The following is a 57,671-nucleotide window of genomic DNA, read 5'->3' on the forward strand; positions in this document are numbered from 1 at the left end:
GAGATTGTTGAGGATTACGTAGGTAAAGGTTACTAGCGTCATCGACCCTAATAAAAAGGCAATAAAGCCTTCTTCGAAGTGGTCCCAAACGCGCCTTAAGGCACCCATCAGAAATCTCCTGAACGATTTTTATTGGTTTGATCCATAAGGATGCGGGACTCTAACCTAGTCGTCCGCCTCCCGACATTCACTATTGGTGCATGCCGGTTTCGCTACAGCCGAAGGCTGGTACAAAGCTGCTGTTGCACTTGGAACCGCGAAAATAGGACGAGACTCAAGGGCCAACGTAGGTGACAGCCAGAGGCTGATCCGAAGAGCGAACGCAGCACGGGCTTGCCCAGCTATGCGTGGGAATAAAGCAGGCTTTTGGCGCTGTACTCAACCAACCCTGGTGCTTGGGCCTGCGCTGAAAAATAAGCTGCCAGCTTCTCATAGCAAGCCCAAGTGGGGGGCACTGAGATCAGTCGAATTTTCGGGGTTGGCCAAAAGCCTGAAACGGGCTGCGCGACCAGGCTGTTACCTGGTCGCGAGGGCTACTAGTTGGCTTGATTCGCTGCCTTTGCCGCTTCGATGACATCGCTGCCGATCTGCGCTTCAAACTTCTTCCAGGCAGGACTCACCGCATCGCGCCAGGCGTTGCGTTGCTCAGGCGTAAGGGTAATGAACTCGACCTTGCCTGAATCGATAATCGCCTGCTTGGCTTGCTCGTTGAGCTCCGCGGCTTGTTTGTTCACCTCGGTGGTGACTTCGGCAACGATCTCTTCAAGCTGGCTGCGGATATCCGCTGGCAGGCTATTCCAGAACTTGGTGTTGGTGATCAGTACGTAGTTGCCGATGGCATGATCCGACTCGATCATGTACTTCTGCACTTCGTAAAATTTCTGGCTGTAGATATTCGACCATGGATTGTCCTGGGCATTGACCACCCCGGTTTGCAATCCTTGGTAAATCTCGGCAAATGACATCTTGCGCGGGACTGCGCGCAATGCGCTGTACTGTGCAGCCTGCAAGTCCGATGGTTGCACACGGAACTTCAAGCCGCGTGCATCAGAAGGCTTGACCAGTGGTTTGTTGGCGGTCAACTGACGCATGCCATTGAGCCAGAACGCCAGGCCGGTGATGCCTTTGTCTTCCATCGACTTGAGCATCGCCTTGCCCTTGTCCGAGTTCTGGAAGCGCTGGGCAGCCGCCATGTTGTCGAACAGGAACATCATGTCGAACAGCTGTAGTTGCTTGGTGTATTGCTCAAGTTTCGAGGGCGCAGGAGCAAGCATCTGCACCTCATTGAGCATCAAGGCTTCCATCTCCTTGCCGTCGCCATACAGCGACGAATTGGAGTAGACCTGTACTTCAACTTTGCCCGCAAGACGCTCATCCACCAGTTTTTTGAACAGCAGCGCACCTTTGCCTTTCGGGGTGTTATCAGCAGTAATGTGCGAGAACTTGATCAGGATTGGATCGGCGGCCTGGGCAGTCAGGGCCCCAGCCAACGCAAAACCAGTGACCATGCCCAGCAGGAGACGACGGACAGACGGATACTTCATAAGTGAGCTCCTATTATTTTTGTCTTGGGAAACCCCTGAAACTACGCTCGTTAATTTTCAGAGGCTCCGTAGCTTTGAAACGGCGACACCTTGGCGACCCGCGAACTCTATCGCGCAGGTTTGCCAACTGAAATTCACATTTGAGTAATGAGCCCTTCGGCATCCACGAAGGCAGGTTCAGCGGGACTCGCTGCTCACCAAGTGTTCGAGCATCTGTTTTGCAGTAACGGACAATGCATCCAGGCTGCGCACGCCGATCTTTATTTCACGGCGTGCCCAATCATCGGTGAGGTTGATCACCTGGACATTCAGCGCTGGCAAATAGGTACGCACGGCAATCTCAGGCAGCACGCCAATGCCCATTCCGGTGTGGATCATGCGGCAGATCGCTTCGAAACTGCGCACCTGGATTCGCAAGCGTAACGTAGCGCCGAGATGGTGCACGCTGTGCTGCAACAGGCTGTGTAGCGATGCATCCTGCTGCAAGCCAATGAAGTCGTAACCCAGGGTTTCACGAAAGGCTATCGAGCCGCGAGACGCCAGGGGATGATCACGCGGGGTGACCAATACCAGGTGATCATGGCGATAGGTAAACAGCTGCAGGTCTTGCGCCGGTACATGCCCGGCAAAGATGCCGATGTCGGTCAATCCTTCGCGCACAGCGCGTATGGTTTCACTGCTGACCCGCTCCTCCAGATCAATTTTCACCTCGGGGTGCAGCTGGGTGAAGGTGCTCAGGTCTTCTGGCAGAAACTCAATGACTGAGGAGGTGTTGGCGTGAATGCGCACATGGCCTTTAACCCCTTCACTGAACTCGCTGAGGTCGGCACTCATCTGCTCAAGGTTATCCATGACTGTGCGCGCATGGTGCAACAAGGCATGGCCAGCCGGTGTCAACTCGACTCCCTTGGGCTGGCGGTATAGCAAGTTGATGCCCAACTGGCTTTCCAGGTCGCTCACCCGCTTACTCACCGCAGCCAAGGCCAGATGCTCGCGTTCGGCGGCCTTGGTCAGGCTGCGCTCATCGGCAATCGCAATAAACACCTTGAGTGTGATGAAGTCGATACGGCGCATGGCCTGTGTCCTCTGCCAGTTGGGGGCTTGCGAAAGTGCCAGCAGCTCATTTGCAGTCGCTTGCTATACATTCAGCACTGACAAGGCTCTCATAGATTTACTTCGTAGAATACGAAGTCAGGCTTGATAATTGATCAATTGTCCATAAACCTGGCTTGAGTGATTCTGCAGCCATGAAAGAACAAGGTATCCCGCTAGAGGCACAACAATGACAGATCAGAACGTGACCAATATGGCGCTGCAAGGGTTAAAGGTGGTTGAGATGGGCCAGCTGATCGCGGGCCCCTTTGCCAGCAAGCTACTCGGCGAGTTTGGGGCGCAAGTGGTCAAGATCGAGCCGCCAAAGGTCGGTGACCCACTGCGCAAATGGCGCAAGATCAAGGATGGCACCTCGCTTTGGTGGCACGTGCAGTCGCGCAACAAGCAGTCTCTGACCTTGAACCTAAGAGAAGCCGAAGGTCAGGACATCGTACGCAAGCTGATTGCCGAGGCCGATATCCTGATCGAGAACTTCCGTCCTGGAACCCTTGAAGGCTGGGGACTTGGCTGGGAGCAATTGTCGCAAATCAATCCACGGCTGATCATGCTACGCATATCTGGCTACGGTCAGACAGGCCCTTACCGCGACCTGCCCGGCTTTGGCGTGATCGGCGAAGCCATGGGTGGCCTGCGTCACCTGTCTGGTTATCCAGGCCAGGCGCCCGTGCGAGTAGGCATCAGCATTGGCGACTCACTGTCTTCGCTGTATGGCGTCATTGGCGTCTTGCTGGCACTGCAAGAACGTCAGCGCAGCGGTTTGGGCCAGTACATTGATGTGGCCTTGTATGAGTCGGTCTTCGCCATGATGGAAAGCCTGATTCCCGAATACGATGTCTTCAACTACATCCGTGAACCTGCCGGCAGTGCCCTGCCCGGTATTACGCCCTCCAACTCCTACCCCTGCAACGATGGCAGCTTCGTGTTGATTGCCGGTAATGGCGACAGTATCTACAAGCGCCTGATGACACTGGTGGGCCGCGAAGACCTGGCCAACGACCCACGCCTGGCCCATAACGATGGTCGCAGTGAGAACGCCGAGCTGATCGACCAGGCGATCGCCGACTGGACCCGTGTACGCGAGCGCGACGAAGTCTTGGCGGCACTCAATCAAGCACAGGTTCCGGCAGGCTTCCCCTATACCGCAGCCGATATTGTCAAAGACCCCCATTACCTGGCGCGGCAGATGATCGAAACCGTGCAGACCGCAGCCGGGCCACTGAAAGTGCCAGGCGTATTGCCCAAGCTGAGCCGAACCCCGGGACGCATTGGCACCGGCGGCCCGGCCCTGGGTGAGCACACAGACGATGTATTGGCTGGCCTGGGCCTGACCGAAGAGCAGCGTCAAGGCCTGCGCGATCGCGGAATAGTATAAGGAACCTATGATGAGCAAGCGTCTGTACATCCAGGAAGTCGCTACGCGTGACGGCTTCCAGATAGAACCCAACTTCGTAGCCACCGAAGACAAGATTGCACTGGTCAACCGTCTCTCACACACTGGCTTGGCCAAGATCGAAGTCACCTCCTTTACCTCGCCCAAGGCCATTCCAAACTTGCGTGACGCCGAAGAAGTGATGCGCAGTATCGACCGTGTGGCCGGGGTTGAATACACGGTGCTGGTACCTAACGTCAAAGGCTGCGAGCGCGCACTGTCATGTCAGGTTGATGAAATAAACCTGGTGATGTCTGCCAGTGATACCCATGGCCTGGCTAACTTGCGCATGACGCCTCAGCAGTCCCTGGCCCAGTTCAGGGAAATCATCGAAGTTGCGCGTGGTAGCAAGGTATTTATCAACGCCTCGCTCTCCACCACCTTTGGCTGCCCTTTTGAAGGTGCCGTGGCCGAGACTCGCGTGCATGAACTGATCCAGCGTTTGACTGACATTGGCGTGCAAGGCATCACCCTCTGTGACACCACCGGCATGGCGGACCCGGCGCAAGTCGAGCGCATCAGCCGCGAGGCCCTGCAACGCTGGCCGCAAACGGTGTTCACCCTGCACTTTCACAACACCCGAGGCATGGGCCTGGCCAATGCCATCGCTGCCCTGAATGCTGGCGTTGATCGCTTTGATGCATCGCTCGGCGGGCTGGGCGGTTGTCCATACGCACCGGGCGCCAGCGGTAATATCTGCACAGAGGACCTGGTGCATATGTTCCAGCGCATGGGGTTCGATACCGGCGTAGACCTGGATGCGCTGCTGCAGGCTGCGGCGAGTCTGCCTGAACTGCTCGGCCATGATGTGCCTGGCGCGATCCTCAAGGCCGGCAAAGCTGATCGGCGCTATCCAAAACCCAAGTGGATGGATGCCGCGAGCTGATGTACAAGCACAAAAAAACGGGCGACCTGATCAGGCCGCCCGTTTTTTGTATCACTCAAGGATGGATCTCAAGGCGTATTTGAAGCCTCGGCGGCCTTGATCAGGTCAGCACCAATCTGCGGCTCGAATTTCTTCCACACTGGCTTCATCGCTTCACGCCACTTTGCACGTTCTTCAGGCGTCAGGGTGATGATTTCAGTGGTGCCAGAATCAATAATCTGTTGCTTGGCTTTCTCGTTCAGGTCCGCAGCCTCTTTGTTCACCGCGACAGTCACCTCGCCCATGATTTCATCAAGCTGGGTGCGAATATCATCCGGCAAGCTATTCCAGAACTTGGTGTTGGTGATCACCATGTAGTCGATCAGGCCATGATCCGACTCAGTCATGTACTTTTGCACTTCATTGACTTTCTGGCTGGCGTAGTTCGACCAGGTATTCTCTGTTCCGTTGACCACGCCGGTCTGCAAACCCTGGTAAACCTCGGCGAAACTCATTTTGCGCGGGTTAGCCCTGATTGCCTTGAACTGTTCTTCAAGTACCGCCGATGCCTGCACGCGGAACTTCAAGCCGCGGGCATCGCTCGGTACGCGCAATGGCTTGTTCGCGGACAATTGCTTGGTGCCGTTGTGCCAATAGGCCAGGCCCGTGATGTTTTTGTTTTCCATCGACTTGAGCAAGGCCTTGCCTTGCGGGCTGCTTTGGAAACGGTCGGCGGCGGCCAGGTTGTCAAACAGGAACGGCAGGTCAAAGATCTGGACCGGCTTGGAATACTGTTCAAACTTGGCCAGTGACGGCGCCAACATTTGGACGTCGCCAAGCAACAACGCTTCCATTTCCTTGCCGTCGCCATAGAGCGACGAGTTCGGGTAGACCTCGACCTTTACCTTGCCTGGCAGACGTTCTTCGACCAGTTTTTTAAACAACAGTGCCCCCTTGCCTTTAGGGGTGTTGTCTGCGACCACATGGGAAAACTTGATGATAATCGGGTCCGCCGCATGAGCCAGGCTGGCGAAGCCAACCGACATCGATACAGCAGCGGCGCATAGCAGTGTCTTAAATGGAAGCTTATACATTGAATACCTCTTGTTATTGTTGGTAGACCTCAACCTCTGCACGGATGCGCAGAGGCCATTTAGCGAGCTTTTAGTCACATGCCGGCACGTTCGAGTAAACGCTTGGCATGACCGAGAACCGGCGCATCAACCATCTGCCCGTCGATTACAAACACACCAGCGCCCTGCGCTGCCGCATTCATTACGCGTTGTGCCCAATCCAGTTCGTCTGCCGCTGGCATCAGGCTTTGGTGCACCACGGCAACCTGTTTGGGGTGAATACACAACATGCCGCCAAACCCCATGTCATTGGCGTCGCGCGCAAATTGCGCCAGTCCGTCGGGGTCGTCGATTGCCGGGAATACGCTGTCTAGCGGCGGCGCCAGTTCGGCCAGGCGCGACTGCAACACAATGGCGAAGCGAGCCTGGTCAAGCATGCGTGAAGCACCCGCCGTTGCGGCTGCCAGCCCCAGGTCAAGCCCCAGGTCCAGGCCGCCAAACGACAGCCGCTCGACACCTTGGGCCTGGGCAATTTCAACCAGTGCCTGCAACCCCTTGGCGCTTTCTACAATTGGCCAGATCGGCTTTTTGCAGGTGGCCAGGTGGCGAACCTGGGCAGCGCTTTCTACCTTGGGCAGTAATACGCCGACAACGCCTGGATGGCGGCTGCACAATGCAATATCCGCGTCATGGCCGCTGTGACTGGCCGCGTTGATACGCACATGCAGGCGAGCCTCGGGATTGGCTTGCAAGAATGCGTCAAGATCAGCTCGCGCTTGCTCCTTGAGCGTTTCTTCTACTGCATCTTCAAGATCAACAATTACTGCATCACTGCCAACGGCAAGCGCCTTTGGGATACGTTCCGGGCGTGATGCGGGCACGAACAATGCCGTGCGAATGATCGATCCATTCATGGTCATTTCACTCTCTATAGCTCGCACAGGCACTGTTTAAACGACACTGCGTTCATGGAGTTGCTGGATATCGCTGGCACTCAAGCCCAGCTCGCCAAGCAGAGCGTCGGTGTGCTCGCCCAGAGCCGGGATGCCATCCATGCGCGGGCTGAAGGCGCTGTTACGGCCTGGGGGCAAGAGCGCCGGAAGCATTCCAGACGGGCTTGATACTTCGGTCCAGCGCTGGCGGGCCTTGAGTTGCGGATGCTGCCAAACGCCGGCCATGTCATTGACATGGGCATTGGCAATTTGCGCCTCGTTTAGCCGCTCGATTACCTGTTCGGCGCTCAGCGCAGCGAAACTTTCAAGAATGATTGCGCGCAGCTCCGCTCGATTGGCCGAACGCTTGGAGTTGGCTGAAAATCGTGGATCATCGGCCAGCTCAGGTTGCATCAGCACCTTGTCGCAAAAGGCTCGCCATTCGCGCTCGTTCTGCAGGCCAAGCATTACGGTTCCGCCATCGCCCGCCGGGAACGGGCCGTATGGATAGATAGTCGAGTGTGCAGCGCCCGCCCGCGGTGGTGGCGTTGCACCTTGATAGGCGTAGTACATGGGGTAGCCCATCCACTCCACCAGGCTTTCGAGCATGGACACATCGACCCGGCTGCCAACACCCGTCTTGTCGCGCAGCATCAGTGCCGACAACACGCCGGTATAGGCGTACATGCCGGCGGCAATATCTGCAATAGAGCAACCGGCCTTGGCCATCTGCTCATCGCCCTCGCCGCCTGTCACGGACAAAAAGCCACCTTCGCTTTGGATCAGCAGGTCATAGGCTTTCTTCTGCTCGTAAGGGCCGCCTTCGCCATAACCGGAGATGTCGCAGACAATCAGCTGCGGGAAGCGTTCGTGCAGGGACTCGAAAGACAAGCCCATGCGTGCGGCTGCGCCTGGGGCCAGGTTTTGCACCAGTACGTCGGCCTTGGCCAGCAAGGCTTCAAGTACAGCCGTGGCTGGTTCTTGCTTGAGGTCCAGGGTCAAGCTTTCCTTGGAACGATTGGTCCAGACGAAATGCGAGGCCAATCCCGAGACACGCTCGTCATAGCCACGGGCGAAGTCACCGCTGAGCGGGCGCTCGACCTTGATGACCCGAGCGCCAAGATCAGCCAGTTGACGGGTACAAAACGGAGCCGCAATGGCATGCTCCAGGCTAACAACCGTGATGCCGTCCAATGGACGTGGCGAACTAGTGGAACTGTTCATGATTATTCTCTTGTTTGGCAACTAGGGAACCCCTGAGAAACTACTGCGCTCGCTACCTTTTCCAGAGGTTCCCTAAGACATGATTAGCAAAGGCTGTTTACTGACGCGCAATGGCGCAAATTCCAGGCCTGGTTAATCAACTCATCCGTCCTGGCCGAATCCTTGTGCCCAGCGAATGCAAGTAAACGACGGAACTTGTCTTCCAGTTCTGTCCGCGACAATGTGTTGCCTGGGTCGCCTTTGGGGTCATCTATTGCACCTTGTACAAGACGACCATCAAGGGTCAGCACCTCGACACGGCCGAGCCACCGTTGCGGATAAGCCGCATCGACCTCGGTATCAAGCTGCATACGCACCTTGGCCCTAAAGCTGGCGACACGCGGGTCATGCAATGCAAACTGTTCGAACTCCGGCAACCCGGCCTTGCCATGCACTGCAATCAGGCCAAGCACAGTGCCCATTGAGAACTTGGCCTGATGAACGCTGCTGGGTACATCCACCCGGCCCAGCACATCGATTGCGCCTTGATGAACCCGGGTTGTGACCTGCTCGATCTGCTCATGACCCAGCCCCTGTGCCTGCATCAACGCCAACAAGGCGTCTGCTGCCGGGTGCGTGTGGCGGCACGACGCATGGAGCTTGAATGAGGTTTCACACAAGGCCCAGCGGCTGCCCAGGCGATCGGACAACTTGCCAGGATTGGCGTCGCTGGACATGCCTGCCGCCATTCCCTGATCGCCCTCAAGAATGTTGCGCGCCCCGCTCAAACCTTCAGCGGTTAGATACGCCGCAAGCACTCCATCGGCAGCGGCCTTGGCCGTGTGCAATTGCTTGGAGTCGGCGGCGTCACGCAGGAACTCCCACAAACCTGCCGCCTGGGTGCCAGCAGTGCCCAGCAGATTGATGAACTGTTCACGATCAAACTTCAGCAGCTTGCCGACGGTTACCGCAGCGGCCAGGGTGCCGACCGTCGCTGTGGTGTGGAAGATCCTGTAGTGCGAACGCCCGAGGAACTCGCCGATGCGAATGCCTGCCTCATAACCCACGACCGTGGCCAGCAGTAGCTCCTGGCCGCTGCAACCCAGGTCCTGCGCTGCAGCCAGTGCCGCCGGGAACACAACAGTGGCTGGGTGCAGCACCGAACTGTTGTGCAAGTCATCCTGCTCAACCAGATGCGACGAAGCCCCATTTACCAAGGCTGCGAAGTAGGCGCTGGTGTATTTGCCGCTCACCAGAATCTTCGCCTTGCCAGTCTCCGGCCCCATGGTTTGCGCATAGCGCTCGAACAATGGGATGGGATGGCGATCCTGGCTGGCCAGTGCAGAACCGAGCCAGTCAAGGTAAAGCTCCTCGGTCCTGTCGAGCACAGCCTGGGGAAGTTGCTCATAACGCAAGTCAGCCATAAACGCGGCAAGCTGTTCTGTATGAGTCATGGGCTGACGACCTTAGAATGAGCGAGGCAAGTCGAGCAGGTGCTCGGCCACATAGGACAGGATCAGGTTGGTCGAGATCGGGGCAACCTGATACAAGCGGGTCTCGCGGAATTTGCGCTCAATGTCGTACTCGCAAGCGAAACCAAAACCACCGAAGGTCTGCAAACAGGCATTGGCTGCTTCCCAGGATGCTTTTGCCGCCAGGTACTTGGCCATGTTGGCACTGGCACCGGCGTTCTCACCGGCGTCATATTCATCACAGGCGCGCCAGCGCATCAGGTCAGCGGCCTCGACTTCGATGTGCGCCTCGGCAATCGGGAATTGCACGCCCTGGTTCTGGCCAATCGGACGACCAAAGACTTCGCGGTCGCGCGCATATTGACTTGCCTTCTCGATAAACCAGCGGCCATCACCGATGCACTCGGCGGCAATCAGCGTGCGCTCTGCGTTCAAACCGTCAAGGATGTAGCGAAAGCCCTTGCCTTCCTCGCCAATCAAGCTGTCAGCTGGCAACTCGAGGTTATCGAAGAACAGTTCGTTGGTTTCATGGTTGACCATGTTGGCAATGGGCTGGACTGTCATGCCATTGCCAATTGCCTCGCGCAGATCAACCAGGAAGATCGACATGCCTTCGGATTTTCTTTTCACTTCAGCCAGCGGCGTAGTGCGCGCCAAGAGAATCATCAGGTCGGAATGCTGGATGCGTGAGATCCAGACTTTCTGGCCATTGATCACATATTTGTCGCCCTGCTTCACCGCAGTGGTTTTGATCTTGGTGGTGTCGGTGCCAGTCGTCGGCTCGGTCACGCCCATCGATTGCAAGCGCAGCTCACCGCTTGCCAGCTTTGGCAGGTAATAGCTTTTCTGGGCTTCGCTGCCATGGCGCAACAAGGTGAACATGTTGTACATCTGGCCATGCACGGTGCCGGAGTTACCGCCGCAACGGTTGACTTCCTCAAGGATGACCGAGGCTTCGGCAAGGCCCAGGCCGGAGCCGCCGTACTCTTCAGGAATCATTGCCGAGAGCCAGCCAGCCTCGGTCAGCGCCTTGACAAAAGCTTCCGGGAAGCCTTTTTCTTCATCGATTTTGCGCCAGTATTCAGCTGGAAATTCGGCACACAGGGCACGCACGCCTTCGCGGATAGCATTAAGTTCAGGATTATTATTTGGATTCATCATTCCCATCTCATCTGAGCCAAGGAGTTGGCTGTATCAATCAAATTTCACTTCACTGCGCTGGGCCATCCCACCTTCGTTGCCAGCCCATAGTTGGGCGCTGCCAGCAGCATCGATCTTGCCGCCGACCTCGAAGGGGTGCGGCGCGACCAACGGCCGTAAGCCACGGTAGGAAAACTGGCGCAAACGCGCTTGCGGGTTAGCCCGACAGAAGGCGCGCAGGCTCAGGGTGGCGATCAACGGGCCGTGCACGACGAGGCCTGAATAGCCTTCGGTATCGGTCACATACGGCCAGTCGTAATGAATGCGGTGACCGTTGAAGGTGACGGCCGAATAACGGAACAACAGGGTTGCCGTTGGCGTGATCGACTCCTGCCAATCCCCCTCTACCAGCGACTGACCGCTGCTGTTTTTAGGTGGGCTTGGTTCGCGATACACAATGTTTTGATCTTCACGAATGGCCAGTTCGCCATCCTGAAAATATTCATGCTGCACGGTGACGAACAACAGTGCGCCTGTGCTGCCATGCTTCTCTTCGATATGGGTGATGGTTGAAACCCGTGTGGCATCGCCACCTACACGCAAGCTCTGGATAAACTCGATTTTGCCGCCGGCCCACATGCGGTTACGGTTATCAGCCGGTGGCAGGAAACCGCCACGGGCCGGATGCCCATCCTCGCCCAGGCCATTTTCGGCTACGGGGTTCTGGAAAAAAGCCCAATGCCACAGAGGCGGCAACGCTTCGCCATGGGCCGGGGTTTCTTCACCCAGGGTTGCGGCAATGCGCATCACCAGGTTACGACTCAGTTGGTCATGGACTTCTTCGGAACGGCCAATCCAGGCAGATAATGCAGCGTCAGTCATGGGTTACTTCCAACAGTGCTCTTTTTAGTTGCACTTAGGATGCGTCTGACACAGCGTTCTGTGAATTTACATTTACATAACTCGGCGTTCGGTTAACCTGAACGCAAGATTTAGCCTCGCTCGATGACGCAGAGACCCTTATGCACTTTGATTTACCCGACCTGCGCTTGTTTATTCATATTGCCGAATCGCCTAGCCTGACCCAGGGGGCACGACGTGCGTTTCTTTCGCCGGCGGCAGCCAGCGCGCGGATCAAGGCCCTCGAAGCACAACTCGACTCGCGCCTGCTCTATCGGGACAGTCGTGGGGTTGAACTCACCCCTGCCGGTGAGCGCTTGCTGCACCATGCACGCCTGATCATGCGCCAGGTTGATTACCTGAAAAGTGAATTCACCGATTACGGAGCCGACGCTGCTGGCCATATCCGCATCTTTGCCAATACCACGGCGGTAACCGAGTTTTTGCCAGAGGTGCTTGCCGGGTTTCTGGCCGAGCGTCCCGGCGTCAGTATCGACCTGCAAGAGCGCTTGAGCCGTGACATTGTGCGTGGCGTGCTCGACGGCAGCACTGATCTGGGCATAATTGCCGGGCCAGTCGAGGTCAGCGGCCTGCAAGTACTGCATTTCAGTACCGACCGCCTATTGCTGGCGGTGCCGAAAAATCACCCGTTGGCCGATAGACAGCAAGTGACACTGCGCGACACCCTTGAGTACCAGCACATTGGCCTGCACGAAGGCAGCACCTTGTTGAGTTTTTTGCGTGAACAGGTAGAAAAACTCGGCACCAAGCTTTCGCTACGGATCCAGGTATCCAGCTTTGAAGCCATCTGCCGCATGATCGAGGCAGGCGTAGGCATCGGCATCATTCCCGAATCCGCCGCCCAGCGTCATAGCCGCACCATGCAGCTGACCACCATCGAACTGAATGAGCCCTGGGCCGTGCGTGAACGCAGTATTCTGGTACGTGATCTGGAAGCCTTGCCAGGCAGCGTGCGTGCGCTGATTGCAACGCTAATGCCAGAGAGAGACAGCAAAACGCCCTGAATCAATCAGGGCGTTTGGGCACAGGCTAAGTCGGCCTAGCTCTTGACGTTGAGCACCACTCGACCACGACTTGGGCATTCGCTCATATAGACGTGTGCCTGGCCAACCTTGTCGAAACTGAAGGCTTTATCAACCAGTGGCTTGAGCAAACCATCGCCGGTGAGTTGATTGATGCCTTGCAGCGCTCGGGCAACCGCTTCTTTATCCTGCGGGATACCCAATTCCTGTTTGCCGGTAAAGTTACCGATGCAATGCACGAAGAACTGAATGTTCTTCTGGAAAGCGGCGCAGGCTGGAAATGGCGTCTCGTTGCCACCTTGCAGCCCGTACAGCACCAGACGGCCACGCGGCGCCAGTGCATCACCAAGCAGGCACATTTGTGGGCCGCCCAGTGTATCCATGACGATATCCACGCCGCGATCATTGGTCAGCTTTTTAACCCGGCTGACCAGATCCTGCTCTTCGGTCAAAATCACATGTTCGGCGCCGAGTCCACGCAGGAAATCGGTGTCCTCGTCAGTATCAGTAGCCGCTATGACATGGGCGCCCAGCGCTTTTGCCATTTGCACTACATAAGGCCCCCAGCAGCGGCTGGCAGCCGTAATCAGTACCGTTTCGCCGGCTTTCACACGGGCCAGTTCGACCATGCCGAACCAGCCAACCATGGAAGGTAAAAAGTGAACGCAGGCCTGTTCAGGCGTCAAGACGTCCGCGTAGCGCGCCACTGAGGTACGCGGCAACACCACCTCTTCAGCGTAGGCCGGGTAGTCGTTTGGGCTGTGAGCCGGGAAACTGGCAACTTTATCGCCAACAGCCAAGTCGTCAACGCCTTCACCCACAGCTAAAATCACGCCGGCGACTTCATAACCCAGTCCAGCCGGAAGCTGCGCGTGCGTGGTCGCAAGATTCTGGCGCCAAAGCACGTCTTGCCAGCTAACACCGATAGATTCGACGCCGATCAACACTTCGCCAGCGGCAGGCGCAGGGCGCGAGCGCTCTTCGATTTTGAGGACATCTGCCTCGCCAAACTGATGAAAACGGATAATGCGGGACATCATAAACCTCTTCGGTTGACCCCTTTAGACTTAGACTTTATCGGGCCTTTGTGAGCAATACCACATGCCAATACTAATATTCACCATGCCTGTCGATGATGATTGGCGGTTACAATATTAACAGCGTGCACTAGGATCTGGTAACAAGCCTTGGCGCATTGCCGAGGTAATATGATCCGCATTACCCTGGCGCACCGTTTCGAAGCTGCGCATTTATACCTGATATGGACGACAGATGAACCGTAACGATCTTCGCCGTGTAGACCTCAATCTTCTGATCGTTTTTGAAACGCTGATGCACGAACGCAGCGTAACCCGCGCAGCAGAGAAACTGTTCCTGGGCCAGCCAGCCATCAGCGCTGCCCTCTCCCGCCTGCGCAGCTTGTTCGATGATCCGTTATTCGTGCGCACAGGTCGCAGCATGGAGCCCACGGCGCGCGCGCAAGAGATCTTTGGCCTGCTGTCGCCTGCGCTCGACTCAATTTCAACTGCGGTCAGTCGCGCAGCGGACTTCAATCCAGCCACCAGCAATGCCGTGTTCCGTATCGGTCTTTCGGATGACGTCGAGTTTGGCCTGATGCCGCCGCTGATCAAGCGCTTGCGTGCCGAAGCGCCAGGCGTGGTACTGGTGATCCGCCGGACCAACTATTTATTGATGCCAGGGCTGTTGTCGTCCGGCGAGATATCCGTCGGCGTTGCCTATACCGAAGAATTGCCGGCCAACGCCAAGCGCAAAGTCGTGCGACGCAGTAAAGCCATGCTGCTTCGTGCAGACACTGTTCCCGGCGCCCTTTCCCTTGATGACTACTGCGCCAGGCCCCATGCGCTGGTGTCTTTCGCCGGTGATCTTGGCGGCTTTGTTGATAGCGAACTGGAAAAACTCGGCCGCAAGCGTCGGGTGGTGCTGGCGGTACCGCAGTTCAATGCACTCGGACCATTGCTTAGCGGCACTGATATCGTGGCCAGCGTGCCTGACTACACCGCTGCAGTCCTGACAGCTGCCGGAGGCTTGCGTACAGAACCCTTGCCACTGGAAACCCAAACCTTTGAATTACACATGGCTTGGCGTGGCGCACAGGACAATGATCCGGCCGAGCGCTGGCTGCGCTCGCGTATCCAGATGTTTATTGGCGACCCGGACAGCCTGTAACCGGACAGCCTGCATATTGCACCAACTGCGAGCACAGCGTCTGGAAAGGGCAAGTGCCTGCACTACTATTGCCCCATTACAATAATAAGTCGCACATAATCATTTCCAATAATACTTAAATTCGCAGCGTTCGATTCGTTCCCTGATTCGTTGCGACTCACACTTCGCCCAAATATTACATCCACGGGCGGAAAAATCATGGAACAGCCAAACAACAAGATCTGGCACCTTCCACTTGCAGTACTTGCGGCAGTTATTCTCAGTGCATGTGGGAAAACCGAGGAAACCACTCAGCAGCAACATGCAGCCAAGGTCAGTGTCGCTGAAGTCATTGAACAACCTATCAACGAATGGGATGAATTTACCGGTCGGCTGGAAGCGCCAGAGTCGGTTGAAATTCGCCCGCGAGTTTCTGGATTTATTGACAAAGTCGCATTCGACGAAGGCAGCCTGGTCAAGAAAGGTGACCTGCTGTTCCAGATCGACCCGCGTCCTTTCAATGCAGAAGTCAAACGCCTGGAAGCACAACTCAACCAGGCTCGTTCGGCTTACTCCCGTGCGCGCAGTGAAGCCCAGCGTGGCGAACGCCTGCGTAAAAGCAATGCCATATCGGCTGAGCTTGCCGACGCGCGAACCAGTACTGCGCAAGAGGCCCAGGCAACAGTTGCGGGAATTGAGGCAGAGCTTGAAAACGCGCGCCTGAACCTGAGCTTTACCCGAGTAACTTCACCGATTGACGGCCGTGTCAGCCGCGCAGAAATCACGGCTGGCAACCTGGTAAATGCCAGCGAGTCGCTTCTGACCTCCGTGGTTTCAACCGACAAGGTCTATGCCTACTTTGATGCCGACGAGCAAGCCTTTCTGAAGTACGTTGAAATGGCAAAGAAATCGGGCGGCAATACCCGCGACGCCAGCCCGGTGTACCTGGGATTGTCCAACGAAGCCGGTAATCCGCACCTGGGCAAGCTGGACTTTCTGGATAACCAGGTCAACCCGCAAACCGGCACCATTCGTGGTCGCGCCGTGTTTGACAACAGCGACGGTGAATACACCCCTGGCCTCTATGTACGGCTCAAGCTGGTCGGCAGCGGTACCTATTCGGCCAAGCTGATTCAGGACGCCGCAGTCGGCACCGACCTGGGCAAGAAGTTTGTCCTGGTGCTCGGCGATGACAACACCGTCAGTTATCGCGCCATTGAACTGGGCCCCAAAGTCGAAGGCTTGCGCATTGTCCGCAGCGGACTGGAGAAAGGCGACAAAATTGTCGTCAACGGTTTGCAGCATGCAATGCCCGGTTCGACCGTAGACCCACAAAACGTAGCCATGGCCGATGAACAGACACTGGCCAAGCTCGCGCGCATCCGCAGCGCCGTTGACTCAACAGTAGACAGCGAAGTTGACATTGCTGAGCGCCCTGCTCAGCCGAACGCGTCACCTCGCGGCTAAGGGTAAAGGTTTATGAATTTCTCCCAGTTCTTTATCAAACGGCCAATTTTCGCAGCGGTTCTGTCGCTCCTGATATTGATTGCCGGTGCTATCTCGCTCTTCCAATTACCAATCAGCGAATACCCCGAAGTGGTGCCGCCAACGGTCGTGGTGCGTACCAGCTTTCCCGGCGCCAACCCCAAGGTAATTGGCGAAACCGTTGCCTCGCCACTGGAACAAGCCATCACCGGTGTCGAAGGCATGCTGTACATGTCTTCCCAGGCTACATCCGACGGCGCACTGACGCTGACCATCACCTTTGCCTTGGGCACCGATCTCGATAACGCCCAGGTTCAGGTACAAAACCGGGTCACCCGGACCATGCCAACCTTGCCGACTGAAGTTCAGCGTCTTGGGGTGACGGTCGACAAGGCCTCGCCAGATTTGACCATGGTGGTTCACCTGACCTCGCCGGATAACCGCTACGACATGCTCTATCTGTCGAACTACGCGGCACTCAACGTCAAGGATGAACTGGCCCGTCTCGACGGCGTGGGCGATGTACAACTCTTCGGCCTGGGTAACTATTCACTACGGGTATGGCTTGATCCCAATAAAGTGGCCTCGCGCAATCTGACCGCTACCGATGTGGTCAACGCCATTCGCGAACAGAATCGCCAGGTCGCTGCCGGTTCACTGGGTGCGCCACCAACCGCTGGCGATAACAGCTTCCAGCTCTCGATCAATACCCAGGGGCGCCTGGTAACCGAGGAGGAGTTCGAGAACATCATCATTCGCGCCGGTGAAAACGGCGAGATCACACGCCTCAGGGACATCGCCCGGGTTGAGCTGGGCTCCAGCAAATACGCCCTGCGCTCGCTGCTGAACAACAAGCCCGCGGTTGCCATTCCGGTGTTCCAACGCCCTGGATCGAACGCTATCGACATCTCGGATTCGGTTCGTGCACGCATGGCTGAGCTGAAGAAAAGCTTCCCGCAAGGCATGGACTACGAGATTGTCTACGACCCAACCATCTTCGTGCGCGGTTCTATCGAGGCAGTGGTACACACCCTGCTCGAAGCCATTGTGCTGGTGGTGCTGGTGGTGATCCTGTTCCTGCAAACCTGGCGCGCATCGATCATTCCGCTGGCGGCTGTGCCTGTCTCCTTGATCGGCACCTTCGCGGTGATGCACCTGTTTGGCTTCTCGCTCAATGCCTTGTCGCTGTTCGGCCTGGTGTTGGCAATTGGTATTGTGGTCGACGACGCCATCGTTGTAGTGGAAAACGTCGAACGTAATATCGGACTGGGCAAGACTCCGGTCGAGGCAACCAAGCAAGCGATGAAAGAGGTTACCGGCCCCATCATTGCGACAGCCTTGGTGCTCTGTGCGGTGTTCGTACCGACGGCCTTTATCTCCGGCTTGACGGGCCAGTTCTACCAGCAGTTTGCCTTGACCATTGCAATCTCGACGGTCATCTCCGCCTTTAACTCGCTGACCCTGTCGCCTGCCCTGGCTGCGGCGCTGCTCAAAAGCCATGACGCACCCAAGGACCGTTTCTCCCGGGTCCTGGAACGCCTGCTTGGCGGCTGGTTATTCAAGCCATTCAATCGCCTGTTCGACCGTGCCAGCAATGGCTATGTCGGGGCTGTTACCCGCATCCTGCGTGGCAGCAGCATTGCGATGCTGGTGTACGGCGGCTTGTTGGCACTGACCTATTTCGGTTTCGCCAGCACACCGACCGGTTTCGTGCCGCCGCAAGACAAACAGTACCTGGTGGCCTTTGCACAATTGCCGGATGCGGCAAGCCTTGATCGCACCGAAGCGGTTATCAAGCAGATGTCGGAGATTGCCAGTGAATACCCAGGGGTTGCCAATACGGTTGCCTTCCCTGGCCTGTCGATCAACGGTTTCACCAACAGCCCGAACAGTGGCATCGTTTTCACCACGCTCAAGTCGTTTGACCAGCGCAAGGACCCAAACTTGTCAGCGGGAGCCATCGCGGCTGCGCTAAATGCCAAGTTCGCCAATATCCAGGATGCCTATATTGCGATTTTCCCACCACCGCCAGTTCAGGGCCTGGGTACTATTGGCGGCTTCCGTGTACAAATCGAAGACAGAGGTAATCAGGGCTATGACGAGCTCTATAAGCAAGTGCAAAACGTCATCAGCAAGAGCCGTGATGTACCCGAGCTAGCCGGTTTGTTCACCAGCTACCAGGTAAACGTACCCCAGGTTGATGCCGACATTGACCGCGACAAAGCCAAGATCCACGGCGTCGCCATCAGCGATATCTTTGACACCATGCAGGTGTACCTGGGTTCGCTGTATGCCAACGATTTCAACCGCTTTGGTCGTACTTACCAGGTCAACGTGCAGGCTGATCAGCAATACCGGGTTGATGCCGACCAGATCGGTCAGCTCAAGGTGCGTAACAATCGCGGTGAAATGGTGCCCCTGTCGACTTTTATCAAGGTCAAAGACAGCTCCGGCCCCGATCGCGTGATGCATTACAACGGCTTTATTACCGCCGAAATCAATGGTAGCGCAGCGCCCGGCTACAGCTCAGGCCAAGCCGAGGCTGCGATGGAGCGCCTGCTCAAAGAGCAACTGCCAAACGGCATGAGCTATGAATGGACCGAGCTGACCTACCAACAAATCCTGGCTGGTAATACCGCGCTGTTTGTATTCCCGCTCTGCGTGCTGCTGGCGTTCCTGGTACTGGCTGCCCAGTACGAAAGCTGGAGTTTGCCGATGGCGGTGATCCTGATCGTGCCAATGACCCTGTTGTCGGCCATTACCGGGGTGATACTGACCGGAGGCGACAACAACATCTTCACCCAGATCGGTCTCATTGTACTGGTTGGACTGGCCTGTAAAAATGCGATCCTGATCGTTGAGTTTGCCAAGGAACAGCAGGAAGCCGGCATGGATCGCGTAAGTGCGGTGCTGCAAGCCTGCCGCCTGCGTCTACGGCCGATCCTGATGACCAGCTTTGCCTTCATCATGGGCGTGGTTCCGCTGGTATTCAGCTCTGGTGCGGGTGCTGAAATGCGTCATGCGATGGGGGTGGCGGTGTTCAGCGGCATGCTCGGCGTGACCTTCTTCGGCCTGCTGTTGACCCCGGTGTTCTATGTTCTGATTCGCAGTTTTGTTGAAAAACGCCAGGCAAAACGCGCACTGCGCCTGCAGGAGGCATCGGTATGAAGCTGAAGTTATTTGCACCTGCCCTGCTTGCCCTGGCCGTCTCAGCTTGCGCCGTGGGCCCAGACTTCAAGCAGCCTGAAAACACCCCGGCGCAGTTGTCCCAGTTAAGTGCCGGCAAGTACGACCAGGGGCACTTCGAAGCCTTGTGGTGGCAGCAGTTTGATGACCCAACCCTGAACCAACTGGTTAACCAGTCGTTGCAGGACAACCGTGAGCTGCGTGTCGCCTTCTCACGGCTGAAGGCAGCCCGGGCCATTCGTGACGATGTTGCCAATGACCGTCTGCCGACCATCACCAGCCGTGCCAGCAGTGACATAGGCAAGGCACAACAGCCGGATATCACCGAGGATAGAGTCAGCACCGAGCGTTATGACCTGGGCCTGGACATGGTCTGGGAGCTTGATCTGTTTGGCCGAATCCAGCGCCAACTTGAGGCCAGTGATGCGCAAATCGAAGTCGCCGAAGCCGATTACTATCAGTTGCAGGTGAGCTTGATTGCCGAGCTGGTTGATGCCTACGGCAGCTTGCGCGGCGCCCAGTTGCGCGAGCAGATTGCCCGGGAAAACTTGCACAATCAGGAGGAATCTCGGGGCATAACCGAGGATTTGCGCGACGCGGGAGTTGGTAGCGAACTGGATGTACTGCGCGCCGACGCACGTCTTGCCGCAGTTGAAGCCAGCGTGCCGAGACTGCAGGCAGAGCAAGTGCGTGCGCGCAACCGCATTGCAACCCTGCTCGGCCAGCGAGCTGATCAACTCGACATCGACCTCTCGCCACAACCCATCCCGGCAATCGCCAAGGCGCTCCCCATTGGCGATCCGACAGAGCTGCTGCGTCGACGCCCGGATATTCGTGCTGCTGAGCAAAACCTGGCTGCGGCTACCGCGAATATTGGCGTGGCCACCGCAGACCTGTTTCCCCGCGTAAGCCTCAGTGGTTTCCTTGGTTTTACCGCCGGGCGCGGTTCGCAGATTGGCTCTTCGGCAGCGCGAGCCTGGGGAGTATCGCCAAACATCACCTGGGCGGCGTTCGATCTTGGTAGTGTCAAGGCGCGGATTCGCGGGGCCGATGCAGAGGCCGAAGGCGCACTGGCACAATACGAGCAGCAGGTCTTGTTGGCCCTGGAGGAGTCCGAGAATGCCTTTAGCGATTATGCCAAGCGCCAACAGCGCTTGCTGGCACTGATCCGACAGTCAGAAGCCAGTCGTGCTGCTGCCGCGCAAGCGGCCGTGCGTTACCGCGAAGGCACTGTGGATTTTTTGGTGTTGCTCGATGCCGAACGGGAGCGCCTTGCCGCCGAAGACAGCCAGGCACTGGCTGAAGTCGAGTTGTACAGCGGCATAGTTGCAATCTACAAAACCCTGGGCGGTGGCTGGCAGCCCAACAGTTAAGTAGCAAGGCAATGTCAAAGCCCCGCACGACCAACGTCGCGGGGCTTTTTTTGGCCTGTTTATGCGCAGGCCAGGACAGGTCGTGGGCTGGCTGTATTTTAATTTGCATGCTCAAGCGTAACGAAGTGGCTTGTGCAACACTCTAAAGCTAATCCCGCGCGGCGGCATCACAAGCGCGAATTGGACAACGAGGTTGCAGTGCTAATCCCCCTTACCCTGGCATTTTTAATCGGCTGGGTCTCGCAGCGTATGGGTTTGTGCCTGGTGGCTGCCATCACCATGGCCCTGAATAAGCGGCCCACCCTGTTCGTGGCGCTTGCGTCCTGTGGCCTGTTCGGCCTTCTATTGACGCCGCTTTACCAGCAGCTAGGCGTGTCACAACCCTTTTATCAGCCAATAGCCCCTTATCATCACATTATCCTGGGTGGTTTTTTATTCGGGGTCAGTTCGGTACTCAATAACGGTTGCAGTGTAGGCACCCTGACCAAACTGGCGCGGGGCGACCTGAGCAAGGCATTCACCATTATCGGCTGGGTTGTCGGCATAGTCCTCTGGCACCACCTGAATATGGATATGACCGAAAAGAAAACCCTTGCGCCCTCGCCTTCAAGCGTCAACTACCTGCTGGCCATTGGATTGGTGATCGCCAGCCTGCTGGTGCTTGTGCGTTATCAGCGCGAGAAGCACTACGTCAGCTTGAGCATCTTGCTTGGCTTGCTCACCAGCGCCTTGTACACCTTCGAGCCGCAATGGACGCCGAGCCTGCTGTTCTACGATTTATCCAAGGCGGTGTGGATACAGCAATGGCACATTCACCCGACCAGGCTTGGTATCTTCGCCATGCTCGTGCTGGGCATGTACTGCTTCACCATTTACCGTAGAACCTTCGACTACCGGCCGATCAACCTGCTCGACTCGAGCCGCTACCTCTTTGCCGGAACCCTGATGGGGGTTGGCGCATCCATGATGTTGGGCGGTAACGACTCGCAAATCCTGTTGGTATTTCCCACGCTGCACCTGGCGACAACCCTGCCACTGATGGCTATTTGTAGCGGGATTGTCCTGAGTCTCCTGCTCAGCAAATACAGCGTCCGCCAACGACCGGCCCACTAGAACACCCGTTACGAACCTCAGGCGATACCGCCGTTGACCCTCAGGGTCTGGCCGTTGACCCAGGCTCCCTCCTCGCTGACCAGAAACGCCACTGCTGCGGCAATATCATCCGGTGTCCCAAGGCGCTCCAAGGGTGGCTGCAGGGTCAGCTTTTCGATCAGCTCATCACTCTTGCCGTTGAAGAACAAACTGGTTGCGGTCGGCCCAGGGGCAATGGCGTTGACACTGATACGGCGACCGCGCAATTCACGGGAAAATATTTGAGTGAAGACTTCAACCGCAGCCTTGGAAGCGGCATACACCGAGTAACCAGGCAACGCCATGCCAATCACGCTGGTTGAGAAGTTGACGATGCGGCCACCCTCACGCAAGCGCGTGGCGGCAAGGCGCAAGGTGTTGAACGTGCCCTGGGTGTTGATGGAAAAGATTCGCTGGTACAGCTCATCGTCGGTGTCTTTCAACGCCACCATGCCGGGCTGGATGACTCCGGCGTTGTTGACCAGAATATCGATGCCGCCGAAAGCCATCTCGGTTTGATCAAATAAGGCTTCGACCGCTACCGGGTCGGCAATGTCGGCCAACACCGCGTAGGCTTTTCCACCTGCAGCCATGATCTCGCGGACCACGTTTTCGGCATCGGCAGGGTTAGAGGCGTAGTTGACCACCACGCTGATACCGTCCTTGGCCAGGCGTTTGGCAATGGCAGCGCCAATGCCCCTGGAGGCGCCTGTGACTATCGCAACTCTTGTCATAATTATTCTCTCTAGATAATGGTTCGCCAGCGCGCCACTGCCGGTCTGAAACCCACACCATGCAAAATCCACGACTTACTTCTGTATAGCCGTGAATTCAGGGACGCGACTGACCAATCATCTGGACTTGACCTAACTAAAGATTGGCTACAAAGCCATTGCCAACCCAAAACCGGCAATAATCCGCTGATGTTTCAGGCACAGATGGCGATATATCGCCACTGGCTGAGAACTGGTTCACTGTGCTTTTTAAGAGAACATTGCCCTGGGTACGATCGGCGCAATTGGCACAGGCATTGCGATAGGAACAATGCCAACAACGCCAACACTGATAAAAAAAATAGGATTCCCACATGTTTAAGCAACTGTTTGCCGTGGCTGCCTGTGCCTTGGCGATCACTTCGACACCGGCCATTAGCGCCCAGCAGAATGGCCCGATTGTCATAAAGTTCTCGCATGTCGTCGCCGATGACACGCCCAAGGGGCAAGGGGCACTGCTGTTCAAAAAACTGGTTGAGGAGCGCTTGTCGGGCAAAGTCTCGGTTGAGGTGTACCCGAACTCGACACTCTTTGGCGATGCGGACGAAATGCAGGCGCTGAAAGACGGCAAGGTACAGATGCTTGCACCTTCGCTGGCCAAGTTCGGTAACTACACCAAACAGCTACAGGTCTATGACTTGCCCTTCTTGTTTGATGACCTTGATGCAGTCAATCGCTTTCAAAAGCGTGCAAAAGGTCGTCAACTGCTGCGCAGCATGGAAGATAAGGGCATCACCGGCCTGGCTTATTGGCACAACGGCATGAAACAGCTATCAGCCAACAAGGCCTTGTATATGCCAGCCGATGCCCGCGGCTTGAAGTTTCGTATCCAGCCATCGGATGTGCTGAGCGCGCAGTTCAACCAGTTGTCTGCCACACCGCAAGTACTGCCCTTCGCCGAGGTGTTCAAGGCATTGCAAACGGGTGAAGTACAAGGTGCTGAAAACCCCTGGTCGAATATCTACAGCAAAAAGCTCAACAGCGTTCAGCCCTACATCACCGAAACCAACCACGGGGTGCTCGACTACATGCTGGTGAGCAATCCGACCTTCTGGTACAGCATCCCACACGCCACGCGCGTGGTGCTTGAAGGCATTATTGATGAGGTCACTTATTCAGTGAATCGCCAGGCCGAGGAAGCCAACCAGGCAGACCGCAACCGCATCCTGGCGTCAGGCTCCAGCCAGATCATCACCCTGGACGACCAACAACGCCAGGCCTGGCGTGATGCAATGAAGCCGGTATGGGCGCAGTTTGAAAAAGAAATTGGTGCCGACGTGATGCAGGCCGCGCAGGTGGTAAACCGCAAATCGCGTAACTAAGCCTCAGGCAATGAACCAAGCCAGCATCGGCCCAGATGCTGGCTTGGGCCTGTGGTTAATCCAGTTTGTCATCCTGATCGGCGGGTGGCACCAATTGATCGACTGTCCAGCCGCCGCCCAGCGCCGCAATCAACTGCACACTGGCCGTCAGACGGTTGCCCAGCAGCGTTAGCGCGGTACGCTCGTTGTTCAGGGCCGTTGCCTGGACTGTAACCACGCTATTGAAGTCAACGGTACCGGCCTTGTACTGGTTCTGAATCAGGCGCAGTGACTCACGGGCCGACTCGACCGCTTGTTGCTGAACCTGCGCCTCCTGCTCCATGACCCTGAGCTGGACCAGGTAGTCTTCAACCTCACGGAAACCATCCAGCACCGACTGCCGGTACTGTGCGACAGTCTGGTCATAGACCGCTTCGGTACGTTCCACCTCGGCACTGCGCGCGCCCCCATCGAACAAGGTCATGGCCAGGCTAGGACCTATGGACCAGAAACGGTTTGGCAACTCGATCCAATCCGCAAAACTGCTGCCCCGATAACCACCACTGGCGGAAATGGTCAGGTCCGGATACCAGGCGGCTTCGGCTATGCCAATATCGGCATTGGCGGAAATCACCCGGCGCTCGGCTGCTGCGATATCAGGCCTGCGCTCAAGCAGCTGCGAAGGCAAGGCCACAGGTATTTGCGGGAGCTGAGGCAGCTGCTCACGTGGGGCAATGCTCAACTCGGCAGGCGAAACCCCGACCAGCACCGCAATGGCATGCTCCAGCTGCGCACGCTGCCACTTCAGGTCAATTGCCTGTGCCTCGGTGCTTTTCAATTGAGTACGGGCCTGGCTGACATCGGACTTCGGCACTATACCGGCCCTGTACTGGTTTTCTGTCAACTTCAACGAACGGGCATAGGCATCCACGGTAGCGTCCAGCAAGCGCTGCTGGTCATCGAGCACGCGTAATTGCAGGTAGCTCTGGGCCAACTCGGATTGATAGCTCAGCTTGGCAGCCGCCAGATCACCGGCACTGGCTTCGAAACCGGCCTTGCTCGACTCCAGCGAACGGCGCAGCTTGCCCCAGATATCCAGCTCCCAGGACGCATTGAGGCTCAAGTCGTAGTTCTTGGTGATGGTCGAGCGCGATCCGCCGCTGGAGATCACGTCAGAGGTGGTGACCACGTTCTGGCCGCCACCCTGACCGGAGCGCGTGACACCGGCATTGGTCGACAACGAGGGGTAAAACGCTGCGCGCGCGCCCCTGACCAGTGCCCGGGCCTGACGGTATTGCGCCTCGGCGGCGGCGAGGTTCTGGTTCGACACATTGAGGCGTCCGACCAGATCGTTCAACTCGGCATCACCGTAGAGCTCCCACCAGGCACCACGTTCCAGGGCATCGCTGGGCACGGCGGCTTTCCAGCCGGCTACTTGCTTGAATTGGGCCGGGGTGTTGATTTCGGGGCGCTTGTAGTCCGGGCCGACCGCACAGGCACTCAAGGCGATACTCAGCGCAAGCAGGCTGAGCAGGCGCGTACCACGGGCTTTTGCAAGGTTTGCAGTAATCATAATGGTGTATCCAGGGCTGCATCGGTGCGCACGCCACGCCAGCGGTTTACCCGGTGGCGCAGGCGGTCGAAATAAAGGTAGATAACCGGTGTGGTGTAGAGGGTCAGCAACTGGCTCAGGATCAAGCCGCCGACAATGGTAATGCCCAAAGGCTTGCGCATTTCCGAGCCTTCGGCGCTGCTCAGTACCAGTGGCAGTGCGCCAAGGATGGCCGCAAGCGTGGTCATCATGATCGGCCGGAAACGCAGCAGGCAGGCTTGGCGGATCGACTCGAAAGGACTCATGCTCTGCTGGCGCTCAAGCTGCAAGGCCAGGTCAATCATTAGGATCGCGTTTTTCTTCACCACCCCGATCAGCAGGAACAAGCCCAGCAAGGAGATCAGGCTGAACTCGGTATTGAGCAACTCAAGTGCCAACAGTGCGCCCACCCCGGCTGAGGGCAAGGTGGAAAGAATGGTAAAGGGGTGCACATAACTTTCGTAAAGCACGCCCAGGACGATATACACCACCACCAGGGCCAGCAGGATCATCAGGGGTTGATTGTCCTGGGTTTTCTGGAAGGCGGCGCCTGTGCCGCTCATCATGCCCTGCACTTCAGTGGGCAGGTTGAGTCTGGCCACCGCGTTATCTATCGCCTTGGTGGCCTGATCGAGGCTGACACCTTCTGCCAACGAGAAACCGATATTCTCCGAGGCAAATTGCCCCTGGTGGTTAACCCGATCCTCTTCAAGGCTGCGTCCCCAATGGGCAAAGGTCGACAGCGGCACCCGATCACCGTTGGCAGTAATCAGCTTGATCTGGTCCAGCGACTCAGGATGCTCGGCGTATTTTTTATCGACCTCCATGACCACGCTGTATTGGTTGAGCGTGTCGTAGATGGTCGATACCTGGCGCTGGCTGTAGGCGTTGTTAAGCACGCTGGTCACCATTGCCATGTCCACGCCAAAGCGCTTGGCCATGTCGCGATCGACCTGCAGGCTGATCTGTTGCGCGCCTTCGTTTTCCTTGGCGTCGATATCGGTCAGCTCGGGCAAAGCACGCAGCGCCTCGCGCACCTTGGGCATCCACTCGCGCAGTTGGTCCAGGTCACCCGACAGCAGCATGTATTCGTTATCCGAGCTGCGCCCTTGCCTGCCACCGATTTGCAGGTCTTGGTCCGGCATCAGGAACAGCCGGCCACCGGCGACCTTGGGCACTTCCTTGCGCAGGCGGTTAATCACATCCTGGGCAGAAATCTTGCGCTCGGTTATGGGTTTGAGACGCACGATGATAAAGGCATTATTGATCCCCCCTGCTCCGCCTACGAAACCGGCAACGCTATCGACCGCTGGGTCCTTGAGCAGTGCCCGGCGGTAGGTTTCCATTTTGGGCTGCATCACCTGGAAGGACAAACCATCGTCGCCGCGTACAAAGCCAATCAACTGGCCAGTGTCCTGCTGTGGCAAGAAGGTCTTGGGCACTATGATAAAGAGCACGATATTCAAGGCGATGGTGGCGAACAAACTCAGCAGCATCAGCAGTGAGTGACGCAGAGCCCAGTCCAGGCTGCGTTTGTAGCCGCGCAAAATCATCGCGCCAAAGCGTTCCAGTTGTTGCTGCAAGCGGCCATGGGGGCGCAGTTGATCTTCGGCCTTGAGCCAACGTGCGCAAAGCATCGGCGTCAGCGTCAAGGACACCAGCAAGGAGATAATGATCGACACCGCCAAGGTGATCGAAAACTCACGGAACAGGCTCTCGACCAGGCCGCCCATGAATAGAATCGAGACAAATACCGCCACCAGCGACAGGTTCATCGCCAGCAAGGTGAAGCCAACTTCCTTGGCTCCCTTGAATGATGCAGCCATGGGTGTTTCGCCAGCCTCGATATGCCGGGAGATGTTCTCCAGCACCACGATTGCATCGTCGACCACCAGGCCCGTGGCCAGAATCAAGGCCATCAGTGACAGGTTATTCAGGGAGAACCCGAGCAGGTACATGGCGGCAAATGTGCCGACCAGCGACACGGGCACCGCCAGCGCCGGGATCATCGAGGCACGCCAGCGACCCAGAAAGCCATAGACCACCAAAATGACCAAGGCCACGGCGATCAACAAGGTACGCTCGGCTTCGTGCAAGGTGGCGCGAATGACCGGTGAACGGTCCATTGCCACCTGCAGATCAACAGTTGCCGGAATCACCGCGCGTAGCGCTGGCAACTGCTCGCGAATACTGGCAATGGTTTCGATGATATTGGCCCCGGTCTGGCGGTTGACCACCACCAATACAGCGCTTTGGTCGTTATAGAACCCGCTGTTGTAGCGATCCTCGACGCCATCGGTGACCTTGGCGATATCACTCAGGCGCACCACTGAACCATCCTGGTAACGAATGATCATCGGTTTGTAGTCGGCGGCCTTCTCCAACTGATCACTGGCCTGGATCTGCCAGTGATTGCTGGCATCTTCGACCGCACCCTTGGGCCGTTTGGCGTTGGCATTGGTGATGGCCTGGCGCACATCATCCAGGGCGATGCCGTATTGATCCAGCATGCGCGGCTGCAAGGAGACCCGCACGGCAGGCAGTGAGCTGCCGCCAATCTGCACTTCACCGACACCGGTGACCTGCGACAGTTTTTGCGCAATGACCGATGAAGCCACATCGTAGAGTTCACCCTTGGTCAACACATCGGATGACAGCGCAAGCACCATGACCGGCGCTTGCGAGGGGTTGATCTTGCGATAGGTCGGCATGCTGCGCATGCCACTGGGCAGCAAGTCGCGGGAGGCATTGATAGCGGCCTGGACTTCCCGTGCAGCGGCATTGATATCACGGTCAAGCTCGAACTCGATCATGATGCGCGTGCTGCCCTGGCTGCTGCGGCTGTTCATCTGGCTGATGCCGGCGATGGTACCCAGCGAGCGCTCGAGTGGCGTGGCCACGCTCGAGGCCATGATCTGCGGGCTGGCGCCTGGCAATGTGGCGTCGACCGTGATTACCGGGAAATCCATATCCGGTAATGGCGATACGGCCAGCAATCCATAGCTGACCGCACCGAGCAGGATCACCGCCAGGCTCAGGAGCAGCGTTGCCACCGGACGACGGATAAAAGGCGCTGAAAGGTTCATCGCTTGACCAGAATCCCTGCGGCGCTACGCCCGGTTGCACGACGGGCCAGGCGGTCGAAGTACAGGTAGATCACCGGCGTGGTAAACAAGGTCAATAACTGGCTGACCAACAGGCCACCAACCATGACCAGGCCCAGCGGCTGGCGCAACTCTGCGCCGGAACCTGTCGCCAGCATCAGTGGCACAGCGCCAAAGAGCGCAGCCAGCGTGGTCATCAGGATGGGCCGGAAACGCAACAACGCCGCTTGATAAATGGCCGCCTCTGGCGCCATGCCCTGGTTGCGCTCAGCGTCGAGGGCAAAGTCGATCATCATGATTGCGTTTTTCTTGACGATACCAATCAACAGGATGATGCCGATGATTGCGATCAGCCCCAGGTCATTGCCGGTCAGCAACAAGGCCAGCAAGGCGCCTACCCCCGCCGACGGCAGGGTCGAGAGAATGGTGATCGGGTGAATGTAGCTCTCGTACAGTACGCCAAGGACGATGTACATGGTCACAACTGCCGCCAGGATCAGCAGCAAGGTGCTCGACAGCGACGCACGGAACGCCTGGGCGGCGCCCTGGAACTCGGTCTGGATACCGGCAGGCAAGCCGATGTCCTGTTGCGCTTGTTGAATCACATCCACCGCATCGCCCAAGGCAACGCCGGATGCGAGGTTGAATGACAAGGTCGCCGCTGGAAACTGGCCAATATGGTTTATCAGCAAACTCGCAGCGCGCTGCTCCACATGGGCAAGATCGGACAGCGGGACTTGTTTGCCTTCAGCGGTGGCAACGTGGATCTGGCGCAGCGCTGCCGGGCCAATGCTGCCCGCATTCTGGCTCTCCAGGACCACGCGGTATTGGTTGGCCTGGGTATAAATGGTCGAAATCTGGCGCTGGCCAAATGCGTCGTACAAGGCATCATCGATGTCGGCGACCTTGACCCCGAGGCGCCCGGCAATATCGCGGTCGATGTCCAGGTAAACCTGCAAGCCACGGTTTTGCAGATCGCTGGCAACATCGGTCAACTCGGGCTGTTGTTGCAGGCGAGCCACCAGTTTAGGCACCCACTCTTCAAGCAGCTTGAGGTCAGGCGACTCCATGCTGAACTGGTATTGCGTGCGGCTGACGCGGTCTTCGATCGACAAGTCCTGCACCGGCTGCAAGTACAGCTGGATACCGCTGAGCTTGGCCAGCTCTGGGCGTAAGCGATCAATCACTTCGCTGGCGGTCACATCCCGCTCGCTGTGTGGCTTGAGGTTGATCAGCATGCGCCCGCTGTTGAGCGTCGGGTTATCGCCATCGACACCGATATAGGACGACAGGCTACTCACTGCAGGGTCCTTGAGCACCACTTCGGCGAGCCGTTGCTGGCGTTCGCTCATGGCGCTGAAGGAGATCGATTGCGGCGCCTCGGAAATGCCCTGGATCACGCCGGTATCCTGCACCGGGAAGAAGCCCTTGGGCACAGCCAGGTACAGGACCACGGTCAGCGCCAATGTACCAATGGCGACCAACAAGGTCAGTGGCTGGCGCTTGAGCACCCATTGCAACCAGATCCCGTAATGATGGATAAGCCGATCAATCCAGGCGCCGCTGGCCTTGTAGAAGCCGGATTGCTCCTCGGGTTTTGGCTCGCGCTTGAGCAGGCGCGCACACATCATCGGCGTGAGGGTCAGGGAAATCACCAGCGAGATCAGAATCGCCACGGCCAGGGTGATGGCAAACTCACGGAACAAGCGCCCCACCACATCGGCCATGAATAGCAGCGGGATCAATACCGCAATCAGCGAAATGGTCAGCGAGACCAGGGTAAAGCCAATCTGCTTGGCGCCTTTGAGTGCGGCATTGAAGGGTGTCTCGCCCTCTTCAATGTGCCGCGCAATATTCTCCAGCATGACAATGGCGTCATCGACCACGAAGCCGGTGGCAATGGTCAACGCCATCAATGTCAGGTTGTTGATGGTGAAGCCCGCCAGATACATGATGCCGAAGCTGCCAATCAGCGACAGCGGCACCACGATAGAAGGAATGATGGTCGCCGACAGCCGGCGCAGGAACAGGAACGTAACCAACACCACCAGGGCGATTGCCATCATCATTTCGTGCTGCACATCGCTGACCGCGGCGCGAATGGTTTGCGTGCGATCGGTAAGTACCTTTACATCAACGCTGGCAGGCAAGCCTTCAGTGAGGTTGGGCAGCAGGGTCTGGATGCGATCGACCACATCGATCACATTGGCACCCGGCTGGCGTTGAACGTTGACCAGGATGGTTTTATTGAGGTTGGCCCAGGCGGCAAGTCGCTGGTTTTCAGCGCCATCGACAATGGTGGCAACGTCCTTCAGGCGCAAGGTTGCACCTTGGCTGTAGTTAATAATCAACTGGCGGTATTGGTCCACCGATACCAACTGGTCGTTGGCATCGAGCTGCGAAACGCGCGTCGGGCCATCGAAGTTGCCCTTGGGCTGGTTGACGTTGCTGGCGGTTATCAGCGTACGGATATCCGCCAGGTTCAAGCCGTAGGCAGCCAGCGCCTCGGGATTGACCCGGATGCGCACGGCTGGGCGTTGGCCACCGGCCAACGAGACCAGGCCGACGCCACTGGTTTGCGCCAGTTTTTGCGCCAGGCGGGTATCTACCAGGTCATTGATTTCAGGAAGCGGCAGGGTTTTCGAGCTCACAGCCAGGGTCATCACCGGTGTATCGGCCGGATTGACCTTGCTGTACACCGGCGGTGCGGGCAAATCATTGGGCAGCAGGTTGGTCGCGCCGTTGATCGCCGCCTGGACTTCCTGCTCGGCAACATCAAGCTCGATCTCAAGGTTAAAGCGCAAGGTGATGACCGACGCACCGCCCGAGCTGGTCGACGACATCTGCTTTAGGCCGGCCATCTGCCCGAACTGACGCTCCAAAGGTGCGGTTACCGCGCTGGTCATTACATCGGGGCTGGCCCCTGGATAAAGAGTCATGACCCTGATAGTCGGGTAATCCACCTCGGGCAAGGCGGAGACCGGCAGCAAACGATAAGCGATGATCCCACTCAGGAAAATCGCCACCATGATCAGCGTTGTCGCGACCGGGCGCAGGATGAACAGGCGAGAAACATTCATGCTTTGCGCTTCGACTGACCATCGGTTTCGGTGGCTAGCGGCACCGGTGCAGACTCTGGCTCAGGGGCGAAGCCTGTACCCAGCACCTCGACCTTGTTGCCGTCGCGCAAACGGTCGGTGCCTTCAAGCACCACGCGTTCACCGACGCTGACGCCCTTCTCGATCAGGGTCGTCTCGCCATTACTTGGGCCAACCTCCACCGGGCGGATGCTGATCTTGTCTTCTTTGTCGACGATATACACAAAGGGGCCATTGGAACCAAACTGCAACGCCGCAGCTGGAATGACATCGACGTTTTTCCGGATTTCGACGCGCAGGCGCACATTGACGAACTGATTGGGATAAAGCATTTCGTCGGCGTTGGCAAAGCGGGCCTTGAGCTTGACCGTGCCGGTGGCGGTATCGATCAGGTTGTCCAGGGTTTCGAGTTGGCCTTCGGCCAAGCGATTCTTCTCACTGCGATCCCAGGCCTCGACCAGAAGGGTTTCACCCGCGCGATAGTGCTTCAATACTGCGGGCAGCTCGGCCTCTGGCAAGGTGAACATCACCGCAATGGGCGTGGTTTCGGTAATCACCACCAGCGGCAATTCATCACCCGAACTCACCAGGTTACCGATATCGACCTGGCGCAGGCCCAGGCGACCACTGATGGGCGCACGCACCTGAGTGAAATCCAGATTGAGCTTGGCTTCAGCAACGGCGGCCTGATTGGACTTGACCGTGCCGCGATACTGATTGACCAAGGCCAGTTGGGTGTCGAGGGTCTGCTTGGCAATCGAATCCTCGGCATACAGCCCTTTGTAGCGCGCCAGGTCGATCTCGGCGTTTTTCAACTGTGCCTGATTCTCCAACAACGCACCCTGGGCCTGTTGCAAGGCAACCTGATACGGCCGCGGATCAATCACGGCCAATAAATCCCCTGCCTTGACCCGCTGGCCATCGGTAAACATCAGCTTCATCAACTCACCATCAACGCGGCCACGCACATTGACGGTGTTATAGGCGGTCACCGTGCCGAGGGCTTTCAATTCGATGGGAAAGTCTGCTGCCTCAACCTCGGCCACTCGCACTGGAACCGGGCCCATGTCACCAAAGCGCTGGTTACCGACGTTTTCTGGTTTCGCTGGCCAGAAAAACCAGACCATGGCGGCGATTACTACCAAGAGAACCAGGCCGATCAACCATTGGCGGGAGGCTTTTGCGGGGGTCAGGGTGTTGTTTGAATCAGGCATGTCTCAGATCACTTCCTTGGGGAAGCTGAACGATAAGCACTCTTAGGGCCTAAGCAAAGCCTCTTTACCAGCTATTTACTCAAGGTCTGTTGCAGTTTGTGCCAAGCACTGCCAAATCTGCAGTTCAGGACCCGTTCTAGAGCGCTACAAATGAGCCGGCACTTGGCCGGCAGACTGTCGCCAGGGGCTCAAGCCAGCAAGGCCCAGGCAAGCATCCAAACCGGTGCGCCAATCACTGGTAATAGCAGCGCCAGTCGTGGCCTGTACGGAAGGCTCATCACCAACAATAAACCTGCCAGGCTGACCTGCCCCAGCCAGCCAATGGGCCCCATTGCCCAGCCCCAGCTTGATACACAGGCCATAAAGCCCGAGCCAAGCAGCAGCCAACCGGCAACTCGCAAAGTCCGACAGAAATAGGATTGAGGCTCATGCTTCCAGACATTTTTATAGTGCCTTGGTAGCCCCATGCAAAGGGCCGACATGGCGCAATACACCAGAAGCAGACCGGCAAAGAAATTGATCAGCATTTTATTGCACCTGTGCCACGGTTTGGGATTGACGACGCGGCGCAACCCGAGCTTTCGACTGGCCTGTACGCCAGGCACAAAAGGCCCACAAGGCGCCGCAGGCTATGGCCGTGAGTTCAACGTAAAGTCGGATAGATTCTGCCCAGGGGTTTTCCAGGGTCATGCTGCTGAGCAGCGGCAAGAGCAAGCACATTAATGCAGCCAGACCCAACTGCTCACGCCACGCCTGGATATACGGACGGCAACAGGCATGCACCAGGCTCAACAGCCAAATGGCAAAGAACACCCTCACCTCCACACCGCCACGTCCTGAAAGCTCGACTGGCAGCAAGCGATTTGCCCAAAGGTAGCCCACACAGGCAAGACCCAAGCCCGCGATAACAGCCACATTCAGCCGCTCCGCAACGTGATAGAGCCTGGCTGCAATGGGGCCTTCGGCATCATGGCGGCGCCGACGCTTGACGGTAAACAAAACCAGGCCGGTGGCAATCATTGCGCAGCTGGCAAAACTGCAAAGAAAGTACAGCCAGCGCATCGGGTAGCCGCCGAACTGAGCAAAATGCAAACCAGCGATCACCCTCTGGCTCAAAATGGCGCCACTGTTAGATTCCGGCTGCCTTATTACCGCGCCGCTCACGCCATCGAAGACCATGCTCTTGCCCTTGGTCAGCTCGATTCTATTGCCCAGCACCGGCCGCGCTTCAATCCTGGCATCGCTACGCCCAGGGTTGCTGACAGACAGCGAACCGATTTCACCCATCACCCGCTCTGCCTCGGCCAATACCGGGCCGATCGCGGTCAACTGGGCAGGCGTTACAGCAGCCACATCAGCGACACCCCTGTGCTCATGCTGACCGCGACCAAAAGCAGCCTGACGATCGCCATCGAACAGGGCATCAACTGCGGCAGGCATATAAATAAGCGAGAAAATCACCAGCCCGGTGTAAGTGATCATCAAGTGAAACGGCAACACCAGCACGCCAGTGGCGTTATGCGCATCCAACCATGAACGCTGACCTTTACCCGGCCGGAACGTAAAAAATTCTTTGAAGAACTTTTTATGGATGATCAGGCTACTAAACAGCGCAACCAACATACCAATGGCGGCAAAGCCCACCAGCCAGATCCCAATATTGCGTGGCATATTGAGGGTGAAGTGGAAGCGGAAAAAGTGTCCGCCACCGGCCGTGTCACGCACGGCCACCGGCTCACCTGTTGCCGGATCCAGATATTGCCGTGGCCCGCCTCTGCGCTGCTCGCCAGAAGAGATCGTAAGGTCGGGTGAGCGCTCGGTAGGCAAGCCGATATTCCAGGCCGAGGCATCTCCATATCTGGCCTGCAGGTAGGCCATGGCTCGCTGCGCCGCCTTGGTTTGATCGACTTTATGCGCGGGCGCCTCAGGACGCATCCAGACATCGATTTCCTTGTCGAATACAGCCAAGGTCCCGGTGAGGAAAATAGCGAACAACAACCAGCCAAATACCAGCCCAACCCAGGTATGCAGCCACGACATGGATTGCGTGAGCGATTGAGTCTTCATCACCAGGCCCTCATCAGTTGCGGCCAGAACCCAATTAGCAGCAGTGCAGCGCTGGCCACTAATAGACCGCTCCACACCAGCCGCACTCGCGCGCAGGCGAAGGCCCAGAGAATCACCAATGGGTAAACCACAAAGGCTGGCCAGGTTGCGATTGTCATTGCTGCACGCGGCTCGCCGGGTAGCAGCTGCGCCAATGCGGCGGTGAATGCGTAGGTAAACAGGTAGCCGGCGAATATCGCAGCGATGATCCGTGACAGCGCCGACCAGCTAAATACTTGAGTTTTCATTGTGCAAGGGGCTCCGTTGCGACCTTCAACGCCCATGGAATCGACGCGGGCAGCATCGGGCCATGGCCTAGCCCGGGCAGTTGTTGGTAGCCAAGCTGCAAGCCCGGGAAGGCTGCTAAGCGCTTGAGCATTTTGGGCACTGCATCAGCCCCCACTGCGCGCATCGCCGCCGCGCGCTCCTTGGGCACTTCCCGGCCCTTGTGTGCCTGCCCTTCCAGCTCGCCATGCAGGATCAGCAGTTGCGCTTGAACATCAGCAGGCAGCTGTTTTTCAATTTCCATAATCAAGCCCGACTGCCACCACAGCGACGGACTGGCGGCGATGTAACGATTAAAACTCTGTGGCTTGGTAAACAGGGTGTTGAGCACGAACAAGCCACCAAACGAATGCCCCCAAATACTTTGCCGCTGGTTATCCAGTTGATATTTGGCCTCTACATGCGGCTTGATCTGGGTTTCAATCAGTTGCAGAAATGCAGATGCCCCGCCCGCCATGCGCCCCTGAAAAACCAGGGGCTGGCCTGTTTGTGGCGCGGGGGTATAGTCGAGCGTACGCGCTGGCGCATTGATCACCCGCTCGCCGGCATAGCCAACCATGACCAACAACGGCGTCTCAGGCAAAGCGCGAAACCACTGATCCTCGAGGGCGGCCATTGCGGCGTTGCCGTCGAGCATATACAACACCGGGTAACCCGAAGTTGGCGCTGCTTGCTTGGGGATTGCCAGATAGACCCGGTAGTGGCGCTGGCCATCTGCGGAAGGCAGGTCGAAATGTTTAAAGGTGTAAAAATCCGAACCCCGCTCAATCAGGGTCTCGCCCATAACGCGGGCCAAATCGGGTTTGGCCTGCGCCATCCAGGGCAGAAGGGATAACAACAGCAACAGATATTTCATTACAGCCAGGTCCTCGCGCAAAGCAAAGAACTCCGCCAGGGACACTGGCGGAGTGAAAGCCGCTTGTTAAGACAGCCAAAGGAGTATCGAAATCAGAAGTTCGCCGTCACCGAAGCGAAGTAAGAACGGCCCGGTTCGTTGTAGGTATTGGCACCCTCACCGCCGGAGTTGGCCTCGCGCTTGAGCTCTTTGTCGAACAGGTTGTTTATGCCGGTGGAGAAACTCCAGGTTTCGTCCAGCTCATAGTTGCCGGTCAGGCCAAATACGCTGTAGCTGCCACGGGTTCTCAGCTCATCGCCAGTGGCTTGCGCACCAGTGGAGGTCAGTTTGCGCGGCTCCTGTTTGCCGTAATGACTCATATTGAAGGACAGATCCAGGCTGTCGGTGACCGCCCAATCGAGCATCGAGTTGATGGTGTATTCGGGAATAATCGACAAGGGTTCGTTGGTCGATTTATTGGTGTTTTCAATCATGTAGGTGAAGTTGTTGTTCCAACTGAGGATTTCGCCTTCATTACCCAGCAGCGGGATATTCAAACTGCCTTCCCAACCGGCAACCACCGCCTTGGGGGCATTTTCCCATTGGAAAACCCGGCCATTGCTGGTGGTTTGAGCAACCTGGTCAAGACCTGCGGTGATCTTGTCTTTGTAGTCGTTGTGGAAATAGGTAATCCCGGCGTTCCAGCCCGCCTTGTCATAGACGATGCCAATTTCCTTGTTGATGCTGGTTTCGGCATCCAGGTCATCGTTGCCCTGTATATAGCAACCAGCGCCCAGGCTCGGGGCATCAACCGGGCAACCGTTGCCACGGGTGTAGTACAGGTAATTGGTGTTGGACTGATACAGGTTGGGTGCCTTGAACGCCTTGGCGACACCCCCTTTCAGCGATATGGCATCGGTAATTTTGTAGGTGGTGTTGAGGCTTGGGCTCCAGTTACCGCCGAACTGGCTGTGATGATCAAAGCGCAGGCCTGGAGTCAGAATCCAGGCATCGGTCAGCTCGATATTGTCTTCGGCAAACACTGCATAATTGTCGGCATCGGCCTTGCCCGAGCGCACACCTGTGTCGGTACCCGGCACAGCACCGCCACTGCTGGTGCTTTGGGTCATCGAATAGGGATCATCCAATTCGTCGCGGGTAAGCTCCGTGCCCAGCGTCAGTACCTGCGGCCGGCCGATTTGCAGCGGCATATTCACCTCGCCCGCCAGGCGATAGGCTTTAAGTTCGGATGTCGAGCGGTCGTCAGAGGTGGTGATACTGCCTTCTGGACCACCGGCCAGGCCTTCATTGAGGCGGCGATTACGGGTGTTCTCGTAGGAAGCCACCACTTGCGATGTCCCGAAGTCCCAGTCGCCTCGGTGGGTGACCGATGCGGTTTCGCGGTACATGACGTTGGTTTCCTTGCCGTCACCGGCAAGCTGGCTGATCAACTCGGTACCATTGATGCTGACAGCCCGGTCACCGGCATAGATATTGCCCTGACGGCTAAACCCGCCTTCAAATTCGAGCACTTGTTGTGGGTCCAGATCCCAGCGCAGCAGGCCATTCACATCTTTATTGCGTACCCCTTCGCGACCGGCTGGCGGCGTTGCGGTTGGACTGGCGGCGTAATCTTCATTGAGCGACAGATCATCGGCATCTGTCTTGTTGAAGTTGCCATACAGGCGATATGACAAGGCTTCGACTATAGGCCCGGCCATATTGAAGTTGATGCGTTTGGTCATCCCCTCGGCATCGTTCTCGGGCAAGTTGGTGTAGGCCGTTACCTGGCCGCTGTGCTCCAGCGTTGGGGCTTTGGTGATGATATTGACCACGCCACCCGCCGCACCAGAACCGTAACGCGCCGCTGCCGGCCCGCGCAGCACCTCGATGCGCTCGACCGCTGAAGCAGGAACCCAGTTGCTGTCGCCACGGGTATTGCGCTCGCCACTACGCCCCATGCGCACCGAGTTACGTGAGCTGACAGGCTTGCCGTCAATCAGGATCAGGGTGTTTTCCGGCCCCATGCCACGAATGTCAATCTGACGGTTATTGCCATACTGGCCAGTCGCGCTATTGCCGGTCAGGTTGACCCCTGGCATCTTGCGGATGATATCGGAGAGATCGTTGACCGGCGGGCGCTTCTTGATGTCTTCAGCAGTGATGATCGAAACACCTGGAGCCTGTTTCAGCTCCTCTTCGGCAGTACCCAGTACATAAGCATCCTGCAGCTGTACAGTGCCCTTTGCATTGTTTTCTGAATCAGCAGCAAATCCAACCTGCGGACTACTGATGGCCAATAAAGCCAATGTCAGGTGATTCAATCTTGAGGGGTACCGCATCAACATCTCTCCTTGCCTGCAAATAAGTGCGACTAGCTGAGCTTGTAACAGTCAATACCGTAAGGCTCAGTGCACTGGATGGCGGAGATGATATTGATTCTCGTTAGAGAATAAAGATCATTTACAATCTATACACTTTTCAAATGCAACCAAAGCCGAAGCCCTGTATCACCATTGTCTGCCCATAGCTCACCCCCTTGTAGACGCACCGCGCCCCTGGCTATGGCCAAGCCGAGGCCAAAGCCTTCACCACCCGGCCGCGCAGCTTGCAAACGGGTAAAGGGTTCGAAGATGGTTTCGAGTTCGGCGTCAGCTACACCGCCGCCCTCGTCCTCGATATGCAGCAACCAACCTTGTGCTACGCGCTGGCCACGCAAATAGACGCAGCCCTGCGCCGGTGAATGGCGAATGGCATTGCGCAAGATGTTCTCCATCGCCTGCGCCAGGCTGTTTAGGTGCCCGCGTACCCGACAGTTCTCAGGCAATTCACAGCGTAATCGACTTGGGTGCCAGGCGCTTTCGAAGCAGGCATCGTCGCAGAGCAGGTCCCACAGCGCTGCCACATCAATGTCCTGATGCTCAAGCCGCGGTTGTTCGGTGTCTAGCCAGACCAACTCCAGGGTGTCATCGACCAACACCTGCATTGACTCCACTTCTCGCTCCATTCGCTGGCGCAACTCCACAACGTCATTTGCGCACTCCCCTGCAACACGCAAGCGCGAAAGGGGTGTGCGCAGCTCATGGGAGACATCGCGCAGCAGTTGGCGTTGCAGCGATACGGTTTTGTCGAGGCGCTCAGCCATACGATCAAAGGCCCGGCCCAACCTGCCCAGCTCGTCCTGGCGCTGGCTTAATCTGGGCGAGACCCGCGCGGCAAGATTATCGTCACCCAGCGCGTTGACCTGGTCGAGTAAATAACCCAATGGGGCGATCACCTGTCGGTAAATCAGCAAGCACAGCAGCAATGCCAATACCGCAGGCACCACGCCCTGCAACAAAACCTGCATTGACCAGGTAAAACCTTCGGGCACAAAACGCCGCGGTAGCTGGATAACCACCTGGCCTTGCTGATCGAGTTGCTCAGCCTCCGCGAAGGGAATGCCAATATAGGGCAGGCCCTTGACCCGATGGCTCATGGGCCCGTCGACACTGCGCAAGCGGCGCAAGTGAGAAAACTCTTGGGCGGTAAAAGGCGTTCGTCCCAGGCTTTCCAGGTTGCGCCCGATCACCGCCACCCAAATACCGGGCTCAACGGCAGCCATGTGTTCGACCCAGCGCTCGACACCATCTGCACCGTCATCTAGCCAAGCCTGTTGCGCCTCATTGGCATAGGTGTGGAGTTGCTGCTGCGCGGCGCTGCTCAGATAAGCCGTGCGCTGCTCGATAAAGCCGCTCCAGTACCAAGCACCCCAGGCGATGAGAATACAGACGCCAAGCAGTTGTACGGCAAGACGCCAGAACAATGGATATGAGCCCGGCATAATCAGTTCTGGTCAAGCTCGAATACATAGCCCTTGCCCCAGGCAGTTTGCAGCTTCCCTCTCGAATAGCCGATGGCCGAGAGTTTGCGGCGTACATGACTGATGTGCATATCAAGGCTGCGATCATGTTGGGAATAGGCGCGATGAAGTACATGTTGATAGAGAAATGCCTTGCTCTGCACCTCGCCGGTATTATCGATCAGCAACTCAAGCAGACGAAACTCGGTGGCGGTCAATTGTGCCCATTTGCCGTTATGGCGTGCATCATTGTGCTGTTGGCTAAGCTCAAGGGTTGGCACAATCCTGGTCACTTGTCGGTAGCCGCGTTCATAGGCTACACGGCGCATGATTGCGGCGATGCGTACCTCCAATTCAGCCATGGTGAAGGGCTTGGGCAAATAGTCATCGGCGCCTTGGGTAAAGCCTGCAATACGGTCCTGTTCGGCACCAAGGGCCGACATCAGGATCACCGGCACGCTGCTGTGGTTACGCAGTTGTTCCAGGACCTCAAGGCCGTCAAGACCAGGCAAGAGGATGTCCAACAAGACCAAGTCAAAGGGTTCGGCCAGACCTTGGGCCAGGCCAGTCTGGCCATCGCCATGCAAAGTCACCTGAAAACCGCGACTGGATAGATGCTCGTGCAGGTGCACGGACAACACCGGATCATCTTCAATCGCCAAAATGTGAGCAGTCATTGTGTCGCAGCCATAGCAATCAAACGCAAATAATAACCAGTTGCGATAATGCCAGATTTTCAATGACTTGAACATCGACCAAGGCTGAGCAGAACAAGCGGCTAGTTCTCGTGCGTCATCGCCCACTGATCTGCAGAAAAAAGTTCCACCAGCCAATCGACCCATACCCTGACCCGCCTGGACAGTTGCCGATGTGGCGGATACAGCGCAGTCAGTGGCATTGCGGGCGGGCGATGCTGACTCAGGATCTCGACCATGCTGCCATTGGCCAGTTGATCATGCAGGTGATAATACGGCGCCTGGATAATACCAAGCCCAGCCTCACAGGCCGCGACATAAGCCTCAGCATTGTTCACCGTAACCGTGCCGGGCTGGGCGATCTCAAGCAGCTTGCCGTCAACCTGGAACTCAAAGGGAAATACCCGGCCATTTAGCGCCGAGGCATAGTTAACCGCGCGATGACCAACCAGTTCCGCAATGCCCTGCGGCGTACCAAACCGGCTCAGGTATTCAGCGCTGGCACAGGTGATTTGCGGCAGTTGGGCAAGCGGCCTCGCGACCAGGCCAAGGTCATGGATCTGCCCTGCCCTGACCACGCAATCCACGCCTTCGCGCACCAGATCCACAGGCCTGTCCGTCGAGCCGACAATCAACTCTATCTTCGGATAACGGGCGCAGAATTGCGTCATTGCCGGAATAATGACCCGGTGCCCCAGCGACGCCGGCAAGTCTATCCGCAGTTGGCCTTGCGGATTATTACGCGTTTGCGAGAAAAACGACTCTGCCTCTTCGATATCAGCCAACAGATGCACGCATCGCTGGTAATAGGCCTGCCCGTCCAGGGTGGCGCGGACTTGACGTGTAGTGCGTTGTAGCAGCTGCACGCCCAAGTGGCTCTCCAGTTGCTTGATCATCTGGGTAACAGTCGCCCGCGGCAGACCCAGGCTGTCGGCGGCTTTGCCGAAGGCGCCCAACTCAACGATCCGGCTGAAAACCTGCATTGCCAAAATGCGATCCATGGCGATCTGATACACCTTTATTATTTGGATTCTATAAATAGTTAATCCAAGTTTAGCCAGTTTATCTGGCAATAGATAACAGCCAAACTGACCGCACATTCATTGACAAGAGGTTCAACCGATGAAAATGCGTCAACTCGGCCACAGCGGGCCGCAGGTATCTGCAATCGGCTTGGGTTGCATGGGCATGAGCGATTTCTATGTGACCAACCAGGATGAGACTGAATCTATCGCCACCCTGCACCGCGCCCTTGAGCTCGGCCTGAACTTTTTCGATACGGCAGATGCCTACGGCCCGCACACCAATGAAATCTTGCTCGGACAAGCCCTGGCAGGCAAACGCCACCAAGCCTTTATCGCCACCAAGTTCGGCTTGCTGCGCGACCCAAGCGACCCGCATGTACGCGGTGTCAGCGGCCATCCTGACTATGTGCGAGCATCAGTCGAGGGCAGCCTCAAGCGCTTGCAGACCGACCATATCGACCTCTATTACCAGCACCGTATCGACCCCAAAGTGCCAATTGAGGATACCGTCGGAGCCATGGCGGACCTGGTCCAACAAGGCAAGGTTCGCTACCTCGGGCTCAGTGAGGTTTCGGCAGCCACCCTGCAACGCGCCAACCAGGTCCACCCGATCAGTGCCGTACAAAGCGAGTATTCATTGTGGACCCGTGATCCCGAAGAAAACCAGGTACTGGCGACCTGTCGCCAACTGGGCATTGCCTTTGTCCCCTACAGCCCATTGGGCCGAGGCTTTCTGACCGGAGCCTTGAAAAGCCCTGAAGATTTTGCCGAGGATGATTACCGTCGTTTCAGCCCGCGTTTTCAGGGCGAGAACTTTGCCAAGAACCTGCAATTGGTTGCCCAGGTCGAGCAGTTGGCAAATGACAAAGGGGTCAAGGCTTCGCAACTGGCGCTGGCTTGGGTACTGGCCCAGGGCAATGACATTGTGCCGATTCCCGGCACCAAGCGCCGACGCTACCTGGAAGAAAACATCGCGGCAGTACAAATCAGCCTGAGCGACAAGGAGCTTTCAACCCTGGATGCGATCTTTCCTGCCCAGGTTGCTGCCGGTGATCGTTATGGCGCCGAATCGATGGCCATGCTGACCCTGTGACCAGGTCAATCAGGCCAGGTAAAAAAAGACCGCAATCGGATTGATTGCGGTCTTTTTGTTACAGCGCTGGCAACCCGCCAAGGGCTGGGTCTGGTGTATTACTTGAGTACGGCGATTGCAGCTTCGTAATTGGGTTCAGTGCCAATCTCGGCCACCAACTCGCTGTGCAGCACCTTGTCGTTTTCATCGAGAACTACGACGGCACGAGCCGCAACACCGGCCAATGGGCCAGAAGTCAATGCCACGCCATAATCCTTGAGGAACTCGGCACCACGCATTGTCGACAGGTTCACTACATTTTCCAGGCCTTCCGCTCCACAGAAACGAGCCTGGGCAAAGGGCAAGTCAGCAGAAATGCAGGCAACCACGGTATTGTCCAATGCGCTGGCTTCAGTATTGAATTTGCGCACACTCATGGCGCAGGTCGGGGTGTCGACGCTTGGGAAGATATTCAGCACTTTACGCTTGCCGGCCAAGCTGCTCAGGCTTACGTCAGCCAGGCCTGCACCTACCAAAGTAAAGGCCGGAGCCTGTTGGCCAACCTCAGGCAAGTTGCCTGCTACATCTACAGGGTTGCCACGCAAGGTTACTTGAGTCATTACAATGATCCTCTTGGTTGTTAAAACATCAGTAAAACATGCCGCACATAAAAAAGCCTCGCGATTGCGAGGCTTTTTATCAGGCTTGAACCCCGCATGATCAGCGAGGTTCAACCCCTGTCTACTTACTGAAATGCTCTTTGGTCAGCTTAACCACCACAGGGCTCAGCAACAACAGCGCCAGCAAGTTAGGCAGCGCCATCAAACCGTTGAGGGTGTCTGCCACCAGCCATGCGAAATCCAGTTGGGCAATAGCACCGAAAGGCACAGCCACTACCCAGACCAGACGGAATGGCAGGATGGTCTTGGTCCCCATCAGGTATTCCCAGCAACGCTCGCCGTAGTAGCTCCACCCCAGGATAGTGGTGAACGCGAAGATCACCAAGGCGATGGTCAGAATCGGGCCTCCAATGCCCGGCATGGCCGAGTCAAAAGCTGCCGCAGACAGTGCCGCACCACTGGCGCCGCTGCTCCAAACGCCCGAGCAGATAATTGCCAGGCCGGTCATGGTGCAGATAACCAGGGTATCGATAAAAGTCCCGAGCATACCGATCATGCCAGAGCGAATCGGGCTATCAGTGGTACCGGCAGCCTGCGCGATACCAGCAGTACCAAGACCTGCTTCGTTGGAGAAAATACCGCGCGCCACACCGAAGCGGATCGCAGCCATTACCGCAGCACCAGCAAAACCACCGGTTGCAGCGATTGGGGTGAAGGCGTGGGTGATGATCAGGTCGAATGCAGCCGGAATTGCCGCGGCGTTAACCACCAATACAACGATTGCCGCGATGATGTAGGCCACGCACATGAACGGAACAAGTGAAGCGGCAACCTTACCGATACGGCGGATACCACCCAGAATCACCAGGCCAACCAGCACCATGCTGACAATACCGGTAACCAGCGGCGGCACATTGAAGGTCTCTTGCATGGCGCTTGCCATACTGTTGACCTGAACCATGTTGCCGATACCAAAGCCGGCAAAGCCACCAAAGATGGCAAAGGCAGCCCCCATCCAGGCCCACTTCTTGCCCAGGCCGTTCTTGATGGCATACATAGGTCCACCGACGAACTCGCCGCGCGAATCTTTTTCACGGTAGTGAACAGCCAGTACCACTTCGCAGTACTTGGTGGCCATGCCAACCAGTGCCGTACACCACATCCAGAACAGAGCACCCGGGCCACCCAAGAAGATCGCCGTTGCCACACCGGCAATGTTACCGGTACCGACAGTCGCCGCCAGGGTGGTCATTAAGGCTTGGAACGGGGTGATTTCGCCGACTTCGCCCTCACCTTTGGTGCGGCCGCGCCACATCAGGCGGAAGCCCGTGGCAATGTGCGTAAGCGGCATAAACTTCAAACGCAGCATCAGGAAAAAACCTGTGCCGAGGATCAACACCAACATCGGTGGCCCCCAGACGAGACCATTAACCTGGTTGACCAGATTGTTGATGAACTCCATCGCTAGCTCCTTTTTCTTGTTGTTCAGCGCCAGCTGTTACCGGGCTGATAGTCAGGACAGGCCGCCGATAAGCGCCACTGTCTATGCTGACAACAGGTCGATGTCACGGGTCACATGATGCCGACAAGCGTTGCAGCAACCTAGTTGTGTCAAAGTGCTACGGCACATTGATGGACAGGATGCTACCACGCCTTTTTTAATAATGGAGCGTTGATTTTGAAGAGTTTTTCCATATTTCGAACAATCAAAAATCACGCTTGAAGAAAATATCCAGCGAACTGGCCAACCCGCTGGCGGCTTCCAGGTACAGGCGCTTGGTCAATTCATAGCGCAGGGCCACGGTATTGACCGGCTCAAACACCCCGACGCCATAACGCAGGCTAAGCCGTTCGGAAAGCTTGCCACTGGCCACCACACTGGTACGGTCGCCACTGCCTTCGCTGTCGAGTTCGAAATCCTTGATGCCCATGGTCTGGGCGAGATTACCGGCAAAGGGTGATGAGCCCTTGAGCCCCAACGCGACGACGGCCTGGCCGATCAGATTATTGTCACCGCTGTCCTGGCCAATGGGCCGCCCCAGTATCAGGTAGCTCAATGCCTGGTTCTGACTCATTGCCGGCTCGGAGAACACTTCGCTCTTTGGCTGCGCAGCATTGCCACTTAGACGCAAGCCCGCAACCACATCGTCAACGGTGCGAATCGCTTCTACATCCAGGTAAGGTTGATCAATTGGCCCGGCAAACAGCAGACGCGCACGGCGGATTTGCAACTTCTGGCCATAAGCACTGAACTTGCCATTATTGAGATTGAGTACGCCACGGGTATCCAGGTCATTGCCAATGTGTACATTGCCAGCAATCTCGGCCTTGAGCCCAAAGCCACTGAACTTGAGCTGATCCTGACCGACGATCACGTCGACATCCATAACGATGGCGACCGGCTTGGCTTCCAGCGCCTGGTTGCCAACGATGCGTGCATCGCTCGACACTTGCACAGTCGACGGCGGCAGCTCGCGCACCTCGATACTTCCACGGGGCACCAGTACCTTGCCACGTACCGACATTTGCTTCTTGGCAACCACAACCGTGATATCCGGTTCGACTTCAAGCGCCGCGTAGGGCTCAACATGAACGGGCAGGCGCTTGGCGCTGATGTTCAGTTGCCCATCCAGGCTATCGCCCCACGCCAGATTGCCTTTTAACTTGCCAGCGCCCTGCTCTCCGCTGCGCCAGTCCCCCGTCAGTTGCAGGCTCTGCCCGTTGATCAGGGCCAGTAGTTGCAAGCCTTCAAAGTTGGTTGGCAATTGGCCGCCAGACACTTCGCCATCAGTTAGTTGCACCCGGCCATTGACCAGCGGTGCCAGCAGCGTACCGGACAATGTGCCGTTACCGCCTAGCCTGCCTTTCAAGGTATCGACCATGGGCACAAAGGGCCTGGCAACCGAAAGGTCTAGGTTCTGCAGGTCGAAGGTGCCTGATATCGGCCGTTTGCCGGGTCGAGGATCAAGCTTGGCCTGGACATTGAGCTGGCCGATCTTTGGCCCGCTCAACTGCAGGCTGCTGATGATCTGCGTGGGCTTCAAATCACTGGTCAGGCGCAACCTGTCGTAGCTGAAATCGCTCCATTGACCGGCATTGCGGACTTGCAAGGCACCGCGTCCGGCATCCAGGGTAATTTGCCCGCTAGGACCGGCGCTGGGAATATCCAGCTTGATCGCCGCGTCCAGCTGCCCCTTCCAGGCGAAATCGTCCGGGAACCATTGGGCCAGGCTGTCCAGAGCAAAGCCCTTGAGCTGGTAACGGATTCGCGGGTTCGGCAGCAGGCGCTGGTCTTCGCCACACAAAGAGGCGCTACCGGAGCGCCAGCAGTGCCTGCCCAGGGTGATCTGACCGTTGGCCAGGCGCTCCAGGGTCGTGGCCTGTTGCAAACGCCAATCCTGGCCACCACTTTTGATTTGGCCACTGTCCAGCGTACCGCGCCAATCACCTTTATCGTTCAGCATGCCGTGCAACGCCGTGGAGGTCTCAAGCAGCGGTCCGCTGAGATTGAGTTTGAGCCCTTGCCGTTGTTTGTTCCCCTGGGCGCTTGCATCGAGACGCCCCAGCTGGGTCTCGCCAAGGGCTATGCCGTCGGCGATAAGCGTCACTTCAGCTTGCTGTGCGCGGTTCAAGGTTGCATCAAGGTCTAGGCTGTTGATCCGTTGATCGGTGTAGGCAAGTTGTTGGCCTTTGAGTGTCAGCTTGGCTTGCGGCGCCTTGAGACTACCAGCCAGGTCGACCTTGCCGTTAACCTGCCCCTGCAACCCCGGCCAGAGCTGGCCAAGTCGCGGCAGATTCAGCTTTAGTTCTCCGGCAAGCGAGTGATCCAGGCCACCATTGCCGCTGATGGTGTTTTCGCCAAGCTTGATATTCAGTGAACTCAAGGTCCAGGACTGGCCGGCACCCGTCGCATCGACCTTGAACTGAGCCGGTTGCCCGCGAAGCTTGCCATTGATATCCAGCGCGGTGCTTAGCTTGAGAGTTTCATTTTTCAGCTCACCTTTGCTTTCCAGGGGGCCAGCCAGCTTGCCCGGCATTTCAGCCACCCAATACGCTGGGTCGATATCGCTGAGTTGCAGCTGTGTATCCCAACTGATGCCATCGGCAAAGCCAACCTGGACTCGCCCGCCCGCCTTGCCCTGTCCGGCCACGACCTGTAGATCGGGCAGATGCACTTGGGTCAGGTTGCCGCTGACAGGCGTTTTTACGCTGAATGGCCCGGCTGGGCCGAGCAAGTTGGCGTCAATGTTCCCCAGGTAGTTCCCGTCTGCAAAGCTGATATCACCGGTGAGTGTTTTAACCGTTACCGGTGGCGGGCTTTCCAATGGATAGAGCATCAGCCAGGGAAAATCACGCCAGTCGAAGCTGGCATCGACACTAAAGCCATCGCTCCAGCTCATCCTGGCGTTCAGGTCGAGTTTGCGTTGTTCATCGGCACTGAGTTGCAGCTGTGAGATATCAGCACCAGTGCCTGTGACCAAAGCTTGCAGCAACAGGCCTACATCACCGCCATCGCCCGGTAACTGCGCGTTCCCTTTGATTGTGTAACCTTGCTTAAGGTCACCATCGGCAGTCAGTAAGACCTTGTTCAAACGCAGCGTATCGGGCAACTCCGCGCTGCCTTTGAATCCATCGGCCTTGAGTTGCACTTTAGCCGGTAGATTTTCAGCCAGGGCTTGCAGCTCGCCGGTCAAATGCCCTGATAAATAGCCGCTGCTTTGTGCATCGATATCCAGGGATTTCTGTAGGTCGCCGCTGATGTTCAGCACCAGCTTCCAGGCCCCGTCATCGGGGGACGGCAGGTTTATATCGCCTGCAAGCGTTAATGGCCAGTCACCTGTTGGCTTGAGCAGCCCGGTCAGGGCAAGGCTCAAATCCTCGCGTTGCAGATCAAACTTATCAATCTTCAGTCCGTCAGCCGTCCAATGTGCAGCCATCTCCATGCCTTGCAGCTGTTCAACGCCATTAAGTTGCAAGCTGCCGATTTTTATATCCCCCAGCTCAATGGCAACCGGCAGATTCAACTCGGGCAAGGTGATCGGTCCACTGCTGGGCTCGTCACTGCTGGCTGGCAATTGCAGGGCAATGGCTTGCGCCTTGAGCTGGTCGATGCACAAAGTCATGCGCAGCAGACAGCCAGGCGACCACTCCAATGCCGGGTGATCAACCTCGACAACAGTGGAGTCTTGCTGCCACTTCAGTGCATCAGCCTGCCAGTACCCAGCCAAGCGGCCACTGAAGTTTGTCAGTTGCAGCCCTGGCACCTGGTCCAGGAGCCAACGACTGCCCGCTTGCGTGCCTAACAGGCTGGCAATTGCGATCAGCAATATCAGGACTAAAGCCAGTACAGCCCAGAGGCCGCGCTTCAACAGAGGATTCAAATCTCTGGCCCCATTGAGAAGTGGATATGAATGCCGTCGTCATCGTCGTCACCCGGATTGATCGGCTTGGCCAAGTCCAGACGCAGTGGCCCCAGGGGCGAAATCCAGCGAATGCCAAACCCAAAGGATTTTTTCAGCGACGGCAACTCCAGGTCATTAAACGAATTGCCCTGGTCAAAGAAGGTCGCGACCCGCCATTTTTCGGCGACGCTGTATTGATACTCGACCGAACCGGCTACCAGATAACGGCCACCAATCTTGTCGCCATCGGAGTTCTCAGGCGACAGGCTGTCATAGTCGTAGCCACGCACACTTTGGTCGCCCCCGGCGAAAAAGCGCAGCGAGGGCGGCACATTGCCGAAGCCATTGGATTCTGTACCGCCCACCTGTGCGCGCCCCAGGAAGCGATGCTTTTTGGCGATGGTATAAAGGCCCTTGGCCATTGCATTGGAATGCACCACGTCCGAGTCAGAGCCCATGCCCTCTTTACCCGCAGAAAGATCGAACTGCAAACGGTAGCCCTGGCTCGGGTCGATCTGGCTGTCGCTGTGCAAGTAGGCGTAGCTGATACCCGGCAATAGCAAGGTACTCAAGCCAGAGTCGTCACCCAGCTTGTATTCTTCATGCTGCCATTTCAGCGAGATTACCCGTTGCCAGCCGCTATCGAGCTGACTGTGCCATTCGGGCCCGACAGTGATCAGCTTGCTCAAGGTGTCGGTATCTGGCAGATCTTCATACTGATAACCGCCTGCAAACCTGAATTTATCGGTCAATGGTGGATCAAGCGGCACGTCATAGAACAGGCTGACATTTTGCCGGGGCGCTGAAAGCTCCATTTCAGCGCCATAGCTGTGGCCTTGCGGGTTGGCATAGTGGCGGGTCCAGTTAGCCCGTCCACGGGGGCCAACGTCCGTCGAGAAACCAAGTCCAAGCCCCATGCTGCGGGGTTTGCGCGCGGTGAGCTGGACATCCACGGGAATAATGTCACCACTGGCCTGGGCTGGGTTGGCGTCGACCTGCACATTGTCGAAATAATCGCTTGAGCGCAGCGCCTGGTAAAGCTCGGCAATTTTGTCGGAGTTATAGAGTGTGTTCGGCGCGAACGGCACCATGCGATGCAGCAACTCATTGTCGAGCTCGTAGTCGCCCGAGAAGGTGACATCACCGAACGCATAGCGCGGGCCACTTTCATAGATCAAGGCGACATCGGCAATCCCAGCCTGCGGATCAATATCAAGCTGCTGGCTGGTGAACTTGCCGGCAAAGAAACCATAGCGCGAGGCTTGAGTCAGGATGTAGCGTTTAACCGCCTCGTAGGCGCCATGGTTGAGTACGTCGCCCGACTTGAGGTGTGCATCCTTTGGCAATTTGAATTGGCTGAGCTCTCCAGCGGGTCCATCAACCTGCACCACCACGTTACGCAGATGCACGGGCTCACCGGGGTTGATCTTGATTTTTAGCTGCGGCGGGGTTTCCTTGTTCACCTCGACACTGATCTGCGCTTGATAATAGCCGAGCGCCTGCGCGGCTTTTACCGCCTGTTGCTTGGCGACCAGGCTGAAACGTTGCAAGGCATCGGCATCGCGCTCGCCGAGCGATCCGATATAGCCTTCCACGTTGGCCTTTAGTTCTTTATTTGCCGGTTTGATGGAAACAGTTAAACGCGACTCAGCCAGGGAACTGGCGCAGAACATTATGAGCGCCACTCCGGCGCAAAGCTTTTTCACCACTGTCATGAATGCGATGCTAGCACGACGCGAACCTTCACCTAGAGCACTTAAATACACTTAACCACGACTAACTCAGGCACAAACGTACCACCTGATAGAAGGGCTCAACCGGGGTGAGCCACTTTTATTCAGAATTGTCACTGTGGAAAACTCAGGCGTCATAACCCACCCCCGGACGACTATCAGTGCGTCCAGCGGTTGGGTCTGTCTCAAGCGCTGGCTTTAGTCACCTGTTGCGGGTTGGGATGCAGGAACACGTGCTCTATGACTGGGCCAATGGCAACCTGACCTATTTCCTCGTAGCCCTGGCGCTGATAGAAGTTGAGGTAGTGTGGATTGCCAGTATCGACCACGATGCCGCCCGAGTTGGGGTCGTCAGCACACCAGTTGTGCAAGGCTTCGAGCAATTGCTCGCCACGGTGCTTGCCCTGGTATTCGGGATGAATACCCAGCAGAGGCAGTACGTGGTATGTGCCGATCGGCAGGATAGACATCAAGGCCGCATGGTACTCGAGGTAACGCTTGGTGCAGCGAAAACCGGTGGTTAGCAGCATGCGCATGCGCCATGTCCAACTTTCGGTTATGTCGAGCCGACGCTGTGGTGGAGCAATCAAGGCTATACCGATCAAGCGGTCCTCAATCAATAGACCCACTGCCGGCAGGTCCTCACTGAAGTGTTTTTGCACAAACTCGCGGATGGTTGCACGAACTCGCTGGTCGAAGCCCGGGCGCTCAGCCTCGAACAAATAGGCAAAGGTTGGTTCAAGCCGGTATGCGTGATAGAGCAATGAGCGCGCTTCTTGAGCATAACCAGAGTCGAGCATGCGAACTTCAGCAGGGCTATTTGGCATCAGTCACGACCTCTTGTCTTTTGAATAATGGGCCTAAGTTTCCACCCTAGCACCGCACAACCAAGCCTGCTAGGAAACCGCTGAAAAACCACCGCGCTCCGGCGTTAAAAGCTGCGCGACATACCTAGAGTCAGGTTGTTCCTTTACTCTCGTCGCGCGCTAGCCTTTGCAGAGGGCTACACGATGGCTGGCCGCCAGCCCCTCCAATCGGCTAGCATCAGCGGTCTAATCTACAACGCATTGGATCTGCCGCCATGAAGATTGTTTCCTTCAACATCAACGGCCTGCGCGCCCGCCCGCATCAACTGGCGGCCCTGATTGAAAAGCATCAGCCGGACGTCATTGGCCTGCAAGAGACCAAGGTATCCGACGAGCAATTTCCTGAAGCCGATATCCATGCGCTCGGCTACCAGGTTCATTATCACGGGCAAAAAGGCCACTACGGTGTCGCCCTGCTTTCCCGCCAGGCACCACTGGAGATACACAAGGGGTTTCCCGGCGATGAGGAAGATGCCCAGCGGCGTTTTATCTACGGCACCTTTGCCGATAAAAACGGCAACCCTGTAACCGTGATGAACGGCTACTTCCCCCAAGGCGAAAGCCGCGACCACCCAACCAAGTTTCCAGCCAAGCAGCGTTTCTACGCTGACCTGCAGCAATTGCTGGTCAGCCAATTCACGCCAGAGCAGTCACTGGTGGTAATGGGCGACATCAATATCTCACCCGAAGACTGTGACATCGGCATTGGCGAAGTGAACCGCAAGCGCTGGCTGAAAACCGGCAAATGCAGCTTTCTTCCCGAAGAACGCGAATGGCTCGCCACTCTCAAGGGCTGGGGGCTGGTCGACAGCTTCCGCTGGCAAAACCCGGAGGTTGATGACCAGTTCAGTTGGTTCGACTACCGCAGTCGCGGCTTTGAGGATGAACCCAAGCGTGGCCTGCGCATTGATGTAATCCTGGCCAGCGCGCCCCTGCAAGACAGGATCAAGGCAACAGGCATCGATTATGCGCTGCGTGGCATGGAGAAACCCTCGGATCACGCACCTATCTGGCTTGAGCTCGAATAACAGCCCGGGTTGCGCGGCAAGCACAAAACCAAGCTGTCGCGCACCGATCTTTAAGCGAGCGGGTATGTAAAACACACGTATGCAAAACCGCAGCGTCATATCTTCGCAATAATATTGTCTTATCTTCGCGGCACTTCCCACCCATACAAGGTGTTTGCCGCATGTCGCGCGTCCTGCTCGATAATGAATCTGATACATGGAGCCGTGCCTGCTCCCTTATTCTGCTCGGTTTTATCTGCTACGCCCTGCCCTGGTCGGTATTCGCCGCCCAGCAAACCGAGGCTCCGCTGCTGCGCATCCAGGGTTCCAATACCATTGGCGCCAAGCTGGGGCCGGCGCTGGTCAAGGGCATGCTTGAGGCACAGGGCTACAGTGCTATCAGCCTGCAGCCCGGCAGCGTCGAAAACGAACAGAAGATAGTGGCGACCTCGGACAAGGGCCAAGCGGTTACTGTCGATCTTGCCGCCCACGGTTCAAGCACCGGTTTTGTCGGCCTGCGCGATGGCAGCGCCGACATTGCGGCGGCTTCACGGCCGATCAAGGATGCTGAAGTCGCCAACCTGGGCGACATGAAAAGCCACGATGCCGAGCAGGTAATCGCCATTGATGGACTGGCCATCATCCTGCACCCGAGCAACCCAATAAGCTCACTGCGCACCGATCAATTGGCGCAGGTGTTTTCCGGGGAAATCAGCAACTGGGAGCAATTGGGCGGCCCGCCTGGTGAAATCCACTTGTATGCGCGTGATGACAACTCCGGCACCTATGACACCTTCAAGGAATTGGTGCTCAGCGCCAACGGCAAGTCGTTGGCGGCGTCCGCCAGACGATTTGAGTCAAACGACAAGCTTTCCGACACTGTCAGCAGCGATCCGCAAGGCATAGGTTTCACCGGCCTGCCCTCTATTCGTCAGGCCAAGGCCCTGGCCATCGCCAGCGGCGAATCACAACCCATGCTGCCGACACGCACGGCGATTGCCACCGAGGACTATCCATTATCGCGACGCCTGTACCTCTACAACTCGCCAAATCAAAGCAAGCCCTGGGTCAATGCGCTGGTCAACTTTGCGCACAGCCCACGCGGCCAAGCCATAGTTGCGCAAAATGGCTTTATTTCGCAGACAGTCAGCGCGGTCAAGGTAAGTCCCACGAATGATATGCCCGATGCTTATCAGCAACTGAGCACTGATGCCCAGCGGCTGTCCGTCAACTTTCGCTTTGCCGAAGGTAGCGCCGACCTGGATAACAAGGCCTTGCGTGACCTCAATCGCGTCATGGACTACCTGACTGTCCACGACAAGCTGCACCAGAAGGTGGTACTGGCCGGCTTTGGCGACCCAAAGTCCGACCCGGCCCGCGCCGAGTTGCTGTCCAAGTTGCGCGCCATGGCTGTTCGCCGCGAACTGGCCAGGCAAGGCGTCATCTTCAAAGACATCATCGGCCTCGGTGATGTGCTGCCCGTCGCCGCCAATGACTCCGAAGGCCGGATCAAAAACCGTCGGGTTGAAGTCTGGGTTTACTGAAATCACACAAGCCCCTATGCCTAAGGCCTGTTGTCCACGGGCCTTTGTGCGGGGCCAAGGCTTTGGCAAAGGAGATTATTGAAACATTCATTGTTCTGACGGTCGGAATAACATCAAGCGCAGCGGAGCCATGGTTGCGCAAGCTCAACGCTCAAGCCGGAGTCGTCAATGAGTCATGTTTTTCCAACCCTTTGCAAATCCCTGCCTGCCCTGTTGATTGCAATGCTTGCACTTGATGCCTCAGCGGCCGACCCAATCCGTATCCAGCAACTGCAGCGCTGCGGTGACCTGCTGGAAACCAAAAAGCAGACATTTTGCCTGCGCGTCAAGGGCCTGCAGCCTGGCGCCAGGCAGGTGCGCCTCAATGGCGTGGCGCTTGCCGATAAACAGTTAAGCGGTGAAGGCGAAGACCTGCGGCTGCAATTGGAAACCGACGGCAAGAAAAGCGGGCCCTTGGTGCTGGAGCAACAGGGCCGACAGAGCAATCCGGTCTGGTTGTCTTTGGCCAGCAGCCACGTGGTGGCGGCCACTGCCGATGAAGTGGCGAAGAACATGGATGGCCTGACTTCCTATGTCGACCTGATCAGCCTGGTGATCGAAGAAGATTACGATGGCGCCAAACAAGCGCAGCGCCTGGCAGAAAAGTACGGTGCCAAAGTGGTCGGCATGATTCCTCCGCTGAACACCTATCAACTGCGCCTCAAGGCCAAGAATCTTGATGAGCGCGATGCCACGGTATTGCGTCTTGGCGGTGAAGTCAGTGTCGATGCGGTTGTCATAGAAGAGTCTGGCGCAGAAAAAAGCATCGAGACAGATGCTGACAAGGCGCCTGCAAAAGACAATCAGGAATGGGCGTCCAACCGTTTCCTTGATGCGGTGAATTTTTATCAGCGCCGCTTGCAACGCGAAACCGGCGGACTCAAGACCCACCCCGTGCGCATAGGCGTGATCGAGCGCGATGTTGATTTTGATTCGCCGGACTTCAGCGACTATATCGGCGACAATTGCCGCTCCGACAGCAAGCGGCTGTGCCTGTATGCACGCGATGCAGACAAGCCAAGCGGCCATGGCACCACGGTTAGCGGCATTCTTGCTGCGGCCTGGGATAAAGGCGGCAACAGCGGCTTCTTGCGCGGCCTGGATGATGTCGGCCCCGGTTTCGATGTCATAGTCGCGCGCGACTCCGATGCCGGCATCACCGCCAACATAGCTGCCTCGGTCAATCTGGTCGAAGACGGTGTACGGGTGCTCAACTGGAGCTGGGGGATTCATCGCGTGGGCGCCATTGATGTCAACGGTGACCCCATCGACTCGCTGGTACGTTCCGGTATTGCCATGAGCGGTTATGAAGAGCTGCTCGAGGAGTTTTTCCTCTGGCTGCGTGAAGAACATCCCGATGTAGTGGTGGTCAACTCGGCGGGTAATGGCTCGTCGTTCTCTGGTCGCGATGAGTATCGACTGCCTTCGTCCTTTGTTACCGACCAGCTCTTTGTGGTCGGCGGCCATCAACGCAGCAATAAAGACGTACCGGTCAAGGATCCGGCCTATGCCACAAAGCGCAAGGCTTCCAATATCGACATGCGCGTGGACATCACCGCTGCCGCCTGCGTACACGCCTCAACCGCAAAGGCTGACGAGGAAGGCGATGTGCATTGCGGTACCTCCTACGCCACTCCGCTGGTCGCTGGTTTGCTGGCCGCCATGCTGTCGATCAACCCGGAACTGGAACCCGATCAACTGCGTATGTTGCTGCGCCGCAGCGCCATGACCATAGGCGAGGAATACGACTTCGAACCCACCGAAGGTGACGACCTGACCGCGCCCATATTGCCATCCGAGCGCGCCAACGAGCTTAACAACCCCGACGTGGGTCACTCAGCCAGGCTGGACATGTACAAGGCGTTGGACCTGACCGTGCAGAGCCTGGATCGCGTTCGTTGATTGCTCCAAGCCAGGCGCCGGGCGCCTGGCTGTTACCGAGGCCTAGCGCGTGGCATTCATCGCTTCGCGAGAGATGTACTTGCCAATCTCGAACTTGCCGATGGCGGCGCGATGAACCTCGTCCGGGCCGTCGGCCAGACGCAAGGTGCGTTGCATGGCGTACCAGTAAGCCAGTGGAAAATCATTGCTGACCCCTGCTCCACCGTGCATCTGGATCGCGCGATCGATGACTTTCAAGGCAACATTCGGGGCAACCACCTTGATCTGGGCAATTTCGCTGGCCGCGACCTTGTTGCCGACGGTGTCCATCATATAGGCCGCGTTGAGGGTCAACAGGCGTGCCATGTTGATCTCCATACGCGAATTGGCGATGTGATCAATATTGCCACCCAGACGGGCCAGGGGTTTACCAAAGGCACTGCGTTCAATCGAGCGCTCGCACATCAACTTCAGCGCACGCTCAGCCATGCCGATCGAGCGCATGCAGTGGTGAATGCGCCCCGGGCCAAGGCGACCTTGAGCGATCTCGAAGCCACGCCCCTCACCCAACAGGACATTCTCGTAGGGCACCCGGACATTCTCGAACACCATCTCGGCGTGACCGTGCGGCGCGTCGTCATAACCAAAAACCGGCAAAGGACGGATGACTTTCACGCCTGGGGTGTCCATCGGCACCAGAATCATCGAGTGCTGTTGATGACGCGGGCCATCGGGATTGGTCAAGCCCATGAATATCAGGATCTTGCAGCGTGGATCGCAAGCGCCGGATGTCCACCATTTACGGCCATTGATGACCCACTCGTCACCGTCACGCACAGCCGATGCCTGCATGTTGGTGGCATCGGACGAAGCCACCTGCGGCTCGGTCATGGCAAAGGCCGAGCGAATCTCGCCGCTGAGCAAGGGTGCCAGCCATTGTTGTTTTTGCGCCTCGTTGGCGTAACGCACCAGGACTTCCATATTGCCGGTATCCGGTGCGGCGCAGTTGAAAGGCTCGGGACCGATCAGCGAACTGCCCATGATTTCAGCCAGTGGCGCGTATTCGGTATTGGTCAGCCCTGCCCCAAGTTCAGAGTCCGGCAGAAAGAGGTTCCACAAGCCTTCGGCCTTGGCCTTGGCCTTGAGCTCTTCCATGATTGCGGTCGGCTGCCAGCGGTCTCCCTCACCGACCTGCTGTTCAAACACAGCTTCGGCAGGATAGACATGAGCCTCCATGAACGCTGTGACGCGCTCACGCAGTTCCTGAACTTTGGGCGAATAGGCGAAATCCATGGGCGCTACCTTTTGACGTTTGGCTTTAAATAAATTGACTGAAAATTATGCTAGATCACAGATGAAAATTTACCTAAGCTATTTTCACTGTGTATAAACATTCATCACCGATATATGATTCACTGCCTCGGAGTTACCACGGAATGAATCTCAACAAGGTCGACCTGAACCTCTTTGTCGTCTTCGATGCAATCTATACCGAGGCTAACCTGACTCGCGCCGGTCAGATTGTCGGTATCACCCAGCCTGCGGTTTCCAACGCCTTGGCACGCTTGCGCGAGACCTTCAACG

At 57.1% G+C, this 57,671-nt stretch carries 42 protein-coding genes and 1 pseudogene (1 of these 43 running past the window's edge); 14 read left to right on the top strand and 29 right to left on the bottom strand.

Annotated elements, in window-relative coordinates; all coding sequences use genetic code 11:
• The 3 genes and pseudogenes from CHB79_RS21955 to CHB79_RS18755 all read right to left on the bottom strand — a co-directional run.
• Window positions 1–108, bottom strand: a pseudogene (locus CHB79_RS21955) (C4-dicarboxylate ABC transporter); the annotation flags it as partial.
• A 428-nt stretch (window positions 109–536) separates the two neighbouring features.
• Window positions 537–1,544: a TRAP transporter substrate-binding protein gene (locus CHB79_RS18750; RefSeq protein ID WP_089361029.1), complete on the bottom strand. Its 1,008-nt coding sequence runs from the start codon at window positions 1,542–1,544 to the stop codon at window positions 537–539.
• A 177-nt stretch (window positions 1,545–1,721) separates the two neighbouring features.
• The gene (locus CHB79_RS18755; RefSeq protein ID WP_010489934.1) at window positions 1,722–2,618 is read right to left on the bottom strand and encodes a LysR family transcriptional regulator; all 897 of its coding nucleotides are present in this window, start codon (window positions 2,616–2,618) and stop codon (window positions 1,722–1,724) included.
• Between the two features lie 208 nt (window positions 2,619–2,826).
• Here CHB79_RS18755 and CHB79_RS18760 point away from each other — a divergent pair, with 208 nt between their 5' ends.
• Both CHB79_RS18760 and CHB79_RS18765 read left to right on the top strand, forming a co-directional pair.
• Complete coding sequence (locus CHB79_RS18760; RefSeq protein ID WP_010489937.1) at window positions 2,827–4,029, top strand: CaiB/BaiF CoA transferase family protein; 1,203 nt, start codon at window positions 2,827–2,829, stop codon at window positions 4,027–4,029.
• 10 nt (window positions 4,030–4,039) lie between these two features.
• A complete protein-coding gene (locus tag CHB79_RS18765; RefSeq protein WP_089361030.1) occupies window positions 4,040–4,972 on the top strand; it encodes a hydroxymethylglutaryl-CoA lyase in 933 nt (310 codons plus the stop codon).
• A gap of 68 nt (window positions 4,973–5,040) precedes the next feature.
• On the opposite strand, the gene CHB79_RS18770 is transcribed toward CHB79_RS18765, so the two are convergent.
• The 6 genes from CHB79_RS18770 to CHB79_RS18795 all read right to left on the bottom strand — a co-directional run bounded on the left by CHB79_RS18770 (window position 5,041) and on the right by CHB79_RS18795 (window position 11,653).
• The gene (locus CHB79_RS18770) at window positions 5,041–6,045 is read right to left on the bottom strand and encodes a TRAP transporter substrate-binding protein (protein WP_010489940.1); all 1,005 of its coding nucleotides are present in this window, start codon (window positions 6,043–6,045) and stop codon (window positions 5,041–5,043) included.
• 74 nt (window positions 6,046–6,119) lie between these two features.
• Window positions 6,120–6,938: an HpcH/HpaI aldolase/citrate lyase family protein gene (locus CHB79_RS18775; RefSeq protein ID WP_010489942.1), complete on the bottom strand. Its 819-nt coding sequence runs from the start codon at window positions 6,936–6,938 to the stop codon at window positions 6,120–6,122.
• Window positions 6,939–6,974: 36 nt separating this feature from the next.
• Window positions 6,975–8,180: a CaiB/BaiF CoA transferase family protein gene (locus CHB79_RS18780; RefSeq protein ID WP_089361031.1), complete on the bottom strand. Its 1,206-nt coding sequence runs from the start codon at window positions 8,178–8,180 to the stop codon at window positions 6,975–6,977.
• An 83-nt stretch (window positions 8,181–8,263) separates the two neighbouring features.
• Window positions 8,264–9,613 (bottom strand): MmgE/PrpD family protein, encoded by a 1,350-nt coding sequence (locus CHB79_RS18785; RefSeq protein ID WP_089361032.1) that lies wholly within the window; start codon window positions 9,611–9,613, stop codon window positions 8,264–8,266.
• 12 nt (window positions 9,614–9,625) lie between these two features.
• The gene (locus CHB79_RS18790) at window positions 9,626–10,789 is read right to left on the bottom strand and encodes an acyl-CoA dehydrogenase family protein (protein WP_010489948.1); all 1,164 of its coding nucleotides are present in this window, start codon (window positions 10,787–10,789) and stop codon (window positions 9,626–9,628) included.
• A 36-nt stretch (window positions 10,790–10,825) separates the two neighbouring features.
• Window positions 10,826–11,653 carry an HTD2 family dehydratase gene (locus CHB79_RS18795; RefSeq protein ID WP_010489950.1) on the bottom strand — a complete coding sequence of 276 codons (828 nt, stop codon included), beginning with the start codon at window positions 11,651–11,653 and terminating at the stop codon, window positions 10,826–10,828.
• Window positions 11,654–11,793: 140 nt separating this feature from the next.
• Here CHB79_RS18795 and CHB79_RS18800 point away from each other — a divergent pair, with 140 nt between their 5' ends.
• Window positions 11,794–12,696, top strand: coding sequence for a LysR family transcriptional regulator (locus CHB79_RS18800; RefSeq protein WP_010489952.1), 903 nt, complete (start codon window positions 11,794–11,796; stop codon window positions 12,694–12,696).
• A gap of 35 nt (window positions 12,697–12,731) precedes the next feature.
• On the opposite strand, the gene CHB79_RS18805 is transcribed toward CHB79_RS18800, so the two are convergent.
• Entirely contained in the window at window positions 12,732–13,751 is a 1,020-nt protein-coding gene (locus tag CHB79_RS18805) for a zinc-dependent alcohol dehydrogenase family protein (RefSeq protein WP_010489953.1), read from the bottom strand.
• A 235-nt stretch (window positions 13,752–13,986) separates the two neighbouring features.
• On the opposite strand from CHB79_RS18805, the gene CHB79_RS18810 reads away from it, so the two are divergent.
• The 5 genes from CHB79_RS18810 (at window position 13,987) to CHB79_RS18830 (ending at window position 22,037) form a co-directional block, all read left to right on the top strand.
• Window positions 13,987–14,901, top strand: coding sequence for a LysR family transcriptional regulator (locus CHB79_RS18810; protein ID WP_010489954.1), 915 nt, complete (start codon window positions 13,987–13,989; stop codon window positions 14,899–14,901).
• Between the two features lie 198 nt (window positions 14,902–15,099).
• On the top strand, window positions 15,100–16,347 hold the full coding sequence (mexE, locus tag CHB79_RS18815) for a multidrug efflux RND transporter periplasmic adaptor subunit MexE (protein ID WP_010489955.1): 1,248 nt from the start codon (window positions 15,100–15,102) through the stop codon (window positions 16,345–16,347).
• A gap of 12 nt (window positions 16,348–16,359) precedes the next feature.
• Entirely contained in the window at window positions 16,360–19,533 is a 3,174-nt protein-coding gene (locus tag CHB79_RS18820) for an efflux RND transporter permease subunit (protein ID WP_089361033.1), read from the top strand.
• On the top strand, window positions 19,530–20,924 hold the full coding sequence (locus tag CHB79_RS18825; protein ID WP_089361034.1) for an efflux transporter outer membrane subunit: 1,395 nt from the start codon (window positions 19,530–19,532) through the stop codon (window positions 20,922–20,924). The genes CHB79_RS18820 and CHB79_RS18825 overlap by 4 nt, the downstream gene beginning before the upstream one ends.
• A 198-nt stretch (window positions 20,925–21,122) precedes the next feature.
• Window positions 21,123–22,037 carry a YeeE/YedE thiosulfate transporter family protein gene (locus CHB79_RS18830; protein WP_342744843.1) on the top strand — a complete coding sequence of 305 codons (915 nt, stop codon included), beginning with the start codon at window positions 21,123–21,125 and terminating at the stop codon, window positions 22,035–22,037.
• Window positions 22,038–22,054: 17 nt separating this feature from the next.
• Here the strand turns inward: CHB79_RS18830 and CHB79_RS18835 are convergent, their stop codons facing one another.
• Window positions 22,055–22,789: an SDR family oxidoreductase gene (locus tag CHB79_RS18835; RefSeq protein WP_010489959.1), complete on the bottom strand. Its 735-nt coding sequence runs from the start codon at window positions 22,787–22,789 to the stop codon at window positions 22,055–22,057.
• A 353-nt stretch (window positions 22,790–23,142) separates the two neighbouring features.
• Here CHB79_RS18835 and CHB79_RS18840 point away from each other — a divergent pair, with 353 nt between their 5' ends.
• Complete coding sequence (locus tag CHB79_RS18840; protein ID WP_089361036.1) at window positions 23,143–24,150, top strand: TRAP transporter substrate-binding protein; 1,008 nt, start codon at window positions 23,143–23,145, stop codon at window positions 24,148–24,150.
• Window positions 24,151–24,205: 55 nt separating this feature from the next.
• Here CHB79_RS18840 and CHB79_RS18845 read toward each other — a convergent pair whose 3' ends face one another.
• The 12 genes from CHB79_RS18845 to CHB79_RS18900 all read right to left on the bottom strand — a co-directional run bounded on the left by CHB79_RS18845 (window position 24,206) and on the right by CHB79_RS18900 (window position 41,899).
• Entirely contained in the window at window positions 24,206–25,702 is a 1,497-nt protein-coding gene (locus tag CHB79_RS18845) for an efflux transporter outer membrane subunit (RefSeq protein WP_010489961.1), read from the bottom strand.
• Window positions 25,699–28,806: an efflux RND transporter permease subunit gene (locus CHB79_RS18850; protein ID WP_010489962.1), complete on the bottom strand. Its 3,108-nt coding sequence runs from the start codon at window positions 28,804–28,806 to the stop codon at window positions 25,699–25,701. Before CHB79_RS18850 ends, CHB79_RS18845 begins: the two co-directional genes overlap by 4 nt.
• Window positions 28,803–31,904 (bottom strand): MdtB/MuxB family multidrug efflux RND transporter permease subunit, encoded by a 3,102-nt coding sequence (locus CHB79_RS18855; RefSeq protein ID WP_089361037.1) that lies wholly within the window; start codon window positions 31,902–31,904, stop codon window positions 28,803–28,805. The genes CHB79_RS18850 and CHB79_RS18855 overlap by 4 nt, the downstream gene beginning before the upstream one ends.
• On the bottom strand, window positions 31,901–33,136 hold the full coding sequence (locus tag CHB79_RS18860; RefSeq protein ID WP_089361038.1) for an MdtA/MuxA family multidrug efflux RND transporter periplasmic adaptor subunit: 1,236 nt from the start codon (window positions 33,134–33,136) through the stop codon (window positions 31,901–31,903). The genes CHB79_RS18855 and CHB79_RS18860 overlap by 4 nt, the downstream gene beginning before the upstream one ends.
• A 188-nt stretch (window positions 33,137–33,324) precedes the next feature.
• The gene (locus tag CHB79_RS18865) at window positions 33,325–33,663 is read right to left on the bottom strand and encodes a DUF3325 domain-containing protein (protein ID WP_089361039.1); all 339 of its coding nucleotides are present in this window, start codon (window positions 33,661–33,663) and stop codon (window positions 33,325–33,327) included.
• A gap of 1 nt (window position 33,664) precedes the next feature.
• A complete protein-coding gene (locus CHB79_RS18870) occupies window positions 33,665–35,203 on the bottom strand; it encodes a PepSY-associated TM helix domain-containing protein (protein WP_089361040.1) in 1,539 nt (512 codons plus the stop codon).
• On the bottom strand, window positions 35,203–35,490 hold the full coding sequence (locus CHB79_RS18875; protein ID WP_089361041.1) for an iron transporter: 288 nt from the start codon (window positions 35,488–35,490) through the stop codon (window positions 35,203–35,205). The genes CHB79_RS18870 and CHB79_RS18875 overlap by 1 nt, the downstream gene beginning before the upstream one ends.
• The gene (locus tag CHB79_RS18880) at window positions 35,487–36,383 is read right to left on the bottom strand and encodes an alpha/beta hydrolase (protein ID WP_141133439.1); all 897 of its coding nucleotides are present in this window, start codon (window positions 36,381–36,383) and stop codon (window positions 35,487–35,489) included. The genes CHB79_RS18875 and CHB79_RS18880 overlap by 4 nt, the downstream gene beginning before the upstream one ends.
• Window positions 36,384–36,475: 92 nt before the next feature.
• Entirely contained in the window at window positions 36,476–38,704 is a 2,229-nt protein-coding gene (locus tag CHB79_RS18885) for a TonB-dependent siderophore receptor (protein WP_176443226.1), read from the bottom strand.
• A 128-nt stretch (window positions 38,705–38,832) separates the two neighbouring features.
• The gene (locus CHB79_RS18890) at window positions 38,833–40,185 is read right to left on the bottom strand and encodes a HAMP domain-containing sensor histidine kinase (protein ID WP_089361044.1); all 1,353 of its coding nucleotides are present in this window, start codon (window positions 40,183–40,185) and stop codon (window positions 38,833–38,835) included.
• A 2-nt stretch (window positions 40,186–40,187) separates the two neighbouring features.
• Window positions 40,188–40,880 carry a response regulator transcription factor gene (locus CHB79_RS18895; RefSeq protein WP_029529677.1) on the bottom strand — a complete coding sequence of 231 codons (693 nt, stop codon included), beginning with the start codon at window positions 40,878–40,880 and terminating at the stop codon, window positions 40,188–40,190.
• 101 nt (window positions 40,881–40,981) lie between these two features.
• A complete protein-coding gene (locus CHB79_RS18900) occupies window positions 40,982–41,899 on the bottom strand; it encodes a LysR family transcriptional regulator (protein WP_089361045.1) in 918 nt (305 codons plus the stop codon).
• Window positions 41,900–42,020: 121 nt separating this feature from the next.
• Between CHB79_RS18900 and CHB79_RS18905 the strand changes: the two genes are divergently transcribed.
• Window positions 42,021–43,016 (top strand): aldo/keto reductase, encoded by a 996-nt coding sequence (locus tag CHB79_RS18905; protein ID WP_089361046.1) that lies wholly within the window; start codon window positions 42,021–42,023, stop codon window positions 43,014–43,016.
• A 98-nt stretch (window positions 43,017–43,114) separates the two neighbouring features.
• Here CHB79_RS18905 and tpx read toward each other — a convergent pair whose 3' ends face one another.
• The 5 genes from tpx to CHB79_RS18930 all read right to left on the bottom strand — a co-directional run bounded on the left by tpx (window position 43,115) and on the right by CHB79_RS18930 (window position 51,577).
• Complete coding sequence (tpx, locus tag CHB79_RS18910; protein ID WP_010489983.1) at window positions 43,115–43,615, bottom strand: thiol peroxidase; 501 nt, start codon at window positions 43,613–43,615, stop codon at window positions 43,115–43,117.
• A 121-nt stretch (window positions 43,616–43,736) separates the two neighbouring features.
• Entirely contained in the window at window positions 43,737–45,077 is a 1,341-nt protein-coding gene (locus tag CHB79_RS18915) for an alanine/glycine:cation symporter family protein (protein ID WP_089361047.1), read from the bottom strand.
• Between the two features lie 244 nt (window positions 45,078–45,321).
• Window positions 45,322–48,984 (bottom strand): translocation/assembly module TamB domain-containing protein, encoded by a 3,663-nt coding sequence (locus CHB79_RS18920; protein ID WP_245851589.1) that lies wholly within the window; start codon window positions 48,982–48,984, stop codon window positions 45,322–45,324.
• An 8-nt stretch (window positions 48,985–48,992) separates the two neighbouring features.
• A complete protein-coding gene (locus tag CHB79_RS18925; RefSeq protein WP_089361049.1) occupies window positions 48,993–50,732 on the bottom strand; it encodes an autotransporter assembly complex protein TamA in 1,740 nt (579 codons plus the stop codon).
• A gap of 203 nt (window positions 50,733–50,935) precedes the next feature.
• Window positions 50,936–51,577 carry a GNAT family N-acetyltransferase gene (locus tag CHB79_RS18930; protein WP_010489991.1) on the bottom strand — a complete coding sequence of 214 codons (642 nt, stop codon included), beginning with the start codon at window positions 51,575–51,577 and terminating at the stop codon, window positions 50,936–50,938.
• A gap of 254 nt (window positions 51,578–51,831) precedes the next feature.
• Here CHB79_RS18930 and xthA point away from each other — a divergent pair, with 254 nt between their 5' ends.
• From xthA to CHB79_RS18945, 3 genes are all read left to right on the top strand, one after another.
• Window positions 51,832–52,644 carry an exodeoxyribonuclease III gene (gene xthA / locus CHB79_RS18935; protein ID WP_010489993.1) on the top strand — a complete coding sequence of 271 codons (813 nt, stop codon included), beginning with the start codon at window positions 51,832–51,834 and terminating at the stop codon, window positions 52,642–52,644.
• Between the two features lie 161 nt (window positions 52,645–52,805).
• Window positions 52,806–54,167, top strand: a complete 1,362-nt coding sequence (locus CHB79_RS18940; protein WP_089361050.1) for a substrate-binding domain-containing protein — start codon at window positions 52,806–52,808, stop codon at window positions 54,165–54,167.
• A gap of 168 nt (window positions 54,168–54,335) precedes the next feature.
• Window positions 54,336–56,108: a S8/S53 family peptidase gene (locus CHB79_RS18945; protein ID WP_089361051.1), complete on the top strand. Its 1,773-nt coding sequence runs from the start codon at window positions 54,336–54,338 to the stop codon at window positions 56,106–56,108.
• A 42-nt stretch (window positions 56,109–56,150) separates the two neighbouring features.
• On the opposite strand, the gene CHB79_RS18950 is transcribed toward CHB79_RS18945, so the two are convergent.
• On the bottom strand, window positions 56,151–57,380 hold the full coding sequence (locus CHB79_RS18950; protein WP_089361052.1) for an acyl-CoA dehydrogenase: 1,230 nt from the start codon (window positions 57,378–57,380) through the stop codon (window positions 56,151–56,153).
• A 143-nt stretch (window positions 57,381–57,523) separates the two neighbouring features.
• Between CHB79_RS18950 and CHB79_RS18955 the strand changes: the two genes are divergently transcribed.
• Window positions 57,524–57,671 carry the 5' portion of a LysR family transcriptional regulator gene (locus tag CHB79_RS18955; protein ID WP_010490002.1) on the top strand. It continues 782 nt past the right edge of the window, so 148 of the gene's 930 nt are visible here — the first part of the coding sequence; the start codon lies at window positions 57,524–57,526; its stop codon lies beyond the right edge, outside the window.

This window comes from Pseudomonas segetis (assembly GCF_900188155.1).
Classification (GTDB): domain Bacteria; phylum Pseudomonadota; class Gammaproteobacteria; order Pseudomonadales; family Pseudomonadaceae; genus Aquipseudomonas; species Aquipseudomonas segetis.

Bases quoted from the DNA above. Each gene is read 5' to 3' on its own strand.
- CHB79_RS18750 (WP_089361029.1), bottom strand. From the start codon at position 1,544: ATGAAGTATCCGTCTGTCCGTCGTCTCCTGCTGGGCATGGTCACTGGT.
- CHB79_RS18755 (WP_010489934.1), bottom strand. From the start codon at position 2,618: ATGCGCCGTATCGACTTCATCACACTCAAGGTGTTTATTGCGATTGCC.
- CHB79_RS18760 (WP_010489937.1), top strand. From the start codon at position 2,827: ATGACAGATCAGAACGTGACCAATATGGCGCTGCAAGGGTTAAAGGTG.
- CHB79_RS18765 (WP_089361030.1), top strand. From the start codon at position 4,040: ATGAGCAAGCGTCTGTACATCCAGGAAGTCGCTACGCGTGACGGCTTC.
- CHB79_RS18770 (WP_010489940.1), bottom strand. From the start codon at position 6,045: ATGTATAAGCTTCCATTTAAGACACTGCTATGCGCCGCTGCTGTATCG.
- CHB79_RS18775 (WP_010489942.1), bottom strand. From the start codon at position 6,938: ATGAATGGATCGATCATTCGCACGGCATTGTTCGTGCCCGCATCACGC.
- CHB79_RS18780 (WP_089361031.1), bottom strand. From the start codon at position 8,180: ATGAACAGTTCCACTAGTTCGCCACGTCCATTGGACGGCATCACGGTT.
- CHB79_RS18785 (WP_089361032.1), bottom strand. From the start codon at position 9,613: ATGACTCATACAGAACAGCTTGCCGCGTTTATGGCTGACTTGCGTTAT.
- CHB79_RS18790 (WP_010489948.1), bottom strand. From the start codon at position 10,789: ATGAATCCAAATAATAATCCTGAACTTAATGCTATCCGCGAAGGCGTG.
- CHB79_RS18795 (WP_010489950.1), bottom strand. From the start codon at position 11,653: ATGACTGACGCTGCATTATCTGCCTGGATTGGCCGTTCCGAAGAAGTC.
- CHB79_RS18800 (WP_010489952.1), top strand. From the start codon at position 11,794: ATGCACTTTGATTTACCCGACCTGCGCTTGTTTATTCATATTGCCGAA.
- CHB79_RS18805 (WP_010489953.1), bottom strand. From the start codon at position 13,751: ATGTCCCGCATTATCCGTTTTCATCAGTTTGGCGAGGCAGATGTCCTC.
- CHB79_RS18810 (WP_010489954.1), top strand. From the start codon at position 13,987: ATGAACCGTAACGATCTTCGCCGTGTAGACCTCAATCTTCTGATCGTT.
- mexE (WP_010489955.1), top strand. From the start codon at position 15,100: ATGGAACAGCCAAACAACAAGATCTGGCACCTTCCACTTGCAGTACTT.
- CHB79_RS18820 (WP_089361033.1), top strand. From the start codon at position 16,360: ATGAATTTCTCCCAGTTCTTTATCAAACGGCCAATTTTCGCAGCGGTT.
- CHB79_RS18825 (WP_089361034.1), top strand. From the start codon at position 19,530: ATGAAGCTGAAGTTATTTGCACCTGCCCTGCTTGCCCTGGCCGTCTCA.
- CHB79_RS18835 (WP_010489959.1), bottom strand. From the start codon at position 22,789: ATGACAAGAGTTGCGATAGTCACAGGCGCCTCCAGGGGCATTGGCGCT.
- CHB79_RS18840 (WP_089361036.1), top strand. From the start codon at position 23,143: ATGTTTAAGCAACTGTTTGCCGTGGCTGCCTGTGCCTTGGCGATCACT.
- CHB79_RS18845 (WP_010489961.1), bottom strand. From the start codon at position 25,702: ATGATTACTGCAAACCTTGCAAAAGCCCGTGGTACGCGCCTGCTCAGC.
- CHB79_RS18850 (WP_010489962.1), bottom strand. From the start codon at position 28,806: ATGAACCTTTCAGCGCCTTTTATCCGTCGTCCGGTGGCAACGCTGCTC.
- CHB79_RS18855 (WP_089361037.1), bottom strand. From the start codon at position 31,904: ATGAATGTTTCTCGCCTGTTCATCCTGCGCCCGGTCGCGACAACGCTG.
- CHB79_RS18860 (WP_089361038.1), bottom strand. From the start codon at position 33,136: ATGCCTGATTCAAACAACACCCTGACCCCCGCAAAAGCCTCCCGCCAA.
- CHB79_RS18865 (WP_089361039.1), bottom strand. From the start codon at position 33,663: ATGCTGATCAATTTCTTTGCCGGTCTGCTTCTGGTGTATTGCGCCATG.
- CHB79_RS18870 (WP_089361040.1), bottom strand. From the start codon at position 35,203: ATGAAGACTCAATCGCTCACGCAATCCATGTCGTGGCTGCATACCTGG.
- CHB79_RS18875 (WP_089361041.1), bottom strand. From the start codon at position 35,490: ATGAAAACTCAAGTATTTAGCTGGTCGGCGCTGTCACGGATCATCGCT.
- CHB79_RS18880 (WP_141133439.1), bottom strand. From the start codon at position 36,383: ATGAAATATCTGTTGCTGTTGTTATCCCTTCTGCCCTGGATGGCGCAG.
- CHB79_RS18885 (WP_176443226.1), bottom strand. From the start codon at position 38,704: ATGCGGTACCCCTCAAGATTGAATCACCTGACATTGGCTTTATTGGCC.
- CHB79_RS18890 (WP_089361044.1), bottom strand. From the start codon at position 40,185: ATGCCGGGCTCATATCCATTGTTCTGGCGTCTTGCCGTACAACTGCTT.
- CHB79_RS18895 (WP_029529677.1), bottom strand. From the start codon at position 40,880: ATGACTGCTCACATTTTGGCGATTGAAGATGATCCGGTGTTGTCCGTG.
- CHB79_RS18900 (WP_089361045.1), bottom strand. From the start codon at position 41,899: ATGGATCGCATTTTGGCAATGCAGGTTTTCAGCCGGATCGTTGAGTTG.
- CHB79_RS18905 (WP_089361046.1), top strand. From the start codon at position 42,021: ATGAAAATGCGTCAACTCGGCCACAGCGGGCCGCAGGTATCTGCAATC.
- tpx (WP_010489983.1), bottom strand. From the start codon at position 43,615: ATGACTCAAGTAACCTTGCGTGGCAACCCTGTAGATGTAGCAGGCAAC.
- CHB79_RS18915 (WP_089361047.1), bottom strand. From the start codon at position 45,077: ATGGAGTTCATCAACAATCTGGTCAACCAGGTTAATGGTCTCGTCTGG.
- CHB79_RS18925 (WP_089361049.1), bottom strand. From the start codon at position 50,732: ATGACAGTGGTGAAAAAGCTTTGCGCCGGAGTGGCGCTCATAATGTTC.
- CHB79_RS18930 (WP_010489991.1), bottom strand. From the start codon at position 51,577: ATGCCAAATAGCCCTGCTGAAGTTCGCATGCTCGACTCTGGTTATGCT.
- xthA (WP_010489993.1), top strand. From the start codon at position 51,832: ATGAAGATTGTTTCCTTCAACATCAACGGCCTGCGCGCCCGCCCGCAT.
- CHB79_RS18940 (WP_089361050.1), top strand. From the start codon at position 52,806: ATGTCGCGCGTCCTGCTCGATAATGAATCTGATACATGGAGCCGTGCC.
- CHB79_RS18945 (WP_089361051.1), top strand. From the start codon at position 54,336: ATGAGTCATGTTTTTCCAACCCTTTGCAAATCCCTGCCTGCCCTGTTG.
- CHB79_RS18950 (WP_089361052.1), bottom strand. From the start codon at position 57,380: ATGGATTTCGCCTATTCGCCCAAAGTTCAGGAACTGCGTGAGCGCGTC.